The sequence below is a fragment of the Pandoraea norimbergensis genome (assembly GCF_001465545.3).
Classification (GTDB): domain Bacteria; phylum Pseudomonadota; class Gammaproteobacteria; order Burkholderiales; family Burkholderiaceae; genus Pandoraea; species Pandoraea norimbergensis.
Genome location: NZ_CP013480.3, coordinates 2413488 through 2471158 on the forward strand (window position 1 = coordinate 2413488; position 57671 = coordinate 2471158).

Annotated in this window: 47 protein-coding genes and 1 pseudogene (2 of these 48 cut by a window edge); 36 read left to right on the forward strand and 12 right to left on the reverse strand. The window is 64.0% G+C overall.

Annotated features, from left to right (window positions below):
* From bcsZ to AT302_RS27240, 7 genes are all read left to right on the forward strand, one after another.
* Nucleotides 1-95 carry the 3' end of a cellulose synthase complex periplasmic endoglucanase BcsZ gene (bcsZ, locus tag AT302_RS10620; protein ID WP_058378418.1) on the forward strand. The gene continues 1171 nt to the left of window position 1, outside the view, so the window shows 95 of its 1266 coding nt (coding positions 1172-1266); its start codon lies beyond the left edge, outside the window; it ends in the stop codon at nucleotides 93-95.
* Complete coding sequence (locus tag AT302_RS10625) at nucleotides 80-3943, forward strand: cellulose synthase subunit BcsC-related outer membrane protein (protein ID WP_167365796.1); 3864 nt, start codon at nucleotides 80-82, stop codon at nucleotides 3941-3943. The genes bcsZ and AT302_RS10625 overlap by 16 nt, the downstream gene beginning before the upstream one ends.
* A 68-nt stretch (nucleotides 3944-4011) precedes the next feature.
* On the forward strand, nucleotides 4012-4779 hold the full coding sequence (locus AT302_RS10630; RefSeq protein WP_058378420.1) for a cellulose synthase operon protein YhjQ/BcsQ: 768 nt from the start codon (nucleotides 4012-4014) through the stop codon (nucleotides 4777-4779).
* On the forward strand, nucleotides 4776-7457 hold the full coding sequence (gene bcsA / locus AT302_RS10635) for a UDP-forming cellulose synthase catalytic subunit (protein WP_058378421.1): 2682 nt from the start codon (nucleotides 4776-4778) through the stop codon (nucleotides 7455-7457). Before AT302_RS10630 ends, bcsA begins: the two co-directional genes overlap by 4 nt.
* Nucleotides 7458-7522: 65 nt before the next feature.
* A complete protein-coding gene (gene bcsG / locus AT302_RS10640; RefSeq protein WP_058378422.1) occupies nucleotides 7523-9166 on the forward strand; it encodes a cellulose biosynthesis protein BcsG in 1644 nt (547 codons plus the stop codon).
* 199 nt (nucleotides 9167-9365) lie between these two features.
* Complete coding sequence (locus tag AT302_RS10645; protein ID WP_058378423.1) at nucleotides 9366-10361, forward strand: aldo/keto reductase; 996 nt, start codon at nucleotides 9366-9368, stop codon at nucleotides 10359-10361.
* Between the two features lie 126 nt (nucleotides 10362-10487).
* Entirely contained in the window at nucleotides 10488-11441 is a 954-nt protein-coding gene (locus AT302_RS27240) for a universal stress protein (protein WP_084656153.1), read from the forward strand.
* Nucleotides 11442-11522: 81 nt separating this feature from the next.
* On the opposite strand, the gene AT302_RS10655 is transcribed toward AT302_RS27240, so the two are convergent.
* The gene (locus tag AT302_RS10655) at nucleotides 11523-12785 is read right to left on the reverse strand and encodes an NAD(P)/FAD-dependent oxidoreductase (protein ID WP_064675206.1); all 1263 of its coding nucleotides are present in this window, start codon (nucleotides 12783-12785) and stop codon (nucleotides 11523-11525) included.
* Nucleotides 12786-12947: 162 nt separating this feature from the next.
* Here AT302_RS10655 and AT302_RS10660 point away from each other — a divergent pair, with 162 nt between their 5' ends.
* Together AT302_RS10660 and AT302_RS10665 are read left to right on the forward strand one after the other, a co-directional pair.
* Nucleotides 12948-14474 (forward strand): MFS transporter, encoded by a 1527-nt coding sequence (locus tag AT302_RS10660; RefSeq protein WP_058378425.1) that lies wholly within the window; start codon nucleotides 12948-12950, stop codon nucleotides 14472-14474.
* A gap of 181 nt (nucleotides 14475-14655) precedes the next feature.
* Nucleotides 14656-15906 carry an MFS transporter gene (locus AT302_RS10665; RefSeq protein WP_058380244.1) on the forward strand — a complete coding sequence of 417 codons (1251 nt, stop codon included), beginning with the start codon at nucleotides 14656-14658 and terminating at the stop codon, nucleotides 15904-15906.
* A gap of 54 nt (nucleotides 15907-15960) precedes the next feature.
* Here the strand turns inward: AT302_RS10665 and AT302_RS10670 are convergent, their stop codons facing one another.
* The 4 genes from AT302_RS10670 to AT302_RS10685 are packed head-to-tail and all read right to left on the reverse strand — an operon-like array spanning nucleotide 15961 to nucleotide 22749.
* Nucleotides 15961-16623, reverse strand: coding sequence for a TetR/AcrR family transcriptional regulator (locus tag AT302_RS10670; RefSeq protein ID WP_058378426.1), 663 nt, complete (start codon nucleotides 16621-16623; stop codon nucleotides 15961-15963).
* Nucleotides 16620-18218, reverse strand: a complete 1599-nt coding sequence (locus AT302_RS10675; protein WP_064675065.1) for an efflux transporter outer membrane subunit — start codon at nucleotides 18216-18218, stop codon at nucleotides 16620-16622. The genes AT302_RS10670 and AT302_RS10675 overlap by 4 nt, the downstream gene beginning before the upstream one ends.
* Entirely contained in the window at nucleotides 18215-21487 is a 3273-nt protein-coding gene (locus AT302_RS10680) for an efflux RND transporter permease subunit (RefSeq protein ID WP_269466302.1), read from the reverse strand. The genes AT302_RS10675 and AT302_RS10680 overlap by 4 nt, the downstream gene beginning before the upstream one ends.
* Entirely contained in the window at nucleotides 21484-22749 is a 1266-nt protein-coding gene (locus tag AT302_RS10685) for an efflux RND transporter periplasmic adaptor subunit (RefSeq protein WP_084656154.1), read from the reverse strand. Before AT302_RS10685 ends, AT302_RS10680 begins: the two co-directional genes overlap by 4 nt.
* 664 nt (nucleotides 22750-23413) lie before the next feature.
* Here AT302_RS10685 and phbB point away from each other — a divergent pair.
* Entirely contained in the window at nucleotides 23414-24157 is a 744-nt protein-coding gene (gene phbB / locus AT302_RS10690) for an acetoacetyl-CoA reductase (RefSeq protein ID WP_058378427.1), read from the forward strand.
* A 52-nt stretch (nucleotides 24158-24209) separates the two neighbouring features.
* Nucleotides 24210-24797, forward strand: a complete 588-nt coding sequence (locus AT302_RS10695) for a hypothetical protein (protein ID WP_058378428.1) — start codon at nucleotides 24210-24212, stop codon at nucleotides 24795-24797.
* 189 nt (nucleotides 24798-24986) lie between these two features.
* Here the strand turns inward: AT302_RS10695 and AT302_RS10700 are convergent, their stop codons facing one another.
* Nucleotides 24987-25712, reverse strand: coding sequence for a phosphatase PAP2 family protein (locus AT302_RS10700; RefSeq protein WP_237172115.1), 726 nt, complete (start codon nucleotides 25710-25712; stop codon nucleotides 24987-24989).
* A gap of 298 nt (nucleotides 25713-26010) precedes the next feature.
* Between AT302_RS10700 and AT302_RS10705 the strand changes: the two genes are divergently transcribed.
* The 8 genes from AT302_RS10705 to tam all read left to right on the forward strand — a co-directional run bounded on the left by AT302_RS10705 (nucleotide 26011) and on the right by tam (nucleotide 33482).
* On the forward strand, nucleotides 26011-27195 hold the full coding sequence (locus AT302_RS10705) for an acyltransferase family protein (protein ID WP_058378429.1): 1185 nt from the start codon (nucleotides 26011-26013) through the stop codon (nucleotides 27193-27195).
* 117 nt (nucleotides 27196-27312) lie between these two features.
* On the forward strand, nucleotides 27313-28305 hold the full coding sequence (locus tag AT302_RS10710) for a sensor domain-containing diguanylate cyclase (protein ID WP_058378430.1): 993 nt from the start codon (nucleotides 27313-27315) through the stop codon (nucleotides 28303-28305).
* 432 nt (nucleotides 28306-28737) lie between these two features.
* Entirely contained in the window at nucleotides 28738-29400 is a 663-nt protein-coding gene (locus tag AT302_RS28310) for a M23 family metallopeptidase (RefSeq protein ID WP_269466303.1), read from the forward strand.
* A 228-nt stretch (nucleotides 29401-29628) separates the two neighbouring features.
* Nucleotides 29629-30549, forward strand: coding sequence for a metallophosphoesterase family protein (locus AT302_RS10720; protein ID WP_058378432.1), 921 nt, complete (start codon nucleotides 29629-29631; stop codon nucleotides 30547-30549).
* Nucleotides 30550-30592: 43 nt separating this feature from the next.
* Nucleotides 30593-30946 carry a cupredoxin domain-containing protein gene (locus AT302_RS10725; protein WP_084656155.1) on the forward strand — a complete coding sequence of 118 codons (354 nt, stop codon included), beginning with the start codon at nucleotides 30593-30595 and terminating at the stop codon, nucleotides 30944-30946.
* Between the two features lie 198 nt (nucleotides 30947-31144).
* Nucleotides 31145-31798 carry an RNA polymerase sigma factor gene (locus AT302_RS10730; protein WP_058380246.1) on the forward strand — a complete coding sequence of 218 codons (654 nt, stop codon included), beginning with the start codon at nucleotides 31145-31147 and terminating at the stop codon, nucleotides 31796-31798.
* Nucleotides 31785-32624 (forward strand): anti-sigma factor family protein, encoded by an 840-nt coding sequence (locus AT302_RS10735; protein WP_237172116.1) that lies wholly within the window; start codon nucleotides 31785-31787, stop codon nucleotides 32622-32624. Before AT302_RS10730 ends, AT302_RS10735 begins: the two co-directional genes overlap by 14 nt.
* A gap of 42 nt (nucleotides 32625-32666) precedes the next feature.
* Nucleotides 32667-33482, forward strand: coding sequence for a trans-aconitate 2-methyltransferase (tam, locus tag AT302_RS10740; RefSeq protein WP_058378434.1), 816 nt, complete (start codon nucleotides 32667-32669; stop codon nucleotides 33480-33482).
* Here the strand turns inward: tam and AT302_RS10745 are convergent.
* The gene (locus AT302_RS10745; protein WP_058378435.1) at nucleotides 33413-34744 is read right to left on the reverse strand and encodes a chloride channel protein; all 1332 of its coding nucleotides are present in this window, start codon (nucleotides 34742-34744) and stop codon (nucleotides 33413-33415) included. The genes tam and AT302_RS10745 overlap by 70 nt on opposite strands.
* Nucleotides 34745-35310: 566 nt before the next feature.
* On the opposite strand from AT302_RS10745, the gene AT302_RS27245 reads away from it, so the two are divergent.
* The 4 genes from AT302_RS27245 to AT302_RS27570 are packed head-to-tail and all read left to right on the forward strand — an operon-like array spanning nucleotide 35311 to nucleotide 40141.
* The gene (locus AT302_RS27245; RefSeq protein WP_084656156.1) at nucleotides 35311-35838 is read left to right on the forward strand and encodes a Csu type fimbrial protein; all 528 of its coding nucleotides are present in this window, start codon (nucleotides 35311-35313) and stop codon (nucleotides 35836-35838) included.
* A gap of 13 nt (nucleotides 35839-35851) precedes the next feature.
* Nucleotides 35852-36718: a fimbrial biogenesis chaperone gene (locus AT302_RS10755; RefSeq protein ID WP_237172117.1), complete on the forward strand. Its 867-nt coding sequence runs from the start codon at nucleotides 35852-35854 to the stop codon at nucleotides 36716-36718.
* The gene (locus tag AT302_RS10760; protein ID WP_058378437.1) at nucleotides 36705-39176 is read left to right on the forward strand and encodes a fimbria/pilus outer membrane usher protein; all 2472 of its coding nucleotides are present in this window, start codon (nucleotides 36705-36707) and stop codon (nucleotides 39174-39176) included. Before AT302_RS10755 ends, AT302_RS10760 begins: the two co-directional genes overlap by 14 nt.
* Nucleotides 39173-40141, forward strand: coding sequence for a Csu type fimbrial protein (locus AT302_RS27570; protein WP_058378438.1), 969 nt, complete (start codon nucleotides 39173-39175; stop codon nucleotides 40139-40141). The genes AT302_RS10760 and AT302_RS27570 overlap by 4 nt, the downstream gene beginning before the upstream one ends.
* A gap of 21 nt (nucleotides 40142-40162) precedes the next feature.
* On the opposite strand, the gene AT302_RS10770 is transcribed toward AT302_RS27570, so the two are convergent.
* Together AT302_RS10770 and AT302_RS10775 are read right to left on the reverse strand one after the other, a co-directional pair.
* Entirely contained in the window at nucleotides 40163-41653 is a 1491-nt protein-coding gene (locus AT302_RS10770; RefSeq protein WP_058378439.1) for an ATP-binding protein, read from the reverse strand.
* A complete protein-coding gene (locus AT302_RS10775; protein ID WP_058378440.1) occupies nucleotides 41646-42506 on the reverse strand; it encodes a response regulator in 861 nt (286 codons plus the stop codon). Before AT302_RS10775 ends, AT302_RS10770 begins: the two co-directional genes overlap by 8 nt.
* Before the next feature lie 270 nt (nucleotides 42507-42776).
* On the opposite strand from AT302_RS10775, the gene AT302_RS10780 reads away from it, so the two are divergent.
* The 6 genes from AT302_RS10780 to AT302_RS10805 all read left to right on the forward strand — a co-directional run bounded on the left by AT302_RS10780 (nucleotide 42777) and on the right by AT302_RS10805 (nucleotide 50167).
* Nucleotides 42777-43883: an ABC transporter substrate-binding protein gene (locus tag AT302_RS10780; protein WP_218918994.1), complete on the forward strand. Its 1107-nt coding sequence runs from the start codon at nucleotides 42777-42779 to the stop codon at nucleotides 43881-43883.
* A gap of 35 nt (nucleotides 43884-43918) precedes the next feature.
* Nucleotides 43919-45016 (forward strand): FecCD family ABC transporter permease, encoded by a 1098-nt coding sequence (locus tag AT302_RS10785; RefSeq protein WP_064675067.1) that lies wholly within the window; start codon nucleotides 43919-43921, stop codon nucleotides 45014-45016.
* Complete coding sequence (locus tag AT302_RS10790) at nucleotides 45013-45828, forward strand: ABC transporter ATP-binding protein (protein WP_058378442.1); 816 nt, start codon at nucleotides 45013-45015, stop codon at nucleotides 45826-45828. Before AT302_RS10785 ends, AT302_RS10790 begins: the two co-directional genes overlap by 4 nt.
* Before the next feature lie 220 nt (nucleotides 45829-46048).
* Nucleotides 46049-48469, forward strand: coding sequence for a TonB-dependent receptor (locus tag AT302_RS10795; RefSeq protein ID WP_058378443.1), 2421 nt, complete (start codon nucleotides 46049-46051; stop codon nucleotides 48467-48469).
* 94 nt (nucleotides 48470-48563) lie between these two features.
* Entirely contained in the window at nucleotides 48564-49244 is a 681-nt protein-coding gene (locus AT302_RS10800) for a Fe2+-dependent dioxygenase (protein WP_058378444.1), read from the forward strand.
* Nucleotides 49245-49282: 38 nt separating this feature from the next.
* Nucleotides 49283-50167 (forward strand): helix-turn-helix transcriptional regulator, encoded by an 885-nt coding sequence (locus tag AT302_RS10805; RefSeq protein WP_058378445.1) that lies wholly within the window; start codon nucleotides 49283-49285, stop codon nucleotides 50165-50167.
* 40 nt (nucleotides 50168-50207) lie between these two features.
* Here AT302_RS10805 and AT302_RS10810 read toward each other — a convergent pair whose 3' ends face one another.
* Nucleotides 50208-51116 (reverse strand): LysR substrate-binding domain-containing protein, encoded by a 909-nt coding sequence (locus AT302_RS10810; RefSeq protein ID WP_058378446.1) that lies wholly within the window; start codon nucleotides 51114-51116, stop codon nucleotides 50208-50210.
* Nucleotides 51117-51294: 178 nt separating this feature from the next.
* Here AT302_RS10810 and AT302_RS10815 point away from each other — a divergent pair, with 178 nt between their 5' ends.
* The 6 genes and pseudogenes from AT302_RS10815 (at nucleotide 51295) to AT302_RS27580 (ending at nucleotide 54857) form a co-directional block, all read left to right on the forward strand.
* Entirely contained in the window at nucleotides 51295-52011 is a 717-nt protein-coding gene (locus AT302_RS10815) for a sulfite exporter TauE/SafE family protein (protein ID WP_058380250.1), read from the forward strand.
* Between the two features lie 37 nt (nucleotides 52012-52048).
* Nucleotides 52049-52336: a lipocalin-like domain-containing protein gene (locus AT302_RS10820; RefSeq protein WP_237172118.1), complete on the forward strand. Its 288-nt coding sequence runs from the start codon at nucleotides 52049-52051 to the stop codon at nucleotides 52334-52336.
* Nucleotides 52337-52368: 32 nt separating this feature from the next.
* Nucleotides 52369-52635, forward strand: a pseudogene (locus tag AT302_RS28105) (nucleotidyltransferase domain-containing protein); the annotation flags it as partial.
* Nucleotides 52636-52905: 270 nt separating this feature from the next.
* Complete coding sequence (locus AT302_RS28110) at nucleotides 52906-53334, forward strand: rhodanese-like domain-containing protein (protein ID WP_058380251.1); 429 nt, start codon at nucleotides 52906-52908, stop codon at nucleotides 53332-53334.
* A gap of 205 nt (nucleotides 53335-53539) precedes the next feature.
* Nucleotides 53540-54157, forward strand: coding sequence for a LysE family translocator (locus tag AT302_RS10830; protein WP_058380252.1), 618 nt, complete (start codon nucleotides 53540-53542; stop codon nucleotides 54155-54157).
* Between the two features lie 232 nt (nucleotides 54158-54389).
* The gene (locus AT302_RS27580) at nucleotides 54390-54857 is read left to right on the forward strand and encodes a hypothetical protein (protein WP_157125762.1); all 468 of its coding nucleotides are present in this window, start codon (nucleotides 54390-54392) and stop codon (nucleotides 54855-54857) included.
* A 132-nt stretch (nucleotides 54858-54989) separates the two neighbouring features.
* Here the strand turns inward: AT302_RS27580 and AT302_RS10840 are convergent, their stop codons facing one another.
* Entirely contained in the window at nucleotides 54990-56195 is a 1206-nt protein-coding gene (locus AT302_RS10840) for a YbfB/YjiJ family MFS transporter (RefSeq protein WP_058378448.1), read from the reverse strand.
* A 139-nt stretch (nucleotides 56196-56334) separates the two neighbouring features.
* Nucleotides 56335-57261, reverse strand: coding sequence for a LysR family transcriptional regulator (locus AT302_RS10845; protein WP_058378449.1), 927 nt, complete (start codon nucleotides 57259-57261; stop codon nucleotides 56335-56337).
* A gap of 185 nt (nucleotides 57262-57446) precedes the next feature.
* Between AT302_RS10845 and AT302_RS10850 the strand changes: the two genes are divergently transcribed.
* Nucleotides 57447-57671 carry the beginning of a glutathione S-transferase gene (locus AT302_RS10850; RefSeq protein ID WP_058378450.1) on the forward strand. It continues 447 nt past the right edge of the window, so 225 of the gene's 672 nt are visible here — the first part of the coding sequence; it begins with the start codon at nucleotides 57447-57449; its stop codon lies off the right edge, out of view.

Sequence of the window (57671 nt, forward strand, 5' to 3'; positions counted from 1 at the left end):
CCCTGTTCGGTCTTGGCTGGCAGGCCGGGCATTTCCGTTTTGCTGCCGACGGCACGCTGCAATTGCCATGGGAGGGCGCTTGCGCGACACGCTGATTCGCTCCGCCTGTCTGGCCTGCCTGCTGATGGCAGCAGACGCTGGCGTGCGCGCTGCGCCCGCCCCCGCATCGGCCCCGACCCCGCCCGGCAAGGCGCCTCCGGTGGCGGCTAATCGTGATGTCCGGAACCTGCTTTCCAGCGCAACGCTCTGGCATGCCCGTCATCGCAACGATCTGGCGCGCGCGGCGCTCGAAAAGGCGCTGCTCGTACAACCCGATCAACCGGATGCTCTCTCGATGCTCGGCCAGATCGATATCGAAGAGAACCATCCGGTAGAGGCGAACAAGGCGCTGCAACGCTTGCGTGCGCGCTACCCGAACGCGCCCGCCACCAAGGCGCTCGCTGACGTCATCCGCATCAATACGACCGATAAGTCGCGCATTGCCCGCGCTCGCCTGCTGCAACGCAGTGGTCAGGCGGATGCGGCGTTTGCCGAATACAAGGCACTCTTCCCCGATGGTCCGCCGACGGGCGATCTGGGCGTGGAGTACTACCGCGCGCAGGCCAACGCCACCAATGGCTGGCCGTCAGCCCAGCAGGGGCTGGCGAATCTTGCGAAGGCATCGCCCGACGACACCCGCGCGTCGCAATCGCTGGCCGAGTTGTTGATCGACCGCCCGGCGAGCCGGTTGGCCGGCACGCGCATGGTGGCCGAATTGGCGGCGCGCCCCGATGCCGATCTGAACGCGTTGCTGCCGCTGTGGCAGAAGGGGTTGTCCAAAGCGGACGGCAACCTTGCATGGCTGCCGCTCTATCAGCGCTACCTCGCGCTGGCGCCGAACGACGCCGATATCCGTGCCGCCTACGACAAGCTCGGGGCGCAACAGGCCGCCCGCCAGCGCATGCTCAACGACCCCTCGTACAAGGCGCGTCAGGCGGGCATCGCAGCGCTTGATCAAGGCCGCCTTGGGGACGCACAAAAGTCACTCGATGCGGCGCGCGCCAAGCGTCCCAACGATGGCGAATTGCTCGGCTCACTCGGCCTTGTGAAGATGCGTCAGGGCGATCACAAGGCCGCGCAGGACCTGTTTTCACAGGCGATGCGCAAAGACCCCGACAACGCGGGCAAATGGCGCAGCCTGCTCAAGACGTCGCAGTTCTGGGGCGCGATGTCCGACGCGCGCGATGCACGCGATGCAGGACGGCTCGACGAGGCCGACCGGCTGGTGCGCAGCGCGCTGGCCGCCGACCCGGCCAACCCGGATGGGCTGGCCTTGCTCGGCGACATCGCCCTCGATGCGAAACGCGACGACGATGCCGAGCGGCTGTTCCAGCAGGCCCTGAAGATCGAGCCCGATAACGACACGGCGCTGCGCGGGATGATCACGCTGTACTCGCGGCAGCAGCGCCGTACCGAACTCGCGACGCTGCTGGGCGATCTGCGGCGGCGGTTTCCGAAAGACGCTGCACGTTTCGACAAAGCCGAATCGGCCGCGCTCTCCGACGACGCCGAGCGACTCATCGCCGAGGGTCACAACGGCCCGGCGCTGGCGGCATTGGAGCGTGCCGTGGCTCTCGATCCGACCAACGCGTGGACGCGCTATTCGCTCGCCAGCCTGTATCGCAAGCTGCGCCTGCCCCAGATCGGGCGCGAAGTCATGGCCGAGGGGCTGCGTCAGACACTGTCTGCCGACGACAATGCGCAGATGCACTATGCGACGGCGATCTATCTGAATGTGATCGACGACGAAGCGGGCGCCCGCGCGGCGCTGGCCCAGATTCCCGCCGCTGATGCGTCGCCGTCGATTCGCCGCTTGCAAACGACCCTCGCGATTCGCGACGCCGCACGGCTCGCGCGCGAAGCCCATGCCGCTGGCAACGACGACGAGAGCGAGCGTCAATACCGTGAGGCCCTGTCGATGGCTGGCGACGATCCCGAGTTGATCGGCGAAGTGGCCCGCGCACGGGTGGCTGCCGGACAACCCGAGCAGGGGCTGGCGCTCATGCGCGAGTGGCTGGCGGCGCACGCCGACAAGCCGCAACCCGATGCGCAACTGCGCTATGCCGAATTGCTCAACACCGCCGAGCGCGACACCGAACTCGGCACGTTCCTCGCAGGCATCGACCCGGCCACGCTGGGTGCCGATCAGCGCGAAGAGTGGCAAGACTTGCAGGATCGTCTGGCCTTGCGTACGGCGGACCGTGCGCGCGCACTCGGCGACTTCGATACCGCGCAGAAGGCACTCGAACCGTTGCTTGCTCGCAACCCGCCCGACAAGCGCGCCTTGTCGACGCTGGGCGATATCTATTTCGACGAACGGCGCTTTGACGAGGCCCGCAAGATCGCCGAAGACCAGATCCGGCAGGACCCGACCAATCAGGACGCCCGGCTGTCGCTGGTGCGCGTGCTTTACGAGATGCAGGACGACGACGCAGCAAACCGCGAACTCGACCGCGCATTGGCCGAGGCGCCGACCGACGACGTCTGGACGCAACTGGCCGCCGTGCGCCGTTTGACGGCGATGGAACGCTACGACGAGGCGATCGCCCTAAACGACAAACTGCGCACGCAATTCCCGGACAACCCGTCCGTGACGGTGCAACGCGGGCGCATCGCGCAGTCGCAGCGTCATTACAACGAGGCGAAGGGCTGGTACGACGAGGCCCGCAAGGAAGAGATCGTGCAGGGGGCGCTGCCGGGCTACGACGGCATGACGTCGGCAGAGTCGGGCATCGATTCGCTGGAGTCGCGGCGCAACAGCTACGTGGCGGCCGGGTACGAAATCGACACGAAGAAGGGCGACGGCGGCATCTCGATGTTCAATGCCCGCGCCGTGCCGCTGTACGGTCAGTACGCCGTGGGTTACGACGGTCACGTGTTCGCGCAGACCGACTACGTCAGCGCCGACTCTGGCGACTTGCCGCTTAATGGCACGTCCGAAATTGGCACGCTGCCGCTGCTGGGGAAGACGCCGTTCCGCAACGCGAATCCGGGGCTGCTGACCGATTACGGCAGCAAGCGGCAAAAGGCGCACGGGCAAGCGCTGATGCTGGGCTACGAGAACGACTGGATTCGTGCCGACATCGGGCACACGCCGATCGGCTTCCCCGTGTCGTACGTGACGGGTGGCGTGCGGTTGTTCGGCAATCTCGGCCGCTACAACTACTGGGTCGACGTGTCGCGCCGGCCGGTCACGGGCAGCATGGTCTCTTATGCGGGCTCGTATCTGCCGTTGCCGGAGATATTCGGCGACGGTAAATGGGGCGGTGTGCGGCGCGACGCCATTACCTTCCACGCCTCGCGTGACTTCGCGAAGTGGGGCGTGTTCGGCGAAGCAAGCGTTGCGCGGCTCACCGGCGAGAACGTGCTGAACAACTCCGAGGTGTCGGCGCGCGCGGGTGTCGATCTGCCGCTGATCTACAAGCGCGACATGCGCATGAACACCGGCCTCACGCTGTTCTTCGACAGCTACGCGCAGAACGAACGCTTCTACACGTACGGCATGGGCGGTTACTACAGCCCGCAGACCTACGTCTCGCTCACGCTGCCGCTCGAATGGTATGGCCGCACGCAACGCTGGTCGTACTACCTGCGCGGCTCGGTGTCGTTCTCGCAGAGTCAGGAGAAGTCGATGCCGTACTTCCCGACCGACGGCGCCATTCAGGCTGCCAGCGGCAATCTGACTTACGGCTCGGGCGGCGGCTTCGGCGTAGGCTTCTCGATACTGGGGCGCGCAGAATACTGGATCAACCGCCATTGGGTCATTGGCGGACAGGTGCAGTTCGAGCGCTCGGATTACTACGCGCCGAATCGCTTCCTCCTCTATATGCGCTATCACTTCGATAAGCGTCGCGGCGATGTGCCGATGCCGCCGTCGCCGGTGCGCCCGATCTGGAGCTATTGAGCCATGGCCAAATTCGTCATCGACATCGCTTCGCTCGGATTGACGGCCAACCCGGCAAAGGGGGCAGCATGCTGACGCTCATCACCGTCGTCTCCAGCGCGGGCGGTGCCGGTCGCAGCACGGTGACCGCTCACCTTGCCGCCCAGCTCGCGCAGGGGGAGCATCCGGTCGCCGTACTTGAACTGGATGCGCAGAACAGTCTCGGCGCATTGCTCGGGCTGAGCACTGCAAGCGAAAAAGGCGTGCTAACGCTGGGCGACGCGCCGGCGGGCTGGCGTTCGCTGCTCTTCGATACACCCGCCAAAGTGCCGTTACTGCCCGCAGGCCGGGCGTCCGCTGCGCAGGTGGCCGCATTCGGCGAGTGGTTGAGCCGCGAGCCTGCCGGACTGCGCCGTCAACTCGATGCTCTCGGTTTGCCCGAAGGCACGCGCGTGTTGATCGATACGGCGCGCCTGCCGGGAGTGACGACGCAGGCGGCCATCGCCGCATCCGATCTGGTGCTCGGGGTGGTGCCCGTCACGACCACCGGCTATGTCACGCAACCTGATCTGATGGCCGCAGGCGGAGCCGGCGCTCAGATGGTGGCGAATTTTGCCGCGGCCAACTCGGCGTTGGGCACCGACCTGATGCAGATGATTCAGTCGCGTGGCGGCGACGCGATTGTGCCGGTGCGGATTCACCGGGACGATGCGGTGGGCACCGCCGCCGCCGGTGGCCTGCCGTTGTTCACGCACGGCGAGGGCTCGCAGGCGGCGCTCGATATCCTGCACCTTGCGGCATGGTTGCTGCGCGCCACCGCGCGTGGGAGCGATGACGTGGAGGAGGGTTCGCCATGATCAGCGACGCACTGCAAACGCTTTTCCGTCTAGGGCGCGAGACGCTCGCGATTCGCCTGCGCCTGCCGCGCCGCCCGGACGGGCGCGAACCCGGTCCCATGCAGTGGGTCCTGGCGGCCACCCTGCGTTCGCCGCGTCAGCAACTGCGGGTGTCGCAGATGGCCGATCACGTCATCGCGCGGCTCGCCATGCGGCTCGACGTGCGCCAGCTCGATCAATGGCGCGACTGGTGGCTGCGCATTCTGTTTCAGCCGGCGCGTCAGGGCCGGGCTGATTATTTCGGCCGGGCTTTCGCGTGGGGCAACGAGCGTCTGACACGTCGCGTCGGCGTACCGGCCGATGCCACCTTCTGGCAACTTGTCCGGGCAATGCTTTGGCGTCGTGCAGACCAGCGCCCGGCGTTTCCGCCCTATGTCGCGTGGCTCGCGTTTCGGAACAACAACGAGCGCTTCCGGCTGTGGCTGGTACAGACTCTCTTTGGCATTCCGCCCGACACACCCGCGCAACTGGCGCACCGCTTCGACAAGCAACTCGAAGCGGTGATGCAGTGGCGGGTGACGTCGGCCGTGGTGGCGTTGCTTGGCCTGTTCGGCGTGCTCTGGATCGTGACGACGCCGTTCGATCCGTTCGAGCAACTGCTGTTCTCGATTTGCACGCTGACGCTCGCGCTCGTGTTCCGCCGGCTTGATAGCCAGTATTCGGTACTGGTGCTCATCGGCTTGTCGCTGATCTCGACGGTGCGCTACGTGTGGTGGCGCCTGACCCAGTCGCTGGCGTTCGATACGGCGGCGGAGGCCACGGTCGGCTACATCCTCGTTGCGGCGGAAATGTACACGTGGCTGATTCTGTTGTTCGGCTATCTTCAGACGATCTGGCCGTTGCAGCGGCGCATTACGCCGCTGCCGCCCGACATGCGCGAATGGCCTACGGTCGACGTCTACATCCCGACGTATAACGAGGGGCTCGATGTGGTCCGCCCGACGGTCTACGCCGCGTGTGGTATCGACTGGCCGCCCGAGAAGATCAACATCTACCTGCTCGACGACGGCAGACGCGAGGAAATGCGCGAGTTCGCCGCGCAGGCGGGCGTGCATTACGTTACCCGCCCGGACAACAAGCATGCCAAGGCGGGCAACATCAATCACGCGCTGGGCAAGACGACGGGCGACTTCATCGCAATCTTCGACTGCGATCACATTCCCGTGCGCTCGTTCTTGCAGACGACGATGGGGTCGTTTATCAAAGACCCGCGTTGTTCGCTCGTGCAGACGCCTCACCATTTCTTCTCGGACGATCCGTTCGAGCGCAATCTCGCCACGCGCGGAGCGGTGCCCAACGAAGGTCGCCTGTTCTACGGCATCGTGCAGGACGGTAACGACTTCTGGAATGCAGCGTTCTTCTGCGGCTCGTGTGCCGTGTTGCGCCGCACGGCGCTTAACGAAGTCGGTGGCGTGGCGATCGAGACCGTGACCGAAGACGCACACACGGCGCTCAAGATGCACCGTCGCGGCTGGAACACCGTGTATCTCAAGGTGGTGCAGGCGGCGGGTCTGGCCACCGAATCGCTATCGGGTCACGTGGGCCAGCGCATTCGCTGGGCGCGCGGCATGGCGCAGATTTTCCGCGTGGACAATCCACTGTTCGGACGCGGCTTGAAGTTCGGTCAGCGCATTTGCTACGCGAGCGCAATGCTGCACTTTTTCTATGGCATTCCGCGCATCGTGTTTCTGCTCGCTCCGATCTGCTATCTGTTCTTCGGCTTGCATATCGTGCAGGCGGCGGCACTCAGCATCTGCGCCTACGTGCTGCCGCACATTGCGCACGCCAACATCGCCAATTCGCGCATACAGGGCAAGTACCGTCATTCGTTCTGGTCGGATGTCTACGAAGCGGTGCTTGCGTGGTATGTGGCGCTGCCGACGACGGTCGCGTTCATCAACCCGCGCTACGGCAAGTTCAACGTGACGGCCAAGGGCGGGCTGATCGAGCAGAGCTTCTTCGACTGGAGCATTTCGAAGCCGTACATGGTGCTGCTCGCCTTCAATGTGCTGGGCTTTCTCGCCGGCATCTTGCGCTTCTTCTATGGCCCCTCGCATGAGACCGGCGCGCTGGTCTTCAATCTGGCGTGGGTGTCGTTTAACTTGGCGGTGCTGGGCGCTGCGGTGGCCGTGGCGACGGAAGTGCGGCAAGTGCGCCGCACGCACCGCGTGACCATGAGCATTCCTGCTGTGCTGTATCTGCCGGATGGCCGCACGCTCGCCTGCCATACGCGCGATTTTTCGGGCGGCGGGCTGGCGTTGCGCATGCCTGTCACGCTGGACTTGCCGGTGGGCACCGAGGCACAGGTGGCGTTGTCGCGCGGCGAACACGAATACGGGTTTCCCGTGAGTGTGGTGAATTCGCTCTCGCAAGACCTATTCCTGTCGTTCATGCCGCTCACGGCGGAGCAGGACAAGCATCTCGTGCAATTCACGTTCGGGCGCGCCGACGCCTGGCGCGACTGGGACGCCGAGCGCACGCGCGATGAACCAATCAAGGCGCTGTTCGAAATGCTGGCGATGGGCCTGCGCGGCTATCAGGTGCTGGCGAACTACTTGCTGGGCAAGCTCGTGACGCGCTGGCAGAACCGGTTGCGCGGGGCGCGTACGCGTTCGCAGCAGAGCACGCCGCAGGCGTAATCCATGCGTAATCCATGCGTAATCGAGCATCGAGCGAGGAAAGAACCTAGGGACGGAACCTGACAATGGGCATCTGGAATCTTTACTTCATCTTGAAACTGGTGCTGCTGTGGGCTGGCATCATCGGCTTCCACGTGGTGCCGAACTTCATCTTCGCGGTGTTGCTGGCGATTCGCTTGCGCCCGCGTTGGGCGCGCATTCTGCGACAGGTGATCGCCGTGCCGGTCGGTGCCGGTCTGCTGTACTACGACTCGAACCTGCCGCCGTTTGCCCGGTTCATCGAGCAACTGCCCGCGCTGCTGCAATTCCGCTTCTCGTACATCATCGAATTGCTGGGCCGGTTTGTGTCCACCCGAGACTGGCTGCTGCTCGCGATTCTGGTGCTGGCGTACTGGATTGTGAACCGATGGGTGCGCGTGACCACGTTCGTGCTGCTCGCGCTGTTGATCGTGCCCGGGGTGCTGCGTGTGGGCACGCTGGTCTCGGTGGCGCCGGTGGTCGCCGCGCAGGGGAATTCCACAGACGTGGCAGCGGGTGCCGCCGCCAGCGGTGGCGCCGCTGCCGGTAGCGCGAACGACGTGGTGGTGGGGGACGGCGAGGTGCCGCCGGGGGCGAACCCGAACGCAGCGCTCAACTCGTTCTACGCCCGCGAGCTGACGCGTTCGGTCTCATTGCCCGCGCAAGCGGGGGCAGGCCCGGACTTCGACATCATCTTCCTGCATATCTGCTCGCTCGCGCAGGACGATCTCGACGTCGACAATCTCGACAATCAGCCGCTGCTCTCGCGCTTCGACTTCGTGTTCAAGAACTTCAACTCGGCGGCGAGCTATAGCGGCCCGGCGGCCATTCGCGTGTTGCGCGCAGGCTGCGGCCAGCCGACGCACAAGGCGCTGTACGATCCCGCCGGCCCGCAATGCTATGTGATGAGCGATCTGAAGAACCTCGGCTTTACGCCGAAGCTCGCGATGAATCACGACGGGCACTTCGACAACTTCATGCAGGAAGTCAAAGACAACTTCAACGTGCAGGGCATCACGCCGTTCGACAACACGCGCACGCGCGTGTCGATGCGCGCCTTCGACGAGACGCCGATCCACTCGGATGGCGACGTGTTGCAAGCGTGGTGGAAACAGCGCACGGCCATGCCCGACAAGCGCGTGGCGCTGTACTACAACACCATCTCGCTGCACGACGGCAACCGGCTGGAGGGCTCCAAGCTCACCAGCGTGCAGAGCTACCCGCTGCGCGCCAAGGCGATGTTCGATGACTTTGGTCAGTTCATCGACACCATTGCCCAGTCGGGTCGCAAGGCTGTAGTGGTGTTCGTGCCGGAACACGGCGCGGCGATTCGGGGCAGCAAGCTGCAAATCTCAGGCATGCGAGAAATTCCACTGCCGGAGATCACGCATGTGCCGGTCGCCGTGAAGCTGGTCGGTTTCGGCGACAGTGCCACGGCGGGCGGTGCAGGTCCGCATACCCCCGTGACGATTTCCACGCCGACGAGCTATCTCGCGCTGATGACGCTGGTCTCGCATCTGGTGGCGACCAACCCGTTCGCCGGCACGCCTGACCTCGCGCAATATGCGAACGATCTGCCGCAGACCGCCTTCGTATCGGCCAACGAGCAGACGACGGTGATGAAGTACGACAGCAAGATGCTGATTCGCGGTGCCGATGGGGTGTGGCTCGATCTGAAGTCGCTGGAGTAGCCGCGGTTTTGGTGCGAGCTTTCGCGGGAAAGCGGCATGAGCGCTTGTGCAGGACACGTCAGGCCACCATACAGGTGGCCTGACGTGTTTTGGCGGAATCGCGCATACTGTGCGTCTTGTTTGTCTTGTCCGTCTGGCCCGCTCGGGCGGGCAGCGCAGTCTCGCGTCACCCATCGATCCGATGCTTCCGGGAGTTACCGTGCAATACACCAAATTTGGCCGCACCGGCCTGAACGTTTCCCGCCTTTGCCTGGGCACCATGACCTTCGGCTTGCAAACCGAAGAGGATGCGAGCCACGCGATTCTTGATCGCGCCACCGAGGCCGGCGTCAATTTCATCGACATCGCCGACGTCTATCCGCTGGGGAGTGACGAAACGCTGGGCGGGCGCACCGAGGAGATCGTCGGGCGCTGGCTCAAGGGCCGTCGCAGCCGCTTCATCGTCGCAACCAAGGCGTGCGGGTCCATGGGACCGTCGTCGTGGGACCGGGGCGCGTCGCGCAAGCACCTGCTCGACGCCATCGACGCGTCGCTGCGTCGTCTTGGCACCGATTACGTCGACCTCTATCAACTGCACTCGGACGATACCGACACGCCCATCGACGAGACGCTCGAAGCCCTCGACACCATCGTGAAGTCGGGCAAGGCGCGCTACATCGGCGTGTCGAACTATCTGGCGTACCGGCTTGCGCGTGCGCTGGGCCGTGCCGATGTGCTGCGCGTGGCACGCTTCGTGTCGGTGCAGCCGCGTTACAACCTGCTGTTCCGCCAGATCGAGCGCGAATTGCTGCCGCTGGCCAGCGAAGAAGGGCTCGCCGTGATCCCTTACAACCCGCTGGCAGGTGGTCTGCTCACAGGCAAGTATCAGCATGGGGCGGCGCCGAGCGAAGGGCGCTTCACGGAGAAAGTCGGCAAGGCGGGCGCGATGTACCAGCAACGCTACTGGCACGAGCGGGAGTTCGCGACCATCGAAGCGCTCAAGGGCATCGCCAAGGAATCGGGCGAGTCGCTCACGCGTCTGTCGCTGGCCTGGGTGCTGTCGAATCCGGTCGTCACCTCGGCCATCATTGGCGCGAGCCGCGTGGACCAACTGACCGAGACGCTCGGCACCATCGACTACAAGCTCGACGCCGATCTCAAGGCGAAACTCGACGACGCCTCGTTGGCCTACCGCTGGGGAGATGCGGCACGGTGACGCACCCGTAACGGGTGGTCTTGGTCACCTATCGGGCGGTATAGTGGAGGGGACGTCGCGTGGTTTGCCTGCTGAAACGGCGGGTGCCGCGCGACGCCCCCTCTCTCTTTCCCAGCGAGGCTGCTCATGACCAAACGCATTCTGCTTGCCACTGACGGCAGCGAGTCATCGCGTCGTGCGCTGCGCGAGGCGGCGGCTTTTGCGCGTAGTGGCGATGCGATCCGTGTCATTCACACGGTGGAAGATCCGGTCAACCTGCTGACGTCCGCATTCGGCAAACTCATCGATCTGGAACAGGTGCGCCGCGACATGCAACGCGAGGGTGAAGAGCATCTGGCGCGCGCCGTGCTCTACCTGCGTGAAGAAGGGTTCGATGCGCAGGCGCATCTGCTGGATCTGCGCACGACCGGCGAAACGGTGCCCGAAGCGATGACGCGCGAGGCCAACGAATGGGCGGCCGACATCATCATCGTCGGCACGCATGGGCGCAGCGGCGTGCGACGCGCCATGCTAGGCAGCGTGGCTGAACAGATTCTGCGAAATGCATTGGTGCCGGTGATGCTTGTCGCGGGTGAGGCGCGGGCGCATCTGCCGCTACGCGCCGGCGGCCATTACGAGCGCGTGCTGGTAGCGCTCGACGCGAGCGAAACATCGCGGCGTGCCTTCGACTATGCGCTGACGCTGGCGCGCACCCACGGCGCGACATTGCGCGTGGTGCACGTATTGGACTTGCCCGGCCCCTTCTTGGCGGGCTTCGACCCCGAGCCGATGCTCGAAGCCGTACGCGCGGTGGGCGAGCAGGTGCGCGGGTGGGCTACACAGCGCATGCGTGAAGCGGAAGTGCCGGGGGAAGTGGAAATACGAGAGATTCAGCCGGTGGGCGAAGGGGTGGCCGATCAGATCATCGCGGCGGGCCGAGACGCCGATGCCGATCTCATCGTGCTCGGCACCCACGGCCGACGCGGCTTTCGACGCTTCACGCTGGGCAGCGTGGCGGAAGATACGGCCCGCCATGCGGGCAGGCCGGTCCTGCTATTGCCGGCGCAAGCGCCGCACGTTGCTCCGCCCGCGCAGACCTGAAGCGATTCAGGTCACGCGGTGGAAAACGTGTGACTACCTTCAGCGAGCGACATCCGGTCGTCTAATCTCAGTCGTCCAACTTCAGGCGGCTGAATTGCCAGCCGTCGACAACTCGGCGACCAGCGTCTTGAGCGGCGTGGCGGCATCGGCCAGACGGGCCGGGTCGATCACGGCACGGCGGCCGACCAGCTCGCGGGCGGCGAGGAATTCCTGCGCGCGGTTGATGCTGGCGGCGGCCACGACGGCGCCGTCGCGCAGATAAAACAGCATGAACACGGCAGCGCCCTGAGCGTCCGGCAGGCGGCGCTCGACCACGGCGTCGTGGCCTTCCGTCATGCCGACCATTTGCAACTTCGCGTTGAACTGATCCGACCAGAACCACGGTGCGGTGGCGACGGCCTTCGGTGCATCGCCATGCACGACGCTCGCGGCCACCTTGGCCATTTCGCTCGCGCTCGGCACCGATTCCAGACGAATACGGCGGCCCAGCGCCGGGTGTTCGTGATGGGCACAGTCACCCACGGCCAGAATGGCCGGATCGCTCGTACGGGCGAACTCGTCGACCACGATGCCGTTGTCCACCGCGAGACCGGCGGCCTGCGCAAGCTCGGCGTTCGGCAATACGCCGATACCGACCACCACCACATCGGCGGGCAGACGCTGCTCACCGGCGACCACGGCCACGACCTGACCGTTCGCATCCTGTTCGAGGGCGGACACGCCGACACCCACTTGCACGTTCACGCCGTTCTCGCGATGCAGCGTCGCGAAGAAGTCGGCCAGATCGGCTTCGGCCACGCGCGCGAGCAGGCGTGGCGCGGCTTCGAGCACGGTAACCGTCGTTCCGGCTTTGACGGCGCTTGCCGCGACTTCCAGACCGATATAACCGCCGCCGACCACGATCACGCGCTTGCCGGGGGTGAGCGCTTCGCGCAGGCGCTGGGCGTCGGCGATGTCGCGCAGATAGTAGACGTTGGCGGCGTCACCGCCCGGCATCGGCAGACGGCGCACGCGACCGCCCAGTGCCAGCACCAAGTGATCGTAGCCAAGCGTCTGGCCGTCGTCGAACGTCACCGTGCGTGCCGCGCGGTCGACGGCGGTAGCCGTGACGCCGAGACGCACGTCGATCTCTGCCTTCTCCCAGGCGTCGGCCGGGCGAATGAGCAGGCTGGCTTCGTCGGCCTGACCGGCCAGAAACGCCTTCGAGAGCGGCGGGCGGCGGTAGGGCAGATGGGTCTCGCTGCCGGCGAGTACGATGCGGCCGGTGTAGCCAAGCGCACGCAGCGCGAGCGCGGTTTCGCCGCCGGCTTGACCGGCGCCGAGGATGACAGTGGTAGGAGTCATTGCTTCGGACATGTGGAAGTAGCGTTGGAGTTTGGCCGCCAGTGTAATGCATTGCGTCGGTATTGCACCCGCATTGCACCCGCATTGCACCCGTCACTGGGCCGCGCGATACCGGTAAGATGGCGTTGCGTCCCCCTTCCGGAACAGGCCCCAGGAGCTGCGATGGCAAGTGACCGTGCCGGCCGCCCGCTGTTGTCGAAGCACCCCGAGCTTTCTGCGCCGCAGGTGTATTTGTTTGCGTTCGCGCTGGGGTGTTCGACCGGTGTCGATTTCGTCGCCTCGTCGATGATGGGGATTGGCGGCACGCACATCCGGGGCGGCATACACGCGTCGCCGGAAGACTTTCTCTGGAGTCTGACCGCGTACGCGGCAGCCGCGACCGTCGCCAATCTGGTGCTCGGACGCATTGCACGCGACCTGAGCTATCGCGGCTTCACGCTGCTGGGGCTCATCATCGCGGCCATTGGCGCTGGCTTGTGTGCCGTCAGCAATACCCCAACCGAACTCGCGCTGGCGAAAGCCGTACAGGGGCTCGGTGCGGGTGGCCTGTTCTCCGCATCGCGCATCATCATCCAATTGGCCGCCGAGCGTGAAGAGCGCAAGCCGCTGTTCATGGGCTTCAATACGGGCGGTATCGGGCTTGCCGCGCTGGCGCCGTGGGTCACGTCGATGCTGATGCAGGATGTCAGCTGGCGCGTCATCTTCGTCGTGCAGGTGGTGCTTGCGCTGGCGACGCTGCTGCTCGTGGCGCTGACTTACCCGCGCAGGCTCGAAGCGTCGCTTGCGCCATGGCAGCTCGACGTGGGCGGCATGGACTGGGTCACCGTGGTGTTTCTCGGCGCGGGTGCGCTGGTTCTGCTGCATGGCCTCGGCGACTTGCGCTTCTACGAGATCCGCAGCTCACCGTCGGTGGCGCTCACGCCCATCATCGGTTTGGCGCTCATTGGTTGCGTGTTTCTGCATCAACACCGCCATCCCGACCCGTGGCTCGATCCGAAGCGCCTGATCGGGCGGCGCTATCTGGTCGGTCTGGGCTTCTACGCGCTGTATTACTTCCTGAACGGGCTCTGGAACTACGTGCTGCCGACCACGTTGCAGACGGGGCTCGGCTTTACCTTTCAGTCGACCGGGACGGCGATTACGGTGGCCGGGCTTATCGGCTTTGCTGCCATGACGGCGTTCACCTATGGGAACCAGCATCTGGTCGGGCAGCGGCGTTGGATTGCGCTTGGCTATGTGATGTTTGCTGCGGCCGCGTGGCTGGCGTCGCAGCGCATGATGCCGGGTGTGTCGTTACCGCTCGTGCTCGAAGCGATGTTGCTGCAACAGATGACCACGCCGTTCATTCTGGCGCTGGTCGCGGGGCTTACGTATCGCGAGTTCACCGTCGACGATTTTGCCCACGCGTATCAGTTCAAAAACATCGTGCGGCAGATCGTGACGGCGGGCGGCACCGGTGTGGCGAGTCTCTGGTTGCAGTACGGCGAGGCGATGGCGCGCACCCAACTGGTCGGCAACATCACGCCGTTTTCTCTGCCCCCCGATACCGATGCGGCTGAGCTCGCACGGCTCTCGCAACTCATCGATCAGCAGGCGTTGCTGCTCGCGGCGAGCAACCTGTTTGCGCTGCTCGCTTTCGTCTGTGCGGGCGTCGCCATCATCGCTGTGGTGCAGCGCGCGTTGCGCTGAAATCACGTCAATTTGCTGCGCTGCACAGCAAAACGTTACAACAGGTGAAACCCCCGTCAATCAAGGCCAGAGCCCGTATTCATGCGGGTTCCGAAGCGATGCCGGGGTCCTTTTACGTGTCCGCAAATTGAGGAGTAGAGTGGGTTTCGTCGCACACATTGCCGCCGACGAAGGAGACACCATGGCCTGGACGAGTCAACAGAAGCATGTGGTAACGGCAAGCTATTTGGGGTGGACGCTCGACGCGTTCGATTTCTTTTTGATGGTGTTCGTGTTGAAGGACATCGCGAAGGAGTTCAACACCGAACTGGGCAGTGTGGCGTTTGCGCTGCTGCTGACATTGGCGATGCGCCCGGTGGGAGCACTGATCTTCGGACGGCTGGGTGACCGGTTCGGCCGACGTCCGGCGATGATGGCGAGCGTCTTGTTGTATGCGTTGCTGGAGCTGGCCTCGGGGTTCGCGCCAAGTCTCACCGTACTGCTGATACTGCGCGCGCTCTTCGGTATCGCGATGGGCGGCGAGTGGGGCGTGGGGGCGGCGCTCACGATGGAGAGTGTGCCGACGCATTCACGCGGCATTGTGTCCGGGTTGTTGCAGGCAGGGTATCCGAGCGGCTATCTGCTCGCGTCCGTCGTCTACGGCTTGTTCTACGAGAGCATTGGTTGGCGCGGCATGTTCTTTGTCGGTGTGCTGCCGGCGCTGCTGGTGTTCTACATCCGGCGGCATGTCCCCGAGTCGCCTGCATGGCAGAAGGGCACGACGCAAGCGGCGACGCCACGCGCGAACCTGCTTCAGGTGTTGGCGAGAGACTGGAAGCTGGCGTTGTACGCCATCGTGCTGATGACGGCGTTCAACTTCTTCTCGCATGGCACGCAGGATCTGTATCCGACCTTCCTGCAAGTGCAGCACAAGTTCTTGCCGCACACGGTGAGCTGGATCGCCATCACGTACAACATCGGCGCGATTATCGGCGGGCTCTTTTTCGGGGCGATTTCGGAGAAGATCGGGCGGCGGCGTGCCATCGTGATTGCGGCACTCATTGCGCTGCCGGTGTTGCCGTTGTGGGCGTTTTCCAGCGGTGCGGTGTTGCTTGCCGTCGGCGCGTTCCTGATGCAGATTTCGGTGCAGGGCGCATGGGGGGTGATTCCGGCGCACTTGAACGAACTGTCGCCTGACGAGATTCGCGCGACGTTCCCGGGGCTGGTGTATCAGTTGGGGAATCTGTTTGCGTCGGTGAACGCCAATTTGCAGACCACCATTGCGAAAGCGCATGACGGCAACTTCGGTCTGGCAATGGCAATTGTCGCGGGGACGGTGGCGGTGGTGATTGCCGTGATGATTGGTTTTGGCCGAGAGCGCCGTGGCGTGGTGCTGACAACGACGGCCGAAGCGCCAGCGGACGGCTTGCCGCCGGGAGCGGCGGTGCGGTAGTGCGTTATTCAGTGAGAACCGTCAGCCGATGCCAGTTGGCGTCGGCTGACCGGATCACGCCTTTGACGGCGTGGCAGCATTCGGCGTCGCAAAGAACAACATTTCCACCTGATTGATCAGCGCCGGGCCAAAGGCATCGCCGCCCACTTGCGGCGCGATCAGTTGCATCAGCACGGGCGAGCCGGGCGGCGGATGCAGCGCGTGCACTAGCAGGCAGAAGTACATGGCCGGATGCTCGGCGCGCACCACACCGGCTTCCATCCCCTGCACGATCAGCGGTTCCATGCAGTCGTAGACCGGCATCACCAACTGGCGGTGCAGCGTCGCGCCGCGCTCGCCAGTTTCCGCCGCGTGCTGCGCAATGAACTGCTTGTGCTCGGGATGGCGAATCGCATGCGCGGCAACGATGGCAATCGCTTCCTTCAGCCGGTCGGTGACCGGGCGGGATGTGTCGAGCGAGAGCGCGCGCATCTGTTCGGCCGGCTCGGTGAGCGCAGCCTCGAGCGTATCGACGCACGCGCGCCATAACTGTTCCTTCGAACCGAAATGCACGCGCACGAGGCTGGCGTCGACCTTCGCCGCCCGGGCAATCCCGCGCAGGTTCGCGCCATCGTAGCCAAGCTGCGCGAAAGCCTCGATGGCAGCAGCGAGCAGCGCCGCGCGGCCATCGGGCAGGTGTTTGGGGCGTCGGCCCCGCGTAATGGGTGTGGCAGTCATCGTCTCGCAACGTCTTGCGACGTGCGTGCCTGTCCCTCGGCTTCTCCCACCGCGCCAGCCTTCGCCCCATTCACCGGTGCCGGTGAGGTTGGGGTTTTGGCAGCGTCGCCCGTTGGCTCGGGCGGCACGCCCATCGCATAAAACAGGAGCGCAGTATCCGACAAACGCGCGCCGGTTGCACGCACTGTCGTCATATAGGCGTTCCAGTACTGCTGCTCGCGGCCCCGCGCCGCCGACGTGGGCAACGCACCAAGCCTCACGCGCGCGACCGTGTCGCGGTACACCTGCTCGGCCGCAGCGCTCGCATTATCCGCATGCCGCAGCGACGTGTTGTCCGCGTCGAGCGAGGCGAGGGTGTCGGCCACGTTCTTGAACGCGGTGAGCACTGTCTGCTTGTACTGATCGACGGCGGCCTCATACGTGGCTTGTGCCGCGCGCCGCTGGGCGAGCAGGGCCCCGCCGTGGAAAATCGGCTGCGAGATCGACGCGGCAATGCTCCACAGCGAACCGGCATTCGACATCACCGTCGGCCAGTTGAAGCCGCCTTTGCCCATCGACGCCGTGAGCGACAGGCTCGGGAACATCTGGGCCGTCGCCACGCCAACCTCGGCCGATGCGGCCTTGAGCGCCATTTCCGCCGCCTGAATGTCCGGACGCGTTTGCAGCAATGTCGACGGCACGGCGACCGGCACCGATTGCGGCACACGCAACTCCCCTAACGGCAAGTCATCGGGTGCCTGATCGGGCGTGCGGCCCAGCAGCACGGCCAGCGCGTGACGGGTAGATTGCCACTGCGCTCGCAAACCCGGCAGCGAGGCGGCAAGCGACTCGGCATTCTGGGCGGACGACAACGCGTCGGAGCGCGATACGGCACCGAGGACTTCGCGGCGCGCCATTTCGTTGGCATCGGCCTGTGCAAGATCGACCAGCCGCTCCGTGGCCTTGACCTGCGCACCGAGCACCGATGCGCTGATGGTCCCGGCAACGATATTGGCCGCCAAGGCTTGGCGCGACGCTTCCAACTGGAATGCCTGCTGATCGACTTGCGCCGCCAGCGACGCATTGGCAAAGCGCGACGCGCCGAAGAAGTCGAACGTGTAGCGCGCCTGAATCTGACCCACGAACATGTTGTACAGCGCCGTGGGCGGCCCGAACGTCGGGATGCCGAGATTGCGCTCGCGCGCCGCTTCGCCACCGATGTCGATCGACGGGAACAGCGACGAGCCGATCTGCGCCTTCAACTGCTCGCGCGCGGCTTGCAATGCATGATCGGCAGCCGACAGATTCGGGCTGTTGCGCAAGCCTTCCTCCACCAGCGCATTGAGCTTGTCCGAACGGTAGGCTTGCCACCACGCTTTGACCGGCGCCGCCCCAACGTCGAACTGCTGTGACGTACCCTGCGCCGTTTCCGTTCGCTCAGGCAAGGCGTTGGTGCCGTAATGGGCAGGCGAGGGCATGACGGGCGGCTTGTCGCTTGGTGCGAACGAGCATGCACCGAGCCACAAGGGGAGCAGGGCGGCGAGTGGTGCATATCGGCGCACAGCGGGTTTCGCGGCTGGGCGCAAGGCGAATCGCAAAGTGAAGCGCGGGGTCATGAGCGGTCTCCTTGCGGAATGCCGTTGTCGTGCGCACTGGCGGGCGGATTAACGGGGCCATCGGGGCCATCGGGGCCATCCGGGCCATCCGGGCCACTCGAACCGGTCGGCGCATGCGAGGCACGTTCGTCATGTCGCACGCGGAACGCCGTGGCATACAACGCGGGCAGGAAAAACACGGTCAGCACGGTGGCGCTGGTGATACCGCCCATCAGCGCGGTTGCCATCGGACCGAAGAAGTTGCTGCGCAACAGCGGGATGAGGGCGAGCACCGCGGCCGCAGCGGTCAGCGTGATCGGCCGGAAGCGTCGTACCGTCGCGCTGACGATGGCGTCAAAACGCGGGTGTCCGGCCGCCACGTCCTGCTCGATCTGATCGACCAGAATCACCGAGTTGCGCATGATGATGCCGAACATGGCAATCACACCGAGCATGGCGACAAACCCGAATGGCTTGCCGAACAGCAGCAGCGTAGCGACCACGCCGATCATGCCGAGCGGCGCGGTGAGCACCACCAGCATGGTACGGGCGAAGCTCTGAAGCTGAATCATCAGCAGCGTGAGCACGACGATGATCATGATTGGCATCTGCGCCATGATCGACGACTGCCCCTTGCCCGACTCTTCCACCGAGCCGCCGATTTCGATGCGATATCCGACCGGCAGAGCCTTGCGAATATCGCCGAGCTTCTTGTAGACAGCCTCGGTCACATCGATCCCTTGCTTGCCTGCGCGCACGTCCGAGCGCACGGTAATCGTCGGCTGACGGTCGCGTTCCCAGATCACACCGTATTCCAGATCGTCGACCACATGGCCGAGCGTCGCCAGCGGCACCGGACCGTTCGGCGTCGGCATCGCCATCGTGGCGAGCTTGGCCGGGTCCATGCGTTCGGTCTTCGGCGCGCGCAGCGTGATTGCGATCAGCTTGTCGCGCTCGCGGTACTGGCTCATGTCGTAGCCCGTGAGCGTCATGGCGATGAAGTTCGCGATGTCCGACGAACTCACGCCCAGCGCGCGTGCCTTCTGCTGATCGACTTCGAAGCGCACCGAGCGTTGCGACGGCTCGTCCCAGTCGAATTGCACATCGACGGTGTCGCCGTTGGCACGCATGACGTCCGCCACCTGCTCGGAGATCTTGCGCACGGTGCCGATGTCGTCGCCGCTCACACGGAACTGCACCGGAAAGCCGACCGGCGGCCCGTTTTCGAGACGCGAGAGGCGGGTGCGAACACCCGGCATCGCTTCCCGCAGTTTGGGTTCGAGCCACTGCGCCAAGGCTTCACGGTCTTCTACTGACTTGGCCGTGACGACCAGTTGCGCGAAGTTGGGCGTGGGCAGTTGCTGATCGAGCGGCAGGTAGAAGCGTGGCGCACCGGTGCCGACAAAGCTGACCGTGTGATCGATTTCCTTGCGGCCTTCGAGCAGTTTTTCGAGGCGTTCGGTTTCGCGCAGCGTGGCCTGATACGACGCGCCTTCCTGCAAGCGCAGGTCGACCATCAACTCGGGCCGGTCCGAACTCGGGAAGAACTGCTGCGGAATCAGCGAGAAGCCCGCCATCGCGATCAGGAACAGCACGACGGTGATCACCAGTACGACGATTTTTCGCTCGATACACCACGTCAGCCAGCCGCGCAGGCGGTTGTAGAACTTGGTGTCGTAGACCTCATGCTCGTGATCGTCGCCGTGATGGGCCTCGCGCTTGCGCTCGGGCAACAGCTTGTAGCCGAGCAGCGGAATCAGCACCACGGCCGCGAGCCACGACGCCAGCAGCGCAATGGCCGAGACCTCAAAGATCGAGCGCGTGTACTCACCGGTGCTCGACTTCGCCAGCGCGATCGGCAGGAAGCCCGCCACGGTCACGAGCGTGCCGGTGAGCATCGGGAACGCGGTGCTGGTGTAGGCAAACGCAGCGGCGCGTTTGCGATTCCAGCCCTGCGAGAGCTTCACGGCCATCATTTCGACCGCAATAATGGCGTCGTCGACCAGCAGGCCCAGCGCCAGAATCAGCGTGCCGAGCGACACCTTGTGCAGGCCGATGTCGAAGATGTACATGAACAGCGACGTGACGGCGAGCACGACCGGAATCGAAATCACCACCACCATACCGGTGCGGAATCCCAGCGACAGCAGACTCACAACCAGCACGATGGCCACCGCTTCGGCCACGGCTTCGAGGAAGTCGTCGACCGAGTGCGACACCGATTGCGACATGCTTGCTACTTCGGTGAGCTTGAGCCCGGCGGGCAACTGCGCCCGCAGATCGGTCATGGTGCTGGCCAGCGCTTTGCCAAGGTGAACGACGTCCTGTCCCTTCTGCATGGTGATGCCGATGCCGAGCACGGGCTTGCCCGCGAAGCGCATTTCCGTGACCGGCGGGTCGACGTAACCGCGCTTGATCGTGGCAATGTCGCCAAGCCGGAACGTCCGGTTGTTCACGCGGATCAGCGTGTCGGCAAGCGCCTGCACGTCACGGAACTGGCCGCTCGGGCGCACGACAACGCGATCGTTGGGGGCTTCGATGGTGCCAGCAGGCGATACGGCGTTCTGGCCGTTGACCGCTTCGGCAATCTGATTCGGCGAGATGCCGAGGCGGGTGAGTTGAGTGTTGCTGATTTCGACATAAATGCGCTGGTCCTGATCACCGAAGTAATCGACCTTGGCAACACCGGGCACGCGTAGCAGCACGGTGCGCAGCGCGTCGGCGTAGTCGCGCAACTGGGCAGGGCCGAAGCCATCGCCTTCGAGCGTGAAGATGTGGGTGTAGACGTCGCCGAACTCGTCGTTGAAGAACGGCCCCTGCACGCCGGCCGGCAACGTGTAGGCAATGTCGCCGACCTTTTTGCGAACCTGATACCACTCCTCCGGCACTTCGCTGGCGGGTGCCGAGTCCTTCATCGAGAAGAACAGCAACGACTCGCCGGGGCGCGAATAGCTGCGCTGGAAGTCGATCGACGGCATTTCCTGCAACTTGCGCGCGATGCGGTCGGTGACCTGTTCCTGCACCTGTTTGGCGGTGGCGCCCGGCCAGAACGTGCGGATCACCATCACACGGAAGGTGAATGGCGGGTCTTCGGACTGCGCGAGACGCGAGTACGCAAGAATGCCGAAGATCGTCGCCATCGCGATGAGAAACACCACGAGCGCGCGGTGACGCAGCGCCCACGCCGAAAGGTTGAAGCTCCCTTCTTCGTGACGGAAATCGTGTGGCTCGGCGGGCGGTGGCGTGTCTGGCGTCTGGGGCACGGGTGGCTTCCCGTCCTGCGCGCTCATGACGCGAAGTCCTCAGGGTGCAGCGGTGCCACCACGCGAACCTTTTCGCCCGCGGTCACGGTATGCACGCCTTGCCAGACGATGCGCTCGCCCGGCTGGATGCCACCGGCCACTGTCACCGTGCGCTCGCCGTAGCGGGCGACCTTCACGCGACGCAGCACCAGCGTGTCGTCCTGCTTGACCACCCAGACGGCGGGCAGATTGCCATCGTGGAAGAGGGCAGTGGACGGTAACGTGATCGCCGGTCCTGCGGGGATGGCGGCGGTGGCAGCGGTGGTGGTGTCGGCACCACCGCCCGCAGCGGCACCGCTGGCCGTGGACGGCGCGGCAGCCGTCGGTGCAGACGCCGACATGGCAGCGGCGGCAGGTGCCGCGACGCTACCCGGCAGCGGCTGGGCAAAGGCGACATTCGCCGTCATGCCGAGCTTCACATCGGGGCCGGGGGAAAGCAGCGAGAGTTTGGCGCGATACGTGCGGCTTTGCGGGTCGGCTGCCGGGGCGACTTCGCGCACCCGGGCCTGCCACGTCTTGCCCGGCATGGCCGGCAGCGAGACGGTCGCCATCTGGCCGATGCGGAATGCGCCGAGCGCGACCTCGGGCACGTCGGCAATCACGTCGACGTCGCCCGTCCACGCGAGTTGATAGACCGGTTGGCCGGCGCTGACGTTTTGTCCGGTGTCGGCCTGCTCGGCGGTGATCACGCCGTCGCGGTCGGCCTTGAGGTTGCCGTAACTCAACTGGTCACCGGCCAACGCGGCCTGCTGGGTTGCCTGATTACGCTGCGCGAGTGCGCTCGCGTAAGCGTTTTCCGACTGTTCCAACTGGGCGGGGGCAATCAGGCTTTCTTTTGCTTGCGCGCGATCACGCGTGACGGTCTGCGTCGCATAGTCGAGCTGATGCTGGGCGGCGTCGAGCTGAGCCCGTGCGCTGGCGGCGTTCTTCGACAGATCCGCCGGGTCGAGACGCGCGACGACCTGACCGGCCTTCACCGCATCACCGAGCCGTACCGAGCGGTCAATGATCTTGCCGGCCACGCGAAACGACAGCGGCGTGGCGTAACGGGCTTCGATCTGGGCGGGGAGTGACGCAATGGGCGTCTGTTCAGCGGTTTTCGCTGCCATCGCGACCACCGGACGCGGTGGTGGCTCGGGCGGCGCCTTGCGCGAGCAGGCGGCCAGCGCGGCGACGGCAATGGCCGTGGTGGTGAGCGCCAGGGCAAACCGGCGGCGACGAGAAGCGTTGGCAGGCAGAGAAGGCAACATGCGCGCGTAACTCACAAGGTGTCACAAGGTGAGGAATCCGGGGCAATCTCGCGTGAATCCGGGCAGGCCGTCAGACCGCCCGAGCGGCGCCGCCCGTGGCTCACACGGGCAAATCACCAGTCAAATCAGCAAGATCCAAATTAAATCTACGGGCGATGATATATGGATTGCGAGCGGCCTGCAACGGGCGTCGATGCTCCCTGTGACTATCGATAGGGAGCGCCCATTGGGAATGTTGACCGGGGCCGGTGAAAGGCCAACCAACGAATTGTTTTGGAGTACGATCACTCGTACGAGCACTAAGGCGCGGTCACTCATCGTATGCAAAAAAGTCGATGATGGCGAGCCGCCGCGAGGCCCCCGAGCGGGCACCCGGTTGAAGACAAATTGTCGCAATCGAGGAACGTTGTCACATGCGATGAGTCGCACTCGGGCCAGTTGCAACGACTGGTGACGTCACGAGATGCGGCGGTCCGGCGAATCACGAAGACCGGCATGCCGAGAAGTCGGCAATACCGCTTGATCATCATTTTTCGCGGGTTTGCGCGAGGTCAAGCACAGGGCACGCCGAGGCGTCGAATGCGCCAGCGGGCCGGTTTTTCCCGGCTATGCTGAATGTATCCGAAGTTTAACGATCCACAACGTTAACGAGAGACGGATAGCTATGACAACACGTATTGCATTGGTGACAGGCGGTATGGGCGGATTGGGTGAAGCGATCAGCCTGCGTCTGGCGGACGCCGGATATCGCGTGGCAGTCACCTGTTCTCCCCAGAATCACGATTGCGAGGGATGGGTATCCCGGATGCGGGAGATCGGGCGAAATTTTGAAGCCTATCGCGTCGATGTCGCCGATTACGCGTCGTGCGAGGCCTGCGTGAAAGCGGTGGAGTCCGATACCGGTCCGGTCGATATTCTCATCAACAATGCCGGTATCACGCGCGATAGCTCCATGCGCAAGATGACGCCGGAAGACTGGCAGTCGGTATTGCGCACCGATCTGGACAGCGTCTTCAATATGGCGCGCCCGCTCTTTGGCGGCATGGTCGCGCGCGGCTGGGGCCGCATCGTCAATATTTCATCGGTCAACGGCAGCCGTGGCGCGTTTGGTCAGGCGAACTATGCCGCCGCCAAGGCGGGCATGCATGGCTTTACCAAGTCGCTGGCGCTGGAAGTCGCGAAGTCGGGGGTGACGGTCAACACGGTCTCGCCCGGGTATCTCGCCACGAAGATGGTCACGGCGGTGCCGCAAGATGTGCTCGAAGCGCGCATCCTGCCGCAAATTCCGGTGGGCCGGCTCGGGCGTCCCGATGAAGTGGCGGCGCTGGTCGCGTTTCTCGTGTCAGACGACGCGGGTTTTATCACTGGCAGCAATCTGGCAATCAACGGCGGTATGCACATGGAGTGAGTGGCGGACTCGCCATGTTCACGCTCACAGGTGTTTATTCAGGAGAGTCAAGATGTCCAAGGAAACGAATCCGGCATTGGCATTGGTCAAACTCGGCACGGCAAATACGCTGGGGGCTTACGGCATCATGCTGGAAGCCGCACAGCGCATGCACCAGTTGCAGGCACAGCGCGATACCGAGTTGCTCAAGGCCCATGCCGAAGCTGCCAAGACGCTCGGCGGCGCGCAGGATTTCAACACGTTGATGACCGCGCATCTGCAACTGCTCAACGGCCAGCTCGCGCAACAGAACGAGTTCTGGCGAGAGTGGCTGGCCGTGTGTGCCAACAACCAGTTGCTGTGGGCCGAGCATTGCCGTACCACGGGCGAAGAGTTGCAGCACGGCATGGCCGGTGCGATGACGCTGCCCGATCTGATCGGTGCGGGGACTGCCGCAGGCGAAGCGGCCAAGGCCGTTGAGGCGCCGCTACAGAAGTGGTTCCAGGCGTTCAACGAGGCCACGCAAGGCACGATGGACGCGTGGCGTCGCATGTCGACAGAAGCGGCACAAGCGACCGAGGCGGCGGTGTCGAGTCAGTCGCCGCTTAATGGACGCGTGCCGCCCAAGCGCGGTGGCCACGCTCACCGTTCGAGCACGTAAGTTCCGGGCGCATCGCCAAGATCGCGCCCCGGTGGCCAGGGCGCGGCGACACGCTCGCCGCGGCCCTGCGCCAGTAGCCAAGCCTCCCACACCTCCCACACCTGCCATGCCCTGTCATGGAGGCCACCACGAACTGTCCATGGTCATGGCGGACGCCTTTCTGACGAGCAATGCAAGGCCGCGAGTGCGCTAGCGTGCGGCCGCAGGCGCCACTGGGGTGGAGGTCTTCCCCGGGGCGACGGAGGGTGTCACCGGCGGTGTAGTCGACGGTGCAATCGACGGTGTGACGGGCGGCACGACCGGCTTGCGTGCGTGCCAACTGGCCCGGCGGAACGGGTGATCGCGTCCCGACAAATTGAGCGCGATGTGCGTTATCCAGCGCTGCGTCGGCACGCGCTCCCCGTGCAACCACATCACGAGTACGAAGAGGCTCGCGGCCATTGGCAACGTCTTGAGATTGGGCGCGTCGTCGTGGCGTGTCAGCCACGCAAAGGCAGCCCAGACGATAAAGCCCACGACACAGCCCGCGACGGCTTCCGACACCGAGTGCGCCGAGAGCGCCACCCGCGACACCCCGACGGCCACACTGCCGGCACTGGCGAGCGCCATGCCGAGCACGCGCCACGGCCACGCGAGCCGGCGCAGCAGCAGCCACGCGATCACGGGATAGACCGTCGCCGCCAGCATCGTGTGGCCGCTCACGCCGGTGAAATCGAGCTCGCGCACGCCGAGCCCCCAGCCGAGAAACATGACCTTCGATGCCGCCACGACGAGCGCGCCCGCGCCGAACAGCGCGACCCAGATGAATGCGGTGCGCCACGCGCGCGCCGCGAGCAGCCAGACGGTGAGGGCGGCCGCCGCAGGCACGGTCACGGCGGCGCTACCGAAATTGGTGATGGTGATCCAGAAGTTCAACTTGACGACCAAAAAGCGGCCCGGAAGCAGGGGGCTTCGGGCGAAAACATTATCTTACGCGTGACGCCGCGCTCGGACCACATGACTGCCGGTCAAGGCAGCTTGCTTCGCGTCCGACTCGTCGCACATCAATTCGTTCGAACGCCGACACGGATTCGTATTCAGGCAGGTTGCGAATGTTACGACGATCGACCGCGTGCTCGTGGCAACCTCATGAATCCGACGGGTTTCAGCGCACAAGCGGCCATAGTACGATGCCCGCTGATGTGGCCCCCGACGCATCGAATCAGGAGACTTCATGGTGTTCAACGAAGCGAGCAAGACGGCACTTGCGCCGCCCTCGCGACCTCTGCCGCTGCGCAGCCGAAATGATGGCATCGACCTCTTGCGCGGCTTGTCCATTCTCTTCGTCGTGGTGCATCACCTCGCGCTCAGATTTCGCCTGCCGCTCGGCCCGAGCCTGTTGGGCGACGTGTTGCCCAAGCGTGTGATCGACGGTCTGAGCTTCAACGGCTACGAAGCCGTGTTCGTGTTCTTCGTGATTTCCGGTTTCGTGATCACGCGGCGTTCGCTGGAACGCTACGGCTCGCTTGACGCGTTCGCGTTTCGCTGGCGCAATTTCTATGCGTTGCGTGCGGTGCGCATCTTCCCGCTGCTCTTGTTGTTGCTGGCGGTCCTTGCCGTGATGCATTGGCTCGCGGTGCCCGGTTTCATCATCAACAAGCCCGGTCAGACGCTGGGCGGCGCGCTGGCCTCGGCGCTCACCATGACGCTGAACTGGTACGAAGGACGCACCAACTGGCTGCCCGGCGCGTGGGATGTGTTGTGGTCGCTGTCGATCGAGGAGTGTTTCTATCTGGCCTTCCCGCTGTTTTGTCTGGTCGTTCGCGGGCCGTGGCGTGTGCTGGCACTGACCGTACTGGCACTGTCATTGCCGTGGACGCGTGCGGCATTGCAAGGCAATGAAATCTGGCAGGAGAAGGCCTACCTGCCCGGTATGGCGGCGATCGCGTGGGGGGTGCTGACGGCACTGCTCATGCAGCGCGTGACGCTGCCGCGCGTGTTGGCGCGCGTCGTGGGCGGGCTGGCGTTGGCAGGGTTGCTCGCCGTCGTGTTCTACGGCGATGTGCTGGGGCGGCTGCTGCACGACCACATCATGTTGCTGCTCTGCGCGAGCGCCGCTTGCTGGCTTGCGGCCGCACATGGCTCGACGCGTGCCATGCCGCGCGGGTTTGGCTGGCTCACGGCGATGGGTCGATGGAGTTACGAAATCTATCTGAGCCACATGTTCGTGGTGCTGGCTGTCACGCCGGCGTATCTCGCACTGATGGCCGGCGACATGCGCTGGACGTTCCTTGTTTATGTGCCTGTCGTGGTCATTTGCACTGGCATCGGCGCGTGGCTGCACCGGTACGTGAGCGGTCCCGCCGCGCGGCGCATTCTGGGGCGCACGTCGCCGCAAATCGCCTCGGGAGCGGCGTAAACCTTCGTAATATCTCGATTTGACCCGATTGGGTAACCACGCGGCCCGATGGTACATTCTTGGTTTCCCGTACTTTGATGAACAGGACGCGTAGTGAGCCAGACCGTCGCTAATGTGATGCCCGAAAGTGCCACGCTGCTCGAGATCGTGCGTGCGCAGACCGAGATCGCCAAGCTGGGCCTCGACCTCGGTGGTGTGATGTCATTTGTTGCCGAGCGTGTGCAGGACCTGACCCAGGCCAACGGTGCCGTGGTCGAGTTGGCCGAGGGTGACGACATGGTCTACCGCGCCGCCTCGGGGGTGGCCTCGGATCTGCTCGGTATGCGGTTGTCTCGCGACGGTTCGCTCTCCGGTCAGTGCGTTAAGACCGGCAGCATTCTGCGCTGTGACGATTCCGAGACGGACCCCCGCGTGGACCGGGAGGCCTGCCGTCGCGTGGGGTTGCGCTCGATGATCGTCACGCCGTTGCGACACCTCGACACCACCGTGGGCGTGTTGAAGGTATTTGCGCCCACGCCAAGCGCATTTCCCGACGCCGACGTGCGCACGCTCGAACTCATGAGCGAGCTCATCGCGGCCGCCATGTTCCACGCGGCGCGCTACGAGACGAGTCAGCTTTATCTGCAAGCCACACACGACGCGCTCACCGGATTGCCCAACCGTGCGCTGTTCTACGATCGTTTGCGTCAGGCGATTCATCTGGCCATGCGCTCGTCGCAGCGGCTTGGCATTTTCAATATCGACATGGATGGCCTCAAGCCGATCAACGATCGGTATGGCCATCGCGCAGGCGACGCGGCCATTCGTACGGCCGCTGAGCGCATGCATGCGTCCGCACGCCGCTCCGACACGGTGGCGCGCGTCGGTGGCGACGAGTTCGGCATGATCCTGCCGGGGCTGCATTCGCGTGAAGATGCCGAAGCGCATCGGCAGCGTCTGATGCAGCAAGTCGGTGCGCCGTTCGAATTCGAAGGCAATTCGCTCGAATTGGGCGTGAGTGTGGGCATTGCCATCCTGCCCGACGACGGCACTGAGATGACCGAACTGATGGACCGCGCCGACGAGGCGATGTACGCCGTCAAACGAACGCGCACGACGACGCGCGGCTAACCTGCCGCCGACCACTCGATTCGCCCGGCACTCGCCTCAGGTCACTCATCGCGCGCGAATTGTCCCAATTACCGCTGAACGGCACGCAACCCGCGTGCCGTTTGCGTCTTTTCCCATCATTTCTCGTCAACAGCCCTCGTAGACTGCGTTGCTACTGTTCTCAGACCGCATGCTATGGATTTCGGACTGTTTGGCCGTTTGACCGCGGGCGCTGGCCTGTGCGCGACGCTCGCTTTGCCGGGGGTTGTGCGGGCTGATGCTGGCGACATTCCCGCGATGCCCTGGCATCAGCGGCTGACTGCGCACGCCACACCGATGCTGCGTGCGGTCGCTGCCGAACGTGCGCCGCTCCCCCTTTGCCGCAAGGCGATGTCCATGTTTTTCGGACCACCGGCGAGTGGAGTGAGCCACCAGCTTGTCTCGGCGACGTCCATGCAAACGACATCCGCGCTTCACAACGGGCACGCGCACGCTACTTCAGCGAGCCGGCAGTTCACGATGCCCGTGTCGTATGTGCGCATTTCGTCGGCGTTCGGTTACCGGCGGCATCCGGTGCGCGGTGTCTGGCACGGTCACACAGGGGTCGATCTGGTTGCACCCGCCGGCACGCACGTGAAGGCGGCATCGCAGGGCGTAGTCAAATTCATCGGCTTCGAGCGCCGGGGTTATGGCCGCTATGTCGTCATCGAGCATCGGTACAACAGTGAGACCATTTACGGCCATTTGTCGTCGACATCGCGCAATCTGCGTGTCGGCATGAAGGTGAGTGCGGGGCAGGTGATCGGGGCGGTCGGTAGTACGGGAATGGCGACGGGGCCGCATCTGCATTTCGAACTGCGCCGTCATGGCCGGTCGGTCGACCCCATGCCGTTGTTGCGTGAGGCGGTTGCCGACGAGCAGGACCACATGCCGCTGCGACCGAGCGAGGCGTGTATGACGGTGGCGTTTCCGCAGACGCCGGTGCCGCACGGCAAGCGTGGCGCCGCATTGTTGCCCGCGCCACCGGTGCAACCCGAGCCTCCCGGACGCCCGGCCGGCGGGGCCCGGTTCTTTGAAGAAGGTTTCTCGGGAATAAATCGACGCGTCAACCCGTAATACAGGTGCCGGCACTTGCGAATGTCCGTCATCGTGATGGATGCGCCCCGGCCAGTATTGCGAGGGAGGTGCGTCATGAGCGATCGAACGACGGACGAAGCAAACCAAGGGGCCGGTAACGACGGCAGCGCCGGGACAGCGGACCCAGCGGGAATTACCCGCGCCGGCGGCCCGGCCACGGTAGCCACACATAACGGGCAACCTGCCGCACCATCGGAAGCGCCGGGCATGTCCCGTCGCCGTGCGATGGCCTGCCTTGCGTGGGCCGGCGCGGGCATTCTTTGGACGCTCGACGGCGGTGTGCCACGCGGCGTCTCGTTCGGGACACAGGCGCTCGCCGCGACCGATGCCCCGGCGGGCAATGCGCTGTCGTTCGTGCAGATCAGCGACAGCCATATCGGATTCAACAAGGCCCCCAACCCTGACCCCGCGTCGACCCTCCAGTCGGCGATAGATCGCATTCGCAGCGCGCCGCAACGTCCGGCCTTCATGCTGCACACTGGCGACGTCAGCCATCTCTCCCGCCCCGCCGAGTTCGACACGGCACAGCAAATCGTCACCGGCGCCGGCCTCGAGACCCACTACGTGCCCGGCGAGCATGACGTCATCGGCGACGATGGCCGTGCGTTCTTCGCGCGCTTCTCTCCCGATACCCGAGGCCTCGGCTGGTACAGCTTCGATCAGAACGGGGTGCATTTCGTCGCGCTCGTGAACGTGCTCAACCTGAAAGCCGGGGGCATGGGATATCTGGGCGACACCCAGTTGGCGTGGCTCGCCAACGATCTCAAGGGCCGCTCACACAGCACGCCGCTTGTCGTGTTCACCCATATGCCGTTGTGGACGGTCTATCCGGCGTGGGGCTGGGGCACCGACGATGGAGATCGCGCGTTGGCACTGCTGCGGCCGTTTGGCTCGGTGACCGTGCTCAACGGGCATATTCATCAGGTGTTGCAGAAAGTGGAAGGCAATGTGCGCTTGCAGACCGCCATGTCGACCGCGTTCCCGCAGCCTGCACCGGGAGACGGCCCCGGCCCGGGCCCCAAGCAGGTCGACCCTGCGCAGTTGCGGCAGACCCTCGGTATCCGGCGCGTGGACTTCACCGCGCTCGACGGCACACCGTTGCTCGCCGATACGACCTTGGCGTCGTGAGACAGCCCGGCCATTGCCCGTTCATCGATTCAGGAGAGCCATCATGCGTTCGCCATCTCATGCCATGCGCCGCTTTTGTGCGGGCCTCGTCACCGTTTGCGCCGTCACCGGCTTGCCGGCAAGCGCCGCGCCGGCGGCGTCCGATCCCAACACGGTGCGTATTGAAAACTTCACGTTCGCGCCTGCCACGATGACCGTTCCTGCGGGCACCAAAATCACGTGGGTCAATCGCGACAACGAGCCGCACACCGTCACCAGTCAGGCCAATCCGCGCGAGTTCGCTTCCGCCGCGCTCGACACCGGGGACACGTTTGTGCGCACGTTCGACAAGCCGGGTACGTATGCGTACTACTGCGCGATCCATCCACACATGACCGGCGTGATCGTCGTGAAGTGATCCGCTGGCGCACCACGTGAATGGTGAAGCGCAGATGTGTTTCAATGGACGCCATGGATGCCATCCCCCCGATGCGTCCTTTGCCAAAGCGGCTAACCCGGACACGCCGGTCATCAGGATCATGACAAACGTGTCCGACTTCGGGAGACCCCGGTGAGCGATGCCCCGAACACCGATCTGCCAGACCCGTCAGACCCGCTGAATCCGCCGGAAGGGCGCGATGCCAGTCTCGCGGGCCGCTTCGAAGCGTTGGCGCTGCCGCATCTCGATGCGGCGTACAACCTTGCCCGTTGGCTCTCGGGCAGTGCGAGCGACGCGGACGACATCGTGCAGGAGGCGTATCTGCGCGCGTTGCGGTTCTTCGACGGCTTTCGGGGCGAGAATGCCCGCGCTTGGTTGCTGGCGATCGTGCGCAATACGTGGCTCACCGAGTGGCGGCGCCGCTCCGATGCCGCGGATGGCACGCCGTTCGACGAGACGCTGCACGGTCTGCACGGCGATACCCGGTTGCCGGGATGGGACGATGCCAGCGGCACGGACCCGGAGTTGATGGCAGTGCGGCGCGACGACTGCGCGATGGTGCGCGACGCGCTGGCGGCGCTGCCGGTCGTGTTTCGTGAGGTACTTGTGCTGCGCGAAATGGAGGATCTGAGCTATCGGGAGATCGAAACCATTCTCGGCGTGCCGGCGGGCACCGTGATGTCGCGGCTCGCGCGAGGCAGGCACATGCTGGCCGCCGCCGTGCGCGCGAAGCAGGACGCCGGACGCGCTGCGGCGTCCCCATCGACGGCACAAGTCACACGTCTGCCCCTGGGCGGCAATCCACGCGGAGGACGCGATGAACAAGCCTGACGATCCTACCCATCCGAACGATCCGACCGGGTCCAACGATCCGGCGGGCTCCGCCGAGACGACACAGAACACGCAGACCACACTCGGCAACGTGCTGCGCGACGGTTCGCTGCGGCACGCCGCGCCGTCGTCGCTGCGTGCGCGAATTCAAGCGGATCTGGCCCATGCCGAGCAGCGTGCCGATGCGCGTGTATCGCCGCCTCAATCACCCAAGGCGACGCAGACACCCTCGACGCCAACGAAGCCTGTGCGTGCGCAAGACACCGCCGATGCAGGATGGGGCTTTCGACTCGCACCGTGGCTCTTCGGCGGTGCAGGCGGGGCGATTCTTGGTGGCATGGCCGTGGCAATGGCGTTGCTCGTCGCGCGTCCGCCTGCGCCGCCAGAACCGGCAAGCGTGCAGACCACCACAGGGCTGCAACCGCAGGAGATTGTCGCGAGCCACGTACGCGCGCTGCTTTCGCAGCATCCGATCGATGTGATCTCGACCGATCAGCACACGGTCAAACCCTGGTTCAATGGCCGCCTGGATTACGCACCACCCGTGGTCGATCTTGCAGCGAAGGGCTTCCCGCTCGCGGGCGGACGGCTCGACTATGTGGGCGGGCGTACGGTTGCCGTGCTCGTGTATCACACCGACAAGCATCCGATCGATCTGTACGTCTTTCCCGCGCGGGACAAGACGGCCACCGCGCCGAGCCTGACCGGTGCCGACGGTTACACCATCGCGCGCTGGCGTCGTGACGGCATGACGTACTGGGCGATCACCGACGCGGAGGCATCGCATTTGCGTGTGTTTGTGGAGGCGTTGCAGGCGGCAAACTGATATCGTGACGACCTGTTCTCTGTGTCTCTGATGGAGTGGGTCATGACGCAAGCCTCGTCGTCCAATAGTTCGCCGGATTCGGCCAAACCCGTGAATCCGGCGTGGCAAGCCTCGCAGTATGTGAAGTTCGAAGACGAGCGTACGCGTCCCGTGCGCGACCTCGTCGCCGCCATTCCGAATGCGCAAGCCGGCAAGGTGGCCGATATCGGCTGCGGTCCGGGCAATTCGACCGAAGTGCTGGCCGAGCGCTATCCGTCGGCCGACGTGCAGGGGCTCGACAGTTCGCAGGACATGGTCGATGCCGCTCGCAAACGCTTGCCGCAATTTCGATTCGACGTGGTGGATATTGCGGGCTGGCAGGATGGCCCGTTCGACGTGATTCTTGCCAATGCCGTGCTGCAATGGCTGCCCGATCACGAAACGCTGTATCCGCACTTGATCGAACGCCTCGCACCGGGCGGCTCGCTGGCGGTGCAGACCCCCGACAATCTCGATGAGCCTGCGCACCGTCTGATGCGCGAAGTGGCCGCAGACGGCCCGTGGGCGGCGACGTTGAAGGGCGTGGAACGAACGGCACGCAATGGGGCGGCGTTTTACTACCCGTTGCTCAAAGCCATGTGCTCGCGTGTGGACATATGGCGCACCACTTACTACCACCCGCTCGCAGGCGGTGCGCCGGCGGTAGTGGAGTGGTTCAAGGGCAGTGCGCTGCGTCCGTTCCTCGCGAAACTCGACGATGCATCGCGCGAAGCGTTTCTCGCGCGCTACACCGACGAGATTGCGAAGGCTTACCCGGCGCTTGCCGATGGTACGGTGCTGTTACCGTTCCCGCGGCTCTTCGTGGTGGCCACGCGCTGATCGATCCAGCGGGCCGTACAAGCGGCCCCGGCTACGGCCAGTAACATCGGTGCGAGAAAATCCTGACTCACGTGTGTGAATTCGAGGGCGAGCACCACGGCCGTGATCGGCATACGCATCGAGACGGCGAGAAACGCGGTGGCACCGATCAGTGCCGCCGCACCTAATGGGACGGTCATCACATCGGGCAACGCGCCGTTCCACACGCCGCAAAGCACCACGGCGAGCAGTGCGCCGTTGGCCAGCCCGGGGGTAAGCAGGCCACCGGCCGCGCCAGCGCGCAGGCTGCTCCAGGTGAAGAACACGCGCAATGCGAGCAGGGCGAAGGCAAGCGCAATCGTCAGTTCGCCGTTGAACGCGAGACCCGCCGGCCCTTTGCCGTTGCCCGGCAACTGCGGATACCAGGCAATCACCCATCCCAGCACCATGAAGTTCGCCAGCGCGAACACCGGCAGACGCCAGTCGCGCGGTGCCGTTGCGCGTGCGTTTTCGGTCAGCCGGGCGTAAGCCCACGCGGCGACGCCGACGAGCGGGCCGCACACCAGTGCCCAGACGATCAGCGGCGCACTCACATCGAATACGGGAATCGTGTATTGCTGCTCGGCGCCCATCCCGATCCATGCGACAGCGGCGGCGATAGCCGACGTCGCGAACGCGGGCAATACCGCGCGCCACGCAAAGGTGCCGAGCAGCACTTCGAGCACGAAGATCGCGCCACCCAGCGGCACGTTGTACACGGCAGCCAGACCCGCGCCTGCGCCGCAGGCCACCATGAGGCGGCATTGTTCGGGCGTAAGACCTGCGCGACGCGCCAACTGATCGCCGATGAGTGAACCGAGTTCGCGCGGCGCGACTTCGCGTCCGAGCGGCGAGCCCAGCGCGACGGTCACGATTTGCAGCAAGGCGTGCGCCAGCGTGCTGCCAACCGGCATTGCGCGCCCACGCGAAACGGCTTCCTTGATCGGGACGAGTTTGGCGCCGAACCGATACACCGCGAACCAGCCGAGACCGGCAACGACACCGCACAGTGTCAGTACGGCAAAGCGGCGCTCGGGAGACGCCTCACTCACGCCGCTCAAAAAGCTCTGCGCGCCAAAAACGGTGTCGGTTGCGTAACCAAACGCAAGGTGCTGAACCACGTGGAGGACGGCGGCGAGCAGGGTGCCCGCGACGCCCGCGCCAATGCCGGTCAGCAACGTGACGACGGCGAGCTTGGCGAGTGAGGGGGTAACGACCCGATGGGACCCAGTGACCTGATGCATTGCCGGAGACGGCGTATGGGCGGGGGTTTGGGCAACTTGCCTCGAATTCATGATGCTGCGACTTCCACTTGGGGGCGAGGGAATACCCGGAGTTTATGGCGCGACGCAGCATAAGTGAAATGAATGTTGCGTTGTAATTTATGAATATTTCGTATGAGTTGGTGGCCCCTCAACACGTAAGCAGACGGGCAGTGTTGACTCGATCAGGTCGTCTCACTGTCGACGAGAGATGCTGGAAGATGAACGTGAAATGTTCCTCGACGCTGATAGTGTTTTGGACTTTTAACTGTCTCCGTATTTAATAGAGGAATAATAAATTCTAGAGTGCATATTCCCAACGCGTGATTGGTCATTTCAGGTCGGCAGCCATCAGATTCCGTACGTGTAATTCGTCGCGCTTTAAACACGTCAAATGATCAGGTGACACAAATTAAGTAGTGCGATGTACACTATGAGTGAAGTATTGCAATAAGCAATATGCAATGTGTGACAAATGGTGTGCGGCAACGGCAGCTGCATCGCCTAGTGCCCGCTAGGTCCTTCCGACGTTTTGCGAGAAACCGACGATGAATAAACCAGCTGCGCGCATTACCCTCCTCATGGCAAGCCTTTTGCTTGTCCCACCGCTGCCTGCGCAAGCGGCTATCTACAGCACGGGCACCGCTACCGCCACATTTACCGTCACGCTGATCATCACGGCGGGCTGCTCGGTTAGCGCCACGCCAATGAGCTTCGGGTCGCTATCCAATCTGAACACCGTGCAGACCGCCACGTCGACGGTCTCGGTGACCTGCACGAACACCACGCCGTACAACGTCGGGTTGAGCGCAGGCACAGGCACCGGCTCGACGGTTACCGCACGCGTACTCTCCGGGGCCATCAACGGCAACGCGGCGACCATCGCGTACGGACTCTATCAAGACTCGGGGCATGCAACGGTCTGGGGTACCACGCAAGGCACCAATACGCAGGCAGGTACCGGCAACGGTAGTGCTCAAGCATTTACCGTTTATGGCCAGTTACCGGTGTCAGCGGGCGCAATCCCTCAGCCGGACACGTACAGCTCGTCGATCACCGCGACCGTTTACTTCTAGCGAGGGACGGTCGATGACAGGTTTCCGCCTGCGGGCGGAGCAACGCGCCATATTCGGCGCGGCGGGCTCCGTTCGCGCCTTGATCACCACCACTACGATGCAGCCGGGGCGGTTCGCCCGTGTCGCGGCAAACGTGTCGGTCTTTTCACGTCTGCGCCGGATCGCCACGGTCGCTGGGGGATGCGTCGCTGCGCTTGTCTCTCTGTCCGCCGGGGCAGCCACGCTGCAAATTTCTCCCGTCACTGTGGAGTTTTCGGCCAAGCAGAATGCCATCGGGATGACGCTGAGTAACCCGGGAGAGACGCCTGTCTACGGCCAGGTGCGGATCTACGCCTGGACGCAGGAGGGCGGTGAAGACAAGCTCACGCCAACCGATACCATCGCCGCCAGTCCGCCGATTCTGCGCATTGACGGCGGTAGCTCGCAGATCATTCGACTGGTACGTGTGGCGAACGCGCCACCCCAAGCCGAACAGAATTACCGGCTGCTCGTCGATGAGCTGCCCGAGCCCGGACAGCCGGTCCAAGCCGGCATCTCGATCCGCATGCGCTATTCGATCCCTGTGTTCGTGGTTCCGGCGACAGCCCCCCCGAAACCCGACTTGCACTTCACGCTCAAACGCATCGACGGCAAGTGGCAGTTGGAAGCGGAAAACCGGGGCGGCACGCGCGCGCAGATCGGCGCGACCCGCCTCGTCGATGCCGCTGGAAAATCTCACCCTGTGACCGATGGCCTGCTCGGTTACGCGCTTGCGGGCCAACGGCGCCTGTTCAGCGTCACGTGGCCGGTCGACAAAGCACCGGCAACGCCGCTCGCGATCGACGCCGCGATCAATACGGTTCCCACACGCTTCGTCGTCCAAATCGATGGCGGTCCGTGAGCGCGCGCGTCTTGACGCGAATGCCCTCACTACCGCCCCGGCTCCGGCCCCCGCACCTGCGTCACCCGCTCAGGCGGCCACGGCACGTGTCTTCGCGAGAGGTGGCATTCGGGCGAGCACGTCGCGTCGCAAGCGGCAGGCCGCCCTGTGGGTGGCAAGTCTGTTCGCCGGTGCACTGGCACCCTTGGCCCCGGCATCGGCAGCCGAAGGTGCCCCCGGTGACTACTATCTCGACGTTTCGGTCAATGGCGCTGCCACCGGTGCCATCGCGCGCTTCATCATGCAAGACGGGCGCCTGAGTGCTGCGGCCGAAGACTTGCAGTCGCTTGGCATCGACGTCAGCCAGCTCAGCATCTCTGGCGACACACAGGTGCCGCTCGATACGATTGGCGGCGTTCAGTATCGCTACGACGCCTCACGCCAGAGCATCGATATCGCCGTACCCGATACGCTGCGTGTGCCGTTCCAGATTGGCCGTGTCATCCCGCGCGCAGCGAACGCGATGACGTCGAAAGGCTTTGTGCTGAACTATGACGCGCTGATCGAGCGCGATCGCGTGACCCGTGCGTCGAGCTGGACGGAATTGCGATACTTTCATCCGGGCGGCGTGTTCAGTCAGACCGGGGTGTTTGACACCTGGTCGCAAAGTCAGACATATCTGCGCTATGACACGTACTGGCGTCACGACAACCCAATCGAGATGACGACCTTGCAACTGGGGGACACGATCTCCGGCTCGCTCGCCTGGTCTCGCTCAGTTCGGCTGGCGGGCGTGCAATGGCGCAAGAACTTCGCATTGCGGCCCGATCTCGTCACTTTCCCGGTGCCGTCGCTCGGCGGGTCCGCCGCCGTGCCATCGTCCGTCGACGTTTATCTCGACGGCATCCGGCGCTTCGGCGGCAACGTGCCTGCGGGGCCGTTTGTGATTCGCGAAACGCCGGGGCTGATCGGCAATCTTCAGGCGACCGTCGTCACGCGCGACGCGCTCGGGCGCGAGAGCGTCGTCAATGTTCCGCTGTATATCGACACGCGCATGCTCTCGGCAGGCCTGTCGAGTTACTCGTTCGAAGTGGGCGCCCCCCGGACTGACTACGGCTTTCGCTCATGGGGATATGAGCATCGTGTTGCCGCGTCGGCCGCGTATCGCTATGGCGTGTCGGATCGACTCACGACGGAATACCACGCAGAAGGGTCTTCGGGCCTCGCGAACGCAGGTATCGGCGCACTGGCTTCCTTGTCCGGCTACGGCGTCGTGAGCGCTTCGTTGTCAGGATCTACCGGTCGGCGCAACGGCGCGCAGATTAGCGTCGGTTACCAATATCTGTCGCGCAACTTCTCGTTCGATTCACTGTTCCAGCGCACCGCCGGTGATTTCAGAGACCTCGCCACGCTGGGCGGCTCTGCCGTGCCGACAGCGATGGATCGCGTCACGGTGTCTTCGCCGTTCTGGGAGAACCGGACGCTGTCGTTGAGCTACATCGGTATGCGCGGTCCCGATTTCCCGGCCTCCCGGGTGATTTCAGCCAACGTCTCGTGGCCGGTGCGCTCGACGGCCTCGCTCAATGTGGGCGCGTTCCGGGATATGGCGAATCGCCGCAGCTACGGGGTGTTTGCGATGCTCAGCTTCACCTTGGGCCCGAACACCGTGGGCTCCGTGTCGCTGGCTCGCCAGCAGGGCGCGACGCAAGCCCTCGTGGGAGCCAACCATACGCCCGACTACGGCGGCGGCTGGGGGTGGAATGTGCTTGGGGGTGTCAACGACAGCGTGCGCATCGGGCAGGCTCAGGCGCAATATCTGGGCCGCTACGGGCAAGCGTCGGCACTGGCGCAGACCTATGACGGGCAGACGCGCGTCGGCGTCGGACTGACCGGCGCCGTCGTCGCCATGGACGGCGGTGTCTACCCGGCGCGCCGCATCTTCGACAGCTTTGCGCTGGTCAAGACGGACGCGGATGCCGACGTTCCCGTCCTGCGCGAACAATTACCGGTCGGGCGAACCAACAGTGGCGGCAGTCTCGTCATTCCCGATCTCAACGGCTATCAGACCAACCGCCTCAGCGTCGACACGACCGACCTGCCGGCCGACATGCGCATCATGCCCGCTGCGCGCGCCGTGGTCCCTGAGTCGGGCGGCGGGGTGCTGGTCTCGTTCCCGGTGCATCGTTACCGCGCCGCGCTCCTCACGCTGGTGACAGCCGACGGCACCCCCTTGCAACTTGGGGCGCGTGTCACGCACCGCGAGACCGGTGCACAAATGATCGTTGGCTACGATGGCCAGACGTTCATCGACGGTTTGCTGCCCGAGAACACGCTCGTGGTGTCGCAAGCTAACGGCGCATGCGACGTGACGTTCGCTTACGACCCAATCACGCAAGGCGCTATGGCGCGAATCGGACCGCTGGTCTGTACACCCGAGCCCGTAGCCGCGTCCCCCAAACTGCCGAGGCGAGCCCGATGAAGCGCTTTATCCTGCTCTCGATCCTGATCATGACGGCCCTGTTTGCGACGCCATCGGCGCAGGCGCAGACCTGTTCGCTGGGCGCGCCGAGCGTTGCTTTCACGCCGTTCAGTCCGATCACGGGCGCCGCGGTGACGACCACCGGCACGGTTCAGGTCACGTGCACGTGGCCGCTCCTCAATCTGGTGCCGAACGTGAAGATCTGTCTGGACTTTTCGGCGACATCACCTCGTTCGCTCTCGGCGAGCGGCACGACCGGCACCATTGCGTACGACATGTATATCGACAGCGGCTATGCCACGCCGTGGGGAAACACCCCATCCACTGCCTTATCGACCACGTTCAGCAACTCGATCATCGGCTATACGGGCAGTACCAATATCAATATCTACGCCAGAATCGGGGCGAATCAGACCACCGTGCCGACCACCGGAAATGCCAATACGGTCTACTCGACGACCTATCCCGCCAGCGACGTCAAGTTGTCCTATCAGTTCTACCTGCTGGTCGTACCCGCGTGTGGCGCGACAGGCTTTACCACTGGCACGACAAACCCGTTCACCGTCAACGTCACCGTCGTGAACAACTGCACGATCAACGCGACGGGTCTCACCTTCGGGCCGTCTTCCACGCTGAGCAATACGCTGACCGCGCAAGGCTCGCTTGCCGTGCAGTGCACCAACAACGATGCGTTTCAGATCTTGTTGAGCAGCGGCACAAGCGGGCAAGTGGGCGCGCGCACCATGAAAGGCCAGACGCTGGGTGCCACCATTCCGTACCAGCTTTATACGGACAGCGCGTATTCGACGGCTTGGGGGGATGGCACGGGCGGCACGTCGACTTACCTTGGCACCGGTACGGGGATAGCGGCATCGATTCCCATCTATGGCCGAATTCTTCCGCAGCCGTCGACGCCCGCGCCGGATACCTACAAGGACACCATCACGGCAACCATTCAGTTCTGAGCGCGCGCTGTCGCGCACGAATCAGCCCGCGTCGGGGCCGTCGATCGGCAGGCTCAACACGGCACGCAGTCCGCCGCCGGGACGGTTGGAGAGCATGAGCGTGCCGTCGTGAGCTTGCGCAATCGTGCGGGCGATGGCCAGCCCAAGGCCCACGCCGTCGACGCTGTCCAGCGTGTCATGACGCGCCGCCCCGGTGCGCACAAACGGCTCAACCGCCGCGGCCAGTTCCGCCTCAGGAATCCCGGGCCCCCGGTCATCGACAACAATTTCCAGATGCGTACCCTGCGGCGACAAATTGGCCGAGAGCCGGCAGCCGCCGGCATAGCGCACGGCGTTATCGACCAGATTCTGCAAGCAACGCCGCAGCGTGCGCGGATAGCCACGCACCAGCCCCGCGCCATCGGCCGTGCTTTGTTCGCGCACCCGCACGTCGCCGCCGGTCTCTCGGGCGTCTTCGGCGACGGCGCGCAGTAGTGCGTCGACATCGACATCTCGCAACGCTTCGCCACTCGGCACACCGCGTACGTGATCGAGCGACGCGGCGATCATCGCTTCCATCTCCATCAGATCGTGCCGAAAGCGTTCGCGCTGCTTCGGTTCGGCGAGCGTTTCCGCGCGCAGGCGCAATCGCGTGAGCGGCGAGCGCAGATCGTGCGACACCGATGCGAGAAACGCCGTACGTGCTTGCATGGCGTCGATCAGGCTGCGCTGCATGGCATTGAACGTTTGCGCCGCGCGCTGGACTTCGGCGGGGCCGGTCTCGTCAAGCGGCGGACTGTGAATGTCGCGGCCAAGCCGGTCGGCGGCGGCCGACAGGCGGGCGAGCGGCCGCAGGGCAATCCGCACGGCCACCACGGCGATGAGTACCACCGCAAGAATGCGCATCAAATAAATGCGCACGAAGTAATCGGCGAACGCGGCCCCCGGGCGCAGATCGAGCCCCGCTTGTCCGGCGACGACGGCAACCGATAACCACTGGCCATCGCGAAGTTTCACATCCGCAGCGAGATGCGCGGTCGGGGCGTGCGCTCGCAGCAGGGTCGCGAGCGTGAGCGGTTCGCTCGCGTCGTCGTAGAGCACGACCGGGCGGGCAACGAACGGGTGATCCGGGCCGAGTTGCGCCCGCAGCACACCGTCGAACAAGTCGTCCGAAAAGTGCTCCATGGCGTGTGCGGGCGTGGGCGCATCGATCGGGCGCACGTCGATGCCTGCCGCGCGCAGACGCTCCATCAGCGCCGCGCGCTCGGTCACCGGTACCACGTCGAACAGTTTGACCGCGTCGGCAATGCGCGCGCCGCCGGTCCGCACAGGCACTTCGGCCACGCGGCCATAGCGGGCGTCGAACCAGACCGTGCCGGTCACCAACTGCGTGGCGAGCATGCCGACCACCAGAATCAGCGCGAGACGGCCCGAGAGTGTGCGCGGCCAGCCGAGCCACCGGAAATAGCGCCGTGTGCGGCCAAACGTAGGCGTGTCGCGCGCGGCAGACGTCTTGTGCGGCAAGTCAGACACTGGCACTCACCACGTCTGCCGCGAGCATGTAGCCCTCGTTGCGCACCGTGCGAATCAGCGGTGAAGGCCGCGCGCGGGTATCGAGATGCGCGCGCAGGCGGCTGATGCAGACATCGATGGCGCGGTCGTTGGCAGCGCCGTGCCGTCCGAAGGCGCAATCGAGCAGAAAGTCGCGCGAGAGCGGGCGATGCGGATGCATCACGAGCGCTTGCAACGTGCGGTAATCCGAGCCACCCAGCGTGATCACGCGTCCCTCGGGCGAGATGAGCTGGCGCGCGAGCGTATCGAGCCGCCAGCCGTCGAAATCGAAGAACGCGGCCTGCGCGCGCGACGGTGCGGGTGTGGTGGGCACGCCAGCGGGCGTTTGCTGGAGGCCTGCGCCACTCGTCGAGGCTTGCGGCAACGGCGGCACATGAACCGCCCCGCCCGCAGGCAATCGCGGTCCTCGTCGCAGGATGGCTTTCACGCGCGCGAGCAATTCTCGCGGGTCGAAGGGCTTGGGCAGGTAGTCGTCGGCACCGACTTCCAGTCCGACGATCCGGTCGAGCAGGGTGCCGCGCGACGTGAGCATGATCACCGAGACATCGCCGCGCGCGTGCAACTGCCGGCACAGCGACAGGCCGTCTTCACCGGGCAGCATCAGATCCAGCACGACCACGTCGACGCTCGTCTGTGCCAACTGGTCCCACATTTGCTGCCCGTCGGCGGCGGTAAGTACGTCGAGGCCTGACTCACGCAGGTAATCGGAGAGCAGATCGCGAATCTGCGGATCGTCGTCAACGACCAGCAAACGTGAGCGAGGGGAGCGGGCGGCTGGGCGCGCGGTCGCGCTGGGCGGAAGAGCGGAGGGCATCACGGCGACACGATAAAGAATGGCAGTCTACCGGCGCGCGCAATCTTTGCGCTCACCGCCCACACACCGATACATCTCAATACAAACCAATACATAACGACATCCCGTCAACACGAAGCCAACACACCCCGGCGCTACATTTTAATGGAAATGAGAATTGTTATTAATTCAACGCCGGGTGTCACCGTTATGCCGAAGTTTTCCTTTGCGTTCATGCGACCGTTGCGCGCCGCGACGATTGCGCTTGCTACGACCCTTCTTACGACCCTTGTGACAACCCTTGTTACGGCGTTTGCTGCGCTTGTCGTCGCATCACCTGCGCAGGCGGGCGAGACCGTGACCGACATGGCGGGGCGTCAGGTCACGCTACCCGACCACGTCAACCGCATTCTGCTGGGCGAGGGGCGTTTGCTCTACGCCGTGGCATTGCTCGAAGGCAAGCAGCCGTTGGCGCGCATTGTCGGCTGGCAGGGGGAGTTGCAGTCGCTCGACCCGCAGACGTGGCAGCAGTACGAGAAGGTTTTCCCGCAGATCGACACGATTCCAAAGATTGGTCAGTCGTCCGAGGCGACTGTCAGTGCGGAAAAGGCGCTGGCGCTCAAACCCGATCTGGCAATCTTCAGCATCGGCGGTCACGGCCCCGGACGTCACAACGCGCTGGTGAAAGAGTTTGCCGCTGCTGGGGTACCGGTCATCTTCGTCGACTTCCGTCAGCAGCCGCTTGAAGACACCGTCCCGAGTCTGCGTCTGATGGGCAAGGCGATGCAGCGCGAAGCGCAGGCCGAAGCGTACATCTCGCTGTACCAGTCGCATCTGAAAGCCGTGCGCGACGCGGTGGCGACGATTCCGGACAACGCGCGCCCCAAGGTATTCGTGCAGATGCTCGCGGGGGTGTGGCCCGGCTGCTGTCATACGGTCGGACGCGGCAATATCGGCGAATTCGTCGATGCCGCCGGTGGCAAGAACATTGCGGGCGATCTCCTGCCGGGTGTGATCGGCGACCTCAATCTGGAACACGTACTGGCGGCCCAGCCGGACGTCTACATTGGCACGGGCACGCGCGGCAATGCGAGTCAGTTGCGCATTCACGTCGGGGCCGAGACAACGGCGGCTGATGCCCGGGCGTCGCTCGATGCGTTCGTGAAGACGCCGGGCATCGCATCGATCAAGGCGGTGCGCGAAGGCCGCACGCACGGCCTCTGGCACAACTTCTACGATTCTCCGTACAACATCGTGGCCGTTGAGGCAATGCTCAACTGGTTCTACCCGGGACGCTTCCCGCAGATCAACGCCAACGCCACGTTCACCGAGATCCACCAGCGCTTTCTCGCCGTGCCTTATCACGGTACGTATTGGATCGACGGAGACAAGCCGTGAGTCTGGCCGGAGAGATGCCCCACGTGGCTGATGGGATGGACGCGGTGCCTTCGCCAGCAACCTCGGCAAAGCTGGCGGCCGAAGACGCGCTGCAAGCCCGTATCGCGAGTGGCTATCGCCAGCTCAATCTGCGCCGTTCGCTGTGGCTGGTCGCGCTGGCAGGCCTGATCGTGCTGGCGCTGGCGATGGACTTCACGCACGGGCCGTCGGCACTGGGTTGGCGCGATCTTTGGCGCACGCTCGTCACGCCTGCCTCAGCGAGCCCCGATGCGCAGGTGATCGTCTGGCAAATTCGTTTGCCCTACGCGCTGATGGCGGTGCTCGTCGGCGGCTCACTGGGGCTGGCGGGGGGCGAGATGCAGACCATTCTCGACAACCCGCTGGCGAGCCCTTACACGCTCGGCGTGTCGGCGGCTGCCGCGTTCGGCGCAGCGCTGGCCATCGTGCTCAATCTGCATGTGCCCGGCGTGCCGGATAGCTGGGTCGTGCCCGTCAACGCGTTTCTGTTCGCGCTGGCGTCGGCGTTGATTCTCGACGGCGTCGCGCGCTGGCGTGGGCTGCCGACGTCCGGCGTGGTGCTTATGGGCATTGCGCTTGTGTTCGTTTTCCATGCGCTGGTGTCGCTCATGCAGTTCGTGGCGACCGAAGACGCATTACAGGGCCTCGTGTTCTGGACACTGGGCAGCCTCACGCGCAGCGACTGGACGCAGGTGCGCGTGCTTGCCGCCGTGCTCACGATCATGGCCGTGTTCGCGTGGCGTCAGTCGTGGGCCATGACTGCGCTGCGGTTGGGCGAGGAGCGTGCGGCGAGTTTTGGCATTCGTGTGGGACGTTTGCGACTCATGACGCTCATGCGCGTGTCGCTGCTCTCGGCGTTGACGGTCTCGTTCGTCGGCACCATCGGCTTCGTCGGGCTGGTGGCACCGCATATCGCGCGGGGGTTGTTCGGTGAAGATCATCGCTTCTACCTGCCGGGTTGCGTGATCGTCGGCGCACTGGTGATGTCGCTCGCGTCGATTGCGTCGAAAACGCTGTTGCCGGGCGTAATCATCCCGGTCGGCATCGTCACGGCGCTGGTGGGTATCCCGTTCTTCCTCGTGATTGTGGTGCGTGCCAGTGGGAGGTCGATATGAACACGAGCGCGCAGTCTCTTGCGCTGTCGGCGCGCGATATCGACGTGTCGATCGGCCGCCGTCACATCCTGCACGGCGTGTCGCTGCCTGCGCTGGCGGCGGGGTCGGTCACGGCATTGCTCGGTCCCAATGGTTCAGGCAAGTCGACGCTGTTGCGCACGCTGGCCGGGCTGATTTCCGGTCACGGCGAAGTGACCTTCGGCAATGACGTCTTGCATCGATGCACCGGCCGCGCCCCGGCGCGTGACGTGGTCTATCTGCCGCAGGCATTACCCGCCGGTGTGCACCTGCGGGTATTGGAATCGGTACTCGCCGCCGGGCATGGCGCGCGTCATGCGTCGCGAGAATCCACTAGTGCGATGGCGCCCACGCCGGCGGTCGTCATGACACTGCTTACGCAACTCGGTGTGGAGGCGCTCGCGATGCGCTTTCTCGACGAACTCTCCGGCGGTCAGCGGCAATTGGTCGGGTTGGCGCAAGCGCTCATTCGCGCGCCGCGCATCTTGCTGCTGGATGAACCGCTCTCGGCGCTGGATCTGCATCACCAGTTTCAAGTCATGCGGCTGATCGCGCGGGAGACGGCGGCACGCCGCATGGTGACCGTTGTGGTCATGCATGACTTGTCGATTGCGATGCGCCACGCGCATGCGGCCGTGTTGCTGCGCGAGGGGCGCGTGGTCGCCGCTGGGGACGTTGGCGATGTCGTCACCGCAGAGGCCATCGCGCAAGTGTTCGACGTGCAGGCGCGCGTGGAGCGCTGCTCGCGGGGGTTGCCGCAACTGATCGTGGATGACGTCGTGACTCCGGTCTAGACGCGCGTCCGTGACGCCGACGCGGCCCGCCGGTCTCTCGCACCGGCGTGTCCGGCTCACGCCTGCCCAGCCATAGCCCCACGCCGGCCGCGTCGAACTTTCCTGTCTGTCCAACGTTGACCCAAGAGGTCAGAAACCCGCTTGGGGTGCGCTACACGGTACGCGTCCCTCGCGGGCGGGGACGCTTTTTGCCTGTTCATCTCATAACGCACAACACCAGATGAAGTACCTGAACCCGTCGAATTCCCGTCTGAACACGCGACTGACACTGGCGGCGGCACTCGCCGTTGCGTCGCTCCATGCCGCCGCACAAACATCACCAGTGCCGCAGACGTCGCAGGCCGATAGCAGCGCCGGTAACTCGGCGCTTGCCGCAACCTTGCCAGCCGCCGTCGGTGGCGTCATGTTGCCCGCGACGTCGGTCACAGCTACCGTCGATGCCCCTTACAAGGCCGAGTCTGTCTCGTCGTCGAAGTACACCGCGCCGCTGCGCGATATTCCGCAGAGCATCACCGTCGTGCCAAAGGCCGTGCTTGACGAGCAGAACGCGCAGTCGCTGCAAGACATCCTCAAGAACGTGCCGGGTATCACCTTCATGTCGGGCGAGGGCAATCTCGGCTGGGGCGATCTGTTCTCGATTCGGGGATTCTCGGGGGAGCAGAGCATCACCGTCGATGGCGTGCGCGACGCAGGGCTATCGAGTCGCAACGACACCTTCGACATCGACCGTGTGGAAGTCTACAAAGGCACCGGCTCGGTGGAGTCGGGCGTGGCGGCGCTGGGTGGTTCGGTGAACCTCGTGACGAAAGAGGCCGAGCTGGGCAGTTTCTACCGCTCGTCGTTCGGGCTTGGCAGCGACAGCTACCGCCGCATGACGGCGGATCTGAACCAGCAGTTGGGCGACTCGAGCGCGTTGCGCCTGAACCTGATGTCGCATCACAACGGCGTGGCTGGGCGCGATGAGGTGAACAACGACCGCTACGGTCTTGCCGCATCGCTGGGGCTGGGGTTGGGCACGAGCACCCGCGTGTTCCTCGACGTCTTCCATCAGAAGGACAACAACGTGCCTGACACCGGTTTGCCGATTCAGCGCGGCACGGGCGGGCAGGTCATGCCGGGGGTGAAAACCAGCAACTGGTACGGTGCCGCCGGGATCTACACACAGCAAACGGAAAGCACGTCGCTGTCGGGGCGCGTGGAGCACGACTTTAACGACACCACGCGCGTGCGCAGCCAGTTGCGCTGGCAGCAGACCGACAACTTCTCGGTGCTTTCGCCTGCCCGATTCTTTGCCGCGAATGCCGATGGCAGCAAGACCTGCACGGGCACGCGCTGCGCCACGCTCGGATACAGCGGCGCAGGCCCATTGTCGAACGTCGGCGGGGTGAACGCTTATACCAACTACGGGTTGACGTCGCCGGGCTACGGCATCTTGCGCGGCAGCAACTTCGGCAATTCCACGCGGTATCAGATTCTCGACAACCAGACCGATCTGCGTTTCACGGCATACACGGGGCCGTTTAAACATGACGTCGTGACCGGCTTCGAGTTCTATCGCGAGACTTATGGCGGCTTGCCGCGCGCGGCCTACGTGCCTGCGGGCGACATGTTCTTCAATATGGCGAACCCGTCCAACGCATTTGCGGGCACGTGGTCGATGGAAGGCACCAACCAGTCGCGCTCGGTCGTGAACGATGCCGCCCTGTTTGCGAGCGACACCATCACGCTCTCGAAGCATTGGCAGGTGCTGACCTCGCTGCGCTATGACCGTTGGCGCGCCGAAACCACGGCAGCGAGCGGTGCCGCCACTACGTCGAGCACTGACGGGGCATGGAGCGGGCGTGCCGGGTTGGTCTATAAGCCGGTGGAGCCGGGCAGCATTTACGTGTCGTACAGCCGCGCTACCCAGCCTACGGCGATTGGTGCGAGCACGAACAACCTGATCTACGGGACTGCCACGACCAACAACTACACCCCGGCCACGTCGCAGACCTATGAGTTGGGGACGAAGTGGGATCTGGCGGGCGGTGCGCTGGGCGTGACGGCGGCGCTTTTCCGCACGGAATTGAGCAATTCGTGGGAATACACGAGCGACGACACGTCGCCGGTGCGGGCATTGCCGGCCAAGCGTGTCGACGGGATCGAGCTCGGCATGCAGGGCAACATCACGGACAAGTGGTCGGTGTTTGCGGGCGTGACGCGCATGTGGAGCCGCATCACCAAGGGCGCCAACGAGGGCGCGGAAGCGGCCAACGTGCCGGACTGGAGCGGCTCGTTGTGGACGTCGTACAAGGTCATGCCGGATTTGTCGCTGAGCTACGGCGTGCAGTACGTGGGCCGTCGCCGCTACACCGACAACGCGTACGTCGGCGGTCAGAACAACAACAGCAGCTACGCGCAGGGGCCGTCGGGCGTGTACGCCATCTACGTGAAGGATGGTGAGAAGGCGCCAAGCTACTGGGTGCACAACTTGGCGGCGCGCTATCGCGTGAACCGTCACGTGCACGTGAATGTGAATCTCGACAACGTATTCAACAAGTTCTACTTCTCGCGCATTGGGGCGTCGCTCGATGGCTTCCAGCTTTACGGCGTGCCCGGGGCAGGGCGCACGGTGACGGTGAGCGCCGATATCGCGTTCTGAGTGTGTTTTGACAACGTTGTGAAGGCGATGGCGCTTGCCGAAGGGCTGGCGCCATCGCGCCGGATTGTGTGGGAAAGGGCAGGAGAGCAGCATCATGATGATCGAGATCCCCGGCGTTTTCAGCCGTGACGAAGCGCGCCAGTTGTGCGAGCAATTGCAGGCGCAGTCGTGGGTGGACGGCAAGGCCACAGCTGGCATGCAGTCGGCGCAGGCGAAGGAAAACCGCCAACTGGCCGAAGACGACCCGTGGGCGCGGCGTATCGGTGAGGAGATACTGCGTCGCCTGAGTCAGGACGCGGTGTTCATGTCGGCGGCGTTGCCGCGCCGCATCTATCCGCCGTTGTTCAATCGATACGAAGGCGGCGAGGCGTTCGGGTATCACGTCGATAACGCGGTGAGGGGCATCAAGGGCGTGCGCGAGCGTGTGCGCACTGATCTCTCGGCGACGCTGTTTCTGGCGGAACCGGATAGCTACGACGGTGGCGAACTGGTGGTGCGAGACAGCTTCGGCGAGCGCGCCGTCAAGCTGCCTGCCGGTCACATGGTGTTGTATCCGGGAACGAGTGTGCACAAGGTCAATCCGGTCACGCGGGGTGTGCGGCTCGCCTCGTTCTTCTGGATCGAGAGCCTGATCCGGGAAGACGCGCAACGCAGCGTGCTGTTCGACATGGATATTGCGATCCAGCGGCTTACCCAGCAGGGCGCAGACGGCGATTCGCTCGTGCAGTTGACGGGCAGTTATCACAACCTGCTGCGGATGTGGGCTGACGTCTGACGCGGCGGGGTCGACGCTCTCCGGTGTAAAGTAGCGGGATGGATTTCCGCTCCGTTCCGCCTTCCCGGCCGACCAAGCCATTTCGCAATGCCCCGGTGTACTGGCGCTCGTCGCTGGTGCCCGATGGCGATATGGTGACGGCCGAGTACAACGACCACACCTTCGCGCCGCACTGGCACGATGCGTACACGTTCGCGTGCATCGTGGCGGGTGCGGAGCGCTATGACTATCTGGGCGGCGAGCACGTGGCCGATGCCGGTTCGGTGGCGATCATTCACCCGGGCGAAGTGCATACCGGCGCGCGGGAGACCGACTTCGGCTGGCGTTATCGGGTGTTCTATCTTCCGGTCGGTTTCGTGAAGGGCGTGCAACAGCAACTGGCGAGTCCAGTGGCCGGGCTGGCCTCGCCTGACGAGGCGCTGCCGTGGTTCGGGGAGAACGTCGTGCGTGATGCTCAGGCCATGCAGCGCTTGCTGGCGGCGCATCGTCTGCTTGAGGCACAGGCCGATCCGCTGGCCGCCGAACATGCGCTGGTCGATGCGGTGTCGATGATGCTGTCGCGCCATGCGCAGTTGCGGATTCCAACGCTGCCGGTTCATCGTGACGCTGTGCGTGTCGAGACGATGAAGGCGCGGTTGTCGGCTGACCTGACTGAACCGCTGACATTGACCGCACTCGCCGAGGCGGTGGAGCTTTCACCGTTTCACGCGGCGCGTTTGTTTTCTCGCGAGACAGGGTTGGCGCCGCATGCGTGGCGCAATCAACTGCGCGTTGCGCGTGCGTTACCGGCGCTGCGTAGCGGGGCGTCCGCAACGGAAGTCGCGCTCGCGCAGGGGTTTAACGATCTGTCCCATTTCACCCGGTATTTCCGGCGCGCCTTCGGGGTGTCGCCCGGCAAATGGCGTGAAGGGGATGGGACGTAAGGCTGCGCGCTTTGGACTTTGGCGTGCGAGCGCGGGTGGCTCACGCCGGCGGTTGTCCTGCGGCTGACTCATGAACCCACGCGAGAAAGTCGTGCAACGGCCGTGATTTATCGGCGTCGCGCGGCACGAGCGTGACGTAAGTTGCGCCACCTGCCTGAATCTCCGGAAACGGCATGACGAGCCGGCCGCTGGCCAGTTCCCGGTCGAGTGTCGGCGTGCAACCGATGCCGATACCCAGTCCGTCGATCACTGCCTGCAAGCTCACATGGTAGTGATCGAAGCGATGAAAGCGCACCGGACGCACCTCCGGCACACCCGCCGCATTCAACCAATCCTCCCAAGCACCGACGCGTGTTTGCGTGGCGACGAAAGCGTGCTTCGCGAGATCCTTCAACCGTCGAAGCGGCTGCGCCTGCAATAGCGACGGCGACGCGACGACACTAGCGCGCTCGGTGAACAACGGAGTTTTCTCATAGGGCTGCCACTCGGCCCCCGGCGGTGGATCGCGCCGGATGGCCACGTCGAAACCACCCCGGAACGCCGGATCGGCACTGCTCGACGTCGTCACGACGATTTGTACATCCGGGTGCGCGGCATGAAATGCGGGAAGCCGCGCCATCAGCCAATGCATCGCGAGCGTCGTCTGCGCATTCACCCGAACGGTACGGGTCTGCGGTGCCTTGCCGAAGCGCAGGGCGGCGTCGTCGATTCGGTCGAACGCTGCGCTGATTTCAGCGGCAAAAGCGCGCGCGTGATCGGTGGCGACGTTGCGTTGGCCTTGCCGAACAAACAACTGCTGACCGAGCCAGTCTTCGAGCAGGGCAATCTGGCGGCTCACGGCACCGTGCGTGATAGACAGTTCCTGCGCAGCCGCACTCAGACTGGGCGCACGGGCAGCGGTCTCGAATACGCGCAAGGCATTCAACGGGGGCAATTGACGGCGAGACATCGTGAGCTCACAGGAGGGATAGCCATCGGGCTGAACTGTGACTTTTTATCACGGAAATGCTGCAATTTTGTCGATAGTGTGACCAATCATCATGCTTTATCGTTACCGGATTGCGAACAACAAGACACGGATGGCAGCGGGCATGTTCGAAGGACTCGTGGCAGGACACGCGTGGGGCATGGTGATGGTGGCGCTGGTCGGCACCTTGGCAGGGGCGGTGAGCGGGGTAGTCGGTACGGGCTCGTCGATGATGTTGCTGCCGGTGCTGGTGTACACGTACGGGCCGAAGCAGGCCGTACCGATCATGGCCGTGGCGGCGATTATCGGCAACGTCTCGAAGGTGCTGGCGTGGTGGCGAGAGATCGACTGGCGCGCTGTGCTGGCCTATTCCCTGCCCGGGGCACCGGCGGCGGCATTGGGGGCGCGCACGCTCTGGAGTTTGCCGGCCACGGCTGTGGATATCGCACTTGGCACGTTCTTCATTGCGATGGTGCCTGTGCGGCATTGGCTGCGTCGGCGGCAATTCCGATTGGGCGTTTGGCACCTGGCTGTGGTTGGCGCGGTCATCGGCTTTCTCACCGGTATCGTGCTTTCGACGGGACCATTGAGCGTGCCGGCGTTCGCGGCGTATGGCTTGTCGGGGGGAGGGTTTTTAGGCTCGGAGGCCGCCAGTTCGATGTTGATCTACGTGGCGAAGGTGCTGATGTTCTCCGACCTTGGCGCGCTGCCGCCACAGGCGTGGGCCAACGGACTGATCGTCGGCATGGCGCTGATGGCCGGGACGCTGCTGGGCAAGCGGTTCGTGCTGGGGTTGTCGCCGCAGGTGTTTCAACGGTTGCTGGACACGATGTTGGTGGTGTCGGGGGCGGTGATGTTGAGTGCGGCGTGGCGGTGATCCGAATGGGCACCTGATGTTCGGTGCCGATGGGCGAATGATGGTACTGATCACGGCAAAGTCGCGGGAGCCGGGCACTTCCAACGAAAAACTGGCTGGGCTCTTCCTTTCGGCGATGGCCTATACCGGGCGGTATCGGGTCGATGCGGACCGTTTCATCACGAAGATTGACTCATCATGGAATGAAGCTTGGAACGGCACCGAGCAGGAACGCCTGTACAAACTCAATGGCGACACGCTCGAAGTTTGGACGGCGTGGATGCCGAACCCGATGGTGGAGGGCAACCCCATTGGGAGGGGGATTCTCCGGTTTCGGCGCGAGTAGGATTTTCTGTACTAAGGCATTGATCGATACAAATGGAAAACGTGAAAGGCGCTCATCCCGTACTGACAATCCGAGTACTTGGCGATACTCCGATTCAACCGGCGTTCGAGGCCCTTGTCGCGGAGGCTTGTGAAGCTATTCCATCAGCGCTGGATGACCTGCTGGATGGTTTATATCTCTACGGCAGCGTCGCACGCGGATGCGCAGTACCGGGGCAGTCGGATCTGGACCTGACCCTTGTGCTTACGCGCCAACCATCAGAGCAGGAGCGCGAGCGTATCGAGGCACTGCGCCGGGATATGGAAGCGCGCCACCGTGAGGTCGCAAAAATCGACTTCGACATTGGGGTACGCGCAGACGTGCTGAACCCGGCTAATTTATACAGTTGGGGTTATTGGTTGAAGCATGAATGCCGATGCGTTCATGGAAATGATCTTTCCCAACGATTCGAGGCTTTTATCCCCTCGCGAGCTATTGCGGAATGCGTTAACGGTGACTACGTTCATGCATTGAACGATTACGCTCACCGCATCGCCAGCGCCAGTGATCCCGCCACGGCGCATCGCCTCATGAAAGAGGCGGCAAGAAAGCTGATTCGTTCTACCAATACTTCCATCCCCGCCGCCGAGAGCACCGCGGCACTTGCCCACTTTCGCGCGTCACTGCAATTTGAAACCGATTGCTCCGATGTTGCCAGTGCACTGGCCAGCGGATCACCCGGCTTCGTGTTGCTCGACGTTCGAAGTCCGGCGCTGTTTGCTCGTGGCCACGTTCCTGGCGCCGTGAACTTAATGCACGGCAAGATCATCGCGTCGAAGCTCGCCGATTATTCGCACGACACACTCTTCGTCACCTACTGCGCGGGACCGCACTGCAATGGCGCAACGCGAGGCGCCATTCGGCTGGCGCAGTTGGGACGGCCAGTGAAGGTGATGATCGGCGGTGTTGCCGGATGGCTCGACGAAGGTTTCGACCTTGCCGTGAGCGAGCTTGAGTGATCGATCCGACTGGGCGTTGATGAGGGGCTTGTGCTCAAAGATCGGCAAAGCGCCTTCGGCAATCCAACTTCCGCGTCAGGTCATCAATGTGGGCCGCCGCAGATGGCGGAAATCGGCCAAGAGCGGCCAGTTGTGAATTGACGCAGAATACGGCATGAAGAAGCAGCACCGCGTTTTGTACAACCACAAACCACTGAGGCTACAAATGGTTGATTGGTCTGTTATTGCGACAGTCTTTTCTGTCTATGCGGCGAGCGCGGTCATCCCCGGGCCGAACTTTGTCGCAATCACGCACAAGGCGGTAACCGGCACACGCTCCGATGCGCTCGCGCTTGTCGCCGGAATCGTGACAGTGAATCTGTTCTGGGCGACTTGCGCCATTCTTGGCATCGGCGTGGTGTTCGCTATGTTCCCGTGGCTCGCTGTCGGCGTCAGGCTTGTTGGCGCGGCCTATCTGATCTGGTTCGGACTGCGGCTCGTTGTGTCGGCGCGGGCAACTCCCTCGGAAGCACGTCACCCACCGAAGATGCCTCGGTTTCGCGGCGCATTCCTGCAAGGTATCGCGACAAATATTGCGAACCCGAAGTCCATCGCTTTTTATGCGGCGGTGTTTTCCTCAGCGGTGCCCACCCACGTTTCCACGCAGACGTTCTTCGCAATGCTGGTGACGGTCGGCGTTTCAGCGACGTGCTGGTACGGCGCCGTCGCCCTCGTGCTATCGCACGCGACGATTGCGACGGCGTATCGCCGCGCGAAGACATGGATCGACCTCATGTGTGGAGGGCTGATGATCGCGCTGGGAATCCGGCAGGCATTCCGGTAACAAGGCGCACAATCCCTCAACGTTTCATCAATCAAAACGTAGCAATCCGAGCCGACAGGTCTAATGTTTCATCTGTCGAAAAAATATTCGGCCGACCGCGAACGAAGCACCAAAAACATCCGACGCATACGGTATAGAAGCAGCGATCAATGTCACCCAATTGGGTGATACATCGCCCCAAAACCCGTGACTAGAATCGTGACAGGCAATCCACCTTTGGAGCCCTTGTCACATGAATACATATCTATTGCGAGTGTTCGCCGTGTTGGTTTTAACTGCCGGACTCGGCCTGTCTGGCCAAGCTTGGGCCGGCGTCACTTACGGCGTCGATGACGCGGGCATTATTCCGCAGATGGATCAAGGCTGCACGAGCCCCAGCTGCGAAAGAAATACCATCCTTCCGATAACTAACAGTACGGGTGAAGCTGCGGTTTGCATTCAGCCCGGTATGGAAAGCGCCAGCTATAAGTACACGGGCTCGAACCAGTTCATTCTCGTCTACGGGTATCACAACGCCTGCGGGTTCGTCTCTTTCGTCTGGGTGAAGCATCAGGGGCAATGGCATAACGCTGGTCTTGCCCAGCCGCGTCAGAACGTAGCCGTAGGGATCACCTTCGATACGCCGCAAGGCAACCCGCCCAACGTCATCATGTTTTGCCGTACCGCAGGCGCGCCACGCGATGATCTGCATTGTCAGTGAGAGCGCGTGATGCGCTAATTTCCGTTCAACTGCGTCGCACGAATTCATTTGATAGCCGCTCCCGTGAGCGGCTTTTTTTCGTCTATACCGTCGTACACACGATTTGCACGAATGCCGGACGATCGAGATATCTCATCTGCCATCCCGCCGCGCAGCCACAAGATTCACCACCAGCGCCACCGTCATCGCCGCACTCCCCACGACGAACAACACCGCGTAGTTGCCCTGCGTCGCAGCAAACAAAAACGACATCCCGTAAGCGGCCCCGGCCTGCAACGTCGCAAAGCTCGTCGTAGCCGTACTCCACGCGCCCTTTTGCGCAGAAGGGTGGTGTACCAGCAGCTCATTCACGCGACCAAGCACCAGTGGCACGATGCCCGGCGTGAACGCACCCATCACCAGACTCGACACAATCAACCCCGGTAACCCAAGCCCTAACACCGGCAGCAACACCGCAACAATCTGCGAAACATATGCGACCCGCAGCGCCCGACCAAACCCTATCCTGTCAGCCAGATGCCCCGCAAAAATCAGCCCAAGGATCGCACCAAGCCCATATAGCACCCAGAAGTGCGCCCCGGCATCCAGCCCCTTGCCGAGACCCCGTGCCACGTAATCCACAAGAAAAATCATGTGCGGCACCAGCACTACCGCATTCAGCGCGTATTCGAGATACAGCGCGCGCAGCGTCACAGAACTAGCAGGCCGACGGTGCGCATGCGCATTGGCAGCGACCGCAACAGCAGGCGTTCCCGACGGCCATCCGCGCCATCCCACAACAGAAAGCGCGAGCGAGACGACCCCTAACCCGATCCACGTCTGCGAAAGACCTTGCCGAAGCAGCAGCGGCACTAACGTGCCCGATGCCGCGATCCCCAGCCCAATGCCCGCAAAGATCGCGCCGCTCACGATGCCGCGTCGCGACGGCGGTACATGACCCAACACCGTCGGTGCCGCAAGCACCATCAGCACCCCTCCAGAAAACCCTGATGCGAAGCGCCATGAGAAGAACCACAGAAACGACAGCGGCCAAGCACACGCGAGAAACGCGACCGCGGTGAGCAGCATCATCGCGCGCAAGATCGTGACAGTCGGCGCGTAGCGCGCAAGCGCCCGTGCACCGAGTGCCCCCGCGAGATAGCCACCCAGATTGGCCGCGCCAAGATAAGCGGCCGTCGACGCAGCAAACCAGTGCGCGCCAATAATCGCGGGAAGCAGGGCGGTGTAAGCGAAGCGGGCGAACCCAATGCCGATCAGGCTGGCGCTGGCGGCAGACAACGTGGCACGCCACGCATTGAAGGGGGCGGCTGACGTGCCGCCAAGCGTTGCGTTTTGCATGTGGACTCCGGGGCGCGCGTGGCTCATATCCAGTGCCGTGCCACGCGCAAAAGCGATGGAGTTAGTGTAGGTGCCGCGCGCCCGACGGAGAACGGCCACGCGTCGGAAGTCATTCTTCCGCGTGGCGTACGAATCGCCGTTACGCTTTCTCCGCCACTTTGTTCACGCGCACGAAATGCTTACGCAGGCGCGGCACGGCGAAGTCGACGAACGCCCGCACTTTAGGGACGGCGAGGCGTCCCTGCGGCGTGATGACGTGCACGGGCATTGGTGGATGCTCATACTCGCGCAACACGATCTGCAACGTGCCGCGCTCGATCTCATCGACCATGTGATAAGTCAGCATCCGCGCCACGCCGTGACCGGCCACGGCCGACGCAATCGCCGCACGAATCGAATTGACGATCAGTCTCGGCGTGAACTGCACCACCTGCGGCACCGACGCCCGTCCGCTCGCCGGAAAGCGCCATGAGTCGATGCCGAAGTACGTCATCGACACGATCTGATGTTTCGCCAGATCGGCGGGTGTCTCGATAGGCGCGTGCGATGCGAGATAGTCAGGCGACGCGGCAATCACTCGCCGGACTTCGCCAACCTGTGTAGCGACGAGCGATGAGTCGGGCAAATGCGCAACACGTAGCGCCACGTCGATGCCCTCATCAATCAGGCTGACCGGAACGTCGCTCAGCGCAAGCCGCACCGTTACGGCTGGGTACCGCTCGATGAAGGCGTCTACGATCTCCCGCATCAGCGTCTCGCCTGCCGCCAATGGCGACGCTACGGTCAGCAGACCGCGCGGGGCAGAGCGCTCACCGGCCGCGAGCACGTCGGCCTCGTCCAGATCGAGCAGAATGCGTCGGCAGGCGGCGGCGTAGCGCTCACCGGCGGCGCTCAGGCGGATGGTGCGTGTGGTGCGATGTAACAGGGCCGTGCCGGTATGGGCCTCAAGATACGCGATGGCGCGGCTCACGGCGGCGGCCGAGCGCCCGAGGCGGCGGGCGGCACCGGCGAGGCTTCCTTCGTCGAGGGTGGCGACGAAGACCTTCATCGCGTCGATTCTGTCCATGAGCAGGGCGGGATGGCGGGTTGGTAGTGGCCTGGAAGTGGCTGAACGGGGCGAATAGCGCTAATGGAGCGTTTTGCCGGGTTCCAGGCCGCGTGGCCCGACAACCAGTCTGATCGGCAAGATTACCCCTAAATCCGCCAATACGGCGACAATGGCGTTCGGATCAACCGCCGGAGTCCGAACGTATGATCACCGTCCATCACCTGAACAACTCCCGCTCGCAACGCGTGCTCTGGTTGCTCGAAGAGCTCGGCCTGCCGTACGAACTGCGCCACTACGCCCGCGACCCCAACACGATGCTTGCGCCCCCGGAGCTTCGGCAGGTTCACCCGCTCGGGAAGTCACCGGTTCTTACCGACGGCGACCTGACGCTGGCCGAGTCGGGCGCCATCATCGAGTATCTGGTCGAT

Coding starts and splice junctions, on each gene's coding strand:
- AT302_RS10630 (WP_058378420.1), top strand. CDS start 4,012: ATGCTGACGCTCATCACCGTCGTCTCCAGCGCGGGCGGTGCCGGTCGC.
- bcsA (WP_058378421.1), top strand. CDS start 4,776: ATGATCAGCGACGCACTGCAAACGCTTTTCCGTCTAGGGCGCGAGACG.
- bcsG (WP_058378422.1), top strand. CDS start 7,523: ATGGGCATCTGGAATCTTTACTTCATCTTGAAACTGGTGCTGCTGTGG.
- AT302_RS27240 (WP_084656153.1), top strand. CDS start 10,488: ATGACCAAACGCATTCTGCTTGCCACTGACGGCAGCGAGTCATCGCGT.
- AT302_RS10655 (WP_064675206.1), bottom strand. CDS start 12,785: ATGACTCCTACCACTGTCATCCTCGGCGCCGGTCAAGCCGGCGGCGAA.
- AT302_RS10660 (WP_058378425.1), top strand. CDS start 12,948: ATGGCAAGTGACCGTGCCGGCCGCCCGCTGTTGTCGAAGCACCCCGAG.
- AT302_RS10665 (WP_058380244.1), top strand. CDS start 14,656: ATGGCCTGGACGAGTCAACAGAAGCATGTGGTAACGGCAAGCTATTTG.
- AT302_RS10670 (WP_058378426.1), bottom strand. CDS start 16,623: ATGACTGCCACACCCATTACGCGGGGCCGACGCCCCAAACACCTGCCC.
- AT302_RS10675 (WP_064675065.1), bottom strand. CDS start 18,218: ATGACCCCGCGCTTCACTTTGCGATTCGCCTTGCGCCCAGCCGCGAAA.
- AT302_RS10680 (WP_269466302.1), bottom strand. CDS start 21,487: ATGAGCGCGCAGGACGGGAAGCCACCCGTGCCCCAGACGCCAGACACG.
- AT302_RS10685 (WP_084656154.1), bottom strand. CDS start 22,749: ATGTTGCCTTCTCTGCCTGCCAACGCTTCTCGTCGCCGCCGGTTTGCC.
- phbB (WP_058378427.1), top strand. CDS start 23,414: ATGACAACACGTATTGCATTGGTGACAGGCGGTATGGGCGGATTGGGT.
- AT302_RS10695 (WP_058378428.1), top strand. CDS start 24,210: ATGTCCAAGGAAACGAATCCGGCATTGGCATTGGTCAAACTCGGCACG.
- AT302_RS10705 (WP_058378429.1), top strand. CDS start 26,011: ATGGTGTTCAACGAAGCGAGCAAGACGGCACTTGCGCCGCCCTCGCGA.
- AT302_RS10710 (WP_058378430.1), top strand. CDS start 27,313: ATGCCCGAAAGTGCCACGCTGCTCGAGATCGTGCGTGCGCAGACCGAG.
- AT302_RS28310 (WP_269466303.1), top strand. CDS start 28,738: ATGCAAACGACATCCGCGCTTCACAACGGGCACGCGCACGCTACTTCA.
- AT302_RS10720 (WP_058378432.1), top strand. CDS start 29,629: ATGTCCCGTCGCCGTGCGATGGCCTGCCTTGCGTGGGCCGGCGCGGGC.
- AT302_RS10725 (WP_084656155.1), top strand. CDS start 30,593: ATGCGTTCGCCATCTCATGCCATGCGCCGCTTTTGTGCGGGCCTCGTC.
- AT302_RS10735 (WP_237172116.1), top strand. CDS start 31,785: ATGAACAAGCCTGACGATCCTACCCATCCGAACGATCCGACCGGGTCC.
- tam (WP_058378434.1), top strand. CDS start 32,667: ATGACGCAAGCCTCGTCGTCCAATAGTTCGCCGGATTCGGCCAAACCC.
- AT302_RS10745 (WP_058378435.1), bottom strand. CDS start 34,744: ATGCATCAGGTCACTGGGTCCCATCGGGTCGTTACCCCCTCACTCGCC.
- AT302_RS27245 (WP_084656156.1), top strand. CDS start 35,311: ATGAATAAACCAGCTGCGCGCATTACCCTCCTCATGGCAAGCCTTTTG.
- AT302_RS10755 (WP_237172117.1), top strand. CDS start 35,852: ATGACAGGTTTCCGCCTGCGGGCGGAGCAACGCGCCATATTCGGCGCG.
- AT302_RS10760 (WP_058378437.1), top strand. CDS start 36,705: ATGGCGGTCCGTGAGCGCGCGCGTCTTGACGCGAATGCCCTCACTACC.
- AT302_RS27570 (WP_058378438.1), top strand. CDS start 39,173: ATGAAGCGCTTTATCCTGCTCTCGATCCTGATCATGACGGCCCTGTTT.
- AT302_RS10775 (WP_058378440.1), bottom strand. CDS start 42,506: ATGCCCTCCGCTCTTCCGCCCAGCGCGACCGCGCGCCCAGCCGCCCGC.
- AT302_RS10785 (WP_064675067.1), top strand. CDS start 43,919: ATGGACGCGGTGCCTTCGCCAGCAACCTCGGCAAAGCTGGCGGCCGAA.
- AT302_RS10790 (WP_058378442.1), top strand. CDS start 45,013: ATGAACACGAGCGCGCAGTCTCTTGCGCTGTCGGCGCGCGATATCGAC.
- AT302_RS10795 (WP_058378443.1), top strand. CDS start 46,049: ATGAAGTACCTGAACCCGTCGAATTCCCGTCTGAACACGCGACTGACA.
- AT302_RS10800 (WP_058378444.1), top strand. CDS start 48,564: ATGATGATCGAGATCCCCGGCGTTTTCAGCCGTGACGAAGCGCGCCAG.
- AT302_RS10805 (WP_058378445.1), top strand. CDS start 49,283: ATGGATTTCCGCTCCGTTCCGCCTTCCCGGCCGACCAAGCCATTTCGC.
- AT302_RS10810 (WP_058378446.1), bottom strand. CDS start 51,116: ATGTCTCGCCGTCAATTGCCCCCGTTGAATGCCTTGCGCGTATTCGAG.
- AT302_RS10815 (WP_058380250.1), top strand. CDS start 51,295: ATGGTGATGGTGGCGCTGGTCGGCACCTTGGCAGGGGCGGTGAGCGGG.
- AT302_RS10820 (WP_237172118.1), top strand. CDS start 52,049: ATGATGGTACTGATCACGGCAAAGTCGCGGGAGCCGGGCACTTCCAAC.
- AT302_RS28110 (WP_058380251.1), top strand. CDS start 52,906: ATGAAAGAGGCGGCAAGAAAGCTGATTCGTTCTACCAATACTTCCATC.
- AT302_RS10830 (WP_058380252.1), top strand. CDS start 53,540: ATGGTTGATTGGTCTGTTATTGCGACAGTCTTTTCTGTCTATGCGGCG.
- AT302_RS27580 (WP_157125762.1), top strand. CDS start 54,390: ATGAATACATATCTATTGCGAGTGTTCGCCGTGTTGGTTTTAACTGCC.
- AT302_RS10840 (WP_058378448.1), bottom strand. CDS start 56,195: ATGCAAAACGCAACGCTTGGCGGCACGTCAGCCGCCCCCTTCAATGCG.
- AT302_RS10845 (WP_058378449.1), bottom strand. CDS start 57,261: ATGGACAGAATCGACGCGATGAAGGTCTTCGTCGCCACCCTCGACGAA.